We start from the raw sequence: 56,349 nt of genomic DNA on the forward strand, positions 1-56,349 counted from the left end.
TCCACGACCAGCAGCGAGCCGTCCGGCAGCCATCCGAGGCCGCCTGGATGGTCTTCGTGCAAGGTCAGCACGACCTCGGAGCCACCGTCCTCGTCGAGGGTGACGACGCGGTCGTCGTAGAAGTCCGAGACCCACCACCGCCCGTCGTGCCACCTCGGGCACTCGTAGAAGGCGCCAAGGGGACCGAGCTGCTGCCATGCGGGACGAGTCACGAGGGTTCTCCTGTGGGGATGCGGGCCGAGGTGAGGCGTGAGACGGATCGGGCCAGGTCGGGAGCGTCCGCGGCGGCCACCGCCAGCAGCAGAGTCGCGAACAGGAACTGGCTGAGCGAGTCCTCCAGGGCGTTGACCGAGAAGATCGCCTGCAGGAAGCAGATCGCCAGGGCTCCGGCGAGGATGCCGACGACCCTGCCGCGACCGCCCTTGAGTGTCGCGCCGCCGGCCAGTGCAGCGACGACTGCCAGGACGAGGGTCTTGATGTCGGGGTTCGGGTTGGCCGACGCGGTGCTGAACGACAGCAGTACGCCGCTGCAGGCCGCCAGCGCCCCCGACGACGTGAACGCGAGGACCAGCACGGCGTCGACGCGCACGCCGGAGGCACGGGCGGCACGACGGTCGCTGCCCACCGCACGGGAGTCCCGACCCCAGGTCGTCAGGCCCATGGCCAGGCCGATCGCGAGCGCCAGGGCGCCGGCGATCAGCGTCCCCGGCGACAGCACGGTCATGACCGGCTTGGTGATCCAGAGCGCGACGTCGGAGTTGTCATAGCTGAGGATCTGGTTGCCGCTGGCCCACAGCGTGCCCCCGGTCAGGGCGATGTACGTCGCCATGGTGACCGGCACCGAGCTGATCTGCAGACGGCTGACCAGCACGCCCTGCACGAGCCCGATGACGAGCCCCACACCGAGGGCGGCCGCCGCGCCGACATAGGGCGACTCGTCACCGAATCGGATCGCGAGCACCGCGGCCAGGGGCGCGATACCGGCCACCGACAGGTCGAACTCCCCACACATCAGCGTGATGCCGAGCGCCAGGGTCAGGGGCGCCAGCCAGGCGAGCTGCTGGAACACGTTGAACACCGAGAACGAGGTCAAGGTGGCCCCGCTGATCGCCGGCGATACGAAGAACGCCACCGCGGTGACGGCGAGGACGACCGCGGGGATCGTCACGTCCTGGCGCAGGTGCAGGCGGTTCATGCCCTCCTCCCCTCTCCCGAGCGCAGGTGAACAATCACGACGGCCAGCAGCACGACGAGACCTTTGACGCAGATCTGGGCGCCGCTGTCGAAGCCGCGCAGCAGCAGCAGGTCCGACACCGTCGCGACGGCGAGCGCACCCGCGAGCGTACGAAGGGCGGAGCCGCGCCCGCCCGCGACCGACGCACCGCCGACCAGGGCAGCAGCCACCGCGTCGAACGTCAGGTTGCCACCGACCTCCAGCGACGCGTTGGTCGTGATCGCCCCGAGGAACATGCCCGCGATCGCGGTCAGGATGCCGGCGACCAGGAATGCGGAGGCGACGACCCGGCCGAGCCGCAGCCCCGCCACACGGGCCGCTTCGCGATTCTCACCGACGAGGAAGATGCGCCGCCCCCAGCGGGTGGAGGTGAGCGAGAGGTGCAGAGTGACCGCGAGGACGCCGAAGGCGAAGACGCTGACCGGGATCGTGCCCACCCGACGGTTGAGCACGTCCAGGCTCGAGCTCGAGGTCGTGACGAGCGCGCCGTCGGTCGTGACGAGCACGAGACCCTGCACCAGCGAGGCTGCCGCGATGGTGACGATGATCGGGTTGACCGCCCAGGCCCCGATCAGCCAGCCGAGCAGCGCGTACAGCCCACCCACGACGGCGAACGTCGTGACCACCGCCACGGCGAAGCTGCTGTCGAGCGTGCCGACGAACACGATCGCGGCCAGCGATGCTGCCGCAGCCGTCGCCATCGAGACCATGCCACCGACGACGAGGATCACGGTGGCTCCGAGCGCCGCGATGCCCACGATGCTCGCCGAGGTGACGATCGTCCGCAGGTTCGCGACCGTGAAGAAGTTGTCCGTGGTTGCCCCGAGGGCCAGCACCACGAGGAGTCCGAGGACGGCGACCGCGGTGTCCCACCTCGGAGGGGCGACCAGGCGGCGGGCGCGCGTCACCGCCACCCCGGGGCTCGATTCGACGAGGTCCTTGATGCTCATGAGGCACTGCCCTTCTGGTGGGTGATCTCGCCGAGCACGGTCTGCGACGAGACGGGCGTCGCGTGCCGGCCGACCTCGCGTCCGCCCCAGAACGTGATGACCGTGTCCGGCAGGTCGACGAGCTCGTCGAGGTCGGTGGACGAGTAGATGACGGCCATGCCGTCATCGGCCAGACCGCGCAGCAGATCGTGGATCACGGCGCGGCCCGCGACGTCCACGCCGCGGGTCGGCTCGTCGAGCACGACGACACGGACGTCCTCGCGATCCAGGGCACGCGCGATCGAGACCTTCTGCTGGTTTCCACCGGACAGCGAAGCGACCGGCGCTGCCAGGTGCCGGTCGAGGACGCCCGCCTTCCGGGCGACGCCGGCGGCGAGCTTCCCAGCCCGGCGGCGACTCAGGAAGCCGTGGCGGCCGCTGACATCACGGAGCCGGGTCGCGGTGATGTTGTCGGCGACCGAGCGGCGCAGGAACAGCCCCTCGGTCTTGCGGTCACCCGACACATAACCGATCCCGGCGCGTACGGACACCGCGGCATCGCCGAGTCGTACGCGGCGTCCCTGCACCGCGACAGCCCCTCGAGCGGTCGGTTCCAGCCCGGCGATTGCACGGATCACCGTCTCGGCCCCGGAGCCGACCTGGCCCGCGAGGGCATGAACCGTGCCCGGACGTGCCACGAGGTCGAACGGGTGCAGCGAACCTGCGACCTGCAGCCCGCGGATCTCGATGGCGGGCACGCCGTCGGCGGCGTCGCGGCTGATGCGCTGGTGGGCCGCGACCGAGCGCCCGATCATCTGCTCGACGAGCTGCGAGACCGTCAGGTCGGCGGCAGCCGTCGTTGCGATGACCTTGCCGTCGCGGATCACGGTGACGCGGTCGCACAGGGCGAGCACCTCTCCGAGCCGGTGCGAGACGAACACGACCGTACGCCCGGCGGCCGCGACCTTGCGGATGGCGGTGAACACCCGGTCGATCTCAACGTCGGACAGTGTCGCGGTCGGCTCGTCCAAGATCATCAGAGAGGCCCGTCGACCGAGGGCCCGGGCGATCTCGACGAGCTGTCGCTCGCCGAGCGTGAGCCGCTCGACCGGCGTCGACAGGTCGAGGTTCGCGAGCCCCACGTCGGCGAGGTGCTGTCGCGCCTCGGCGCGCCAGGCGCGGGTCGCCGCTCGACCACGGGGCCGGGACGTCGCGCCAAGCGCGAGGTTCTCGCCGACCGTCAGCGCAGGGACCACGCTGAGCTCCTGGTCCACGATCGCGATTCCGGCCTGCTGGGCCGCGTACGGGGTCGACAGGTCGGCTGTCCCGCCGTCGATCGCGATCTGGCCTGCGTCAGGAGCCAGCTGTCCGGACAACATCTTGACGACGGTGCTCTTGCCGGCGCCGTTGGGGCCGCAGAAGCCGTGGATCTCGCCCGCCTCGAGCGTGAGCGTCACGTCGTCTACGGCCTGGAAGTCCCCGAAGCTCTTCTGCAGGTTCTGCGCGTCGAGTCGCGGCGGACGGGGCCCGCCGCCCGGCACCCCAGGAGCTGGGGTGCCGGGCTCGACAGTCACGCGTGGCTGCACTGCTCCGCGAACTGGTCGACGTTGTCAGGATTGATCCGCTCCTCCTTGATCGTGACGTGCTGCTCGACGTCGTCACCGGTCAAGAACTTGGTGGTGTAGTCCGCCGTCTCTTTGGCGAGCGTGCCAGGGTCTTCGGTGTTGGTCCCGTACATCTCGCCCTTCTTGATCGCGTCGATCCCGGCCTTGAAGCAGTTGCCGCTGACGACGAGGAGGCCGTCCTTGCCTCCGACCTTCATGCCAGCCTGCTTGGCGGCCTGGATGATCGGGATCGCCAGGTAGTCCGACATGCCATACGCGGCGTCGATGTTGCCCTTGCCGTGCTTGGCGATCAGCTGCTGCGCCTGCTGCAGCGCGAGGGTCGGGTTCCACTGGCTGTCGGTCGTCTCCAGCACCCTGTACTCCGGCGCCTTCTTCATCTCCTCGTCGAACGCCTCCTGACGCTGCTGCGTGAGCAGCATCGCCTTGAGGCCACCGATCGCGATGATGTTCGCCTTCTTCTTGCCCTGCGCACGGAGGCCCTCGATCAGGTTCTCGGCGGCGAGGCGACCCAACGCCGGGTTGTCCGACTCGACCGAACGAACCTGGTCGCGCACGGAGGGGTCCGGCGGGCCGTCGAAGGTGATCACCGGGACGCCGGCCTGCTTGGCCTGCTTGATGCCCAGGATGGTCGCCTTGTTGTCGAGCAGGGTGATGACGATGGCGTCGGGCTTCTGCGCGATCGCCTCGCGGAACTGCTGGACCTGCTCGGTCGGCGACAGCGTCAGCATCGGCTTGACGGTGACGCCCTCGGCCTTCATCTCCTGGGTGAAGATCTTGTTGAAGTACCCGGCCCAGGTGTTGGAGTTGGCGCCTGCCAACAGCATGACCGTCTTGCCCTTGGCGGAACCGCCCTTCGCGGCCTCACCCCCCGAGTCGCTCGATCCGCAGGCGGCCAGGGTCGTGCTGGTCGCGACGGCAGCGACGGCCAGGGCCGCCATCCGCCTGCGTGCGCCGATCCTGCGCCGCCGTGTGTGTGCGAAGTCCATCTGATCCTCCTGCTCGGTGCCTGACCCGTGTGACCCGGGCCACGTCGGCCTCAAGCCAATCGCCTGGAGGACCCCACAACAATGGACATCTGCACACACTCGGGACAGTTCGGTGGACAAACGCACACCGGCGCGCTCAGACGGACTGGTGCCGAAGCGCATGCAGCCGGAGCGCGAGGTGGATGTCCAGCCGTCTCTCGGGGTCCTCGAGGGCAGGCAGCACCGAGGTGATCGTGGCCAACCGCTGTCGCACCGTGTTGGGGTGCAGGAACGTCGCGTCAGCGGTCCCCCGCACGCTCTCGCCCGCCGTCAGGTAGATCCGCAGGGTCGTCGCGAGGTCAGTGCCACGGCCGCGGTCGTACGCCAGCAGGGGCCCGATCAGGCCCTCCAGGTAGGAATCGAGCTCATCGGCCGACAGACGTCCGAACACCGTCGCGTACGGCGCCAGCTCGGCTTCGAACACGACCTCTCCGCGGCGCCCGAGGGCGAGCGCCAGGCGCAGGGAACGCTGCACGTTCGTGAACGCACCCGGCAGACGGATCGGGTCCGCGACGTCGCTCGAGACGGCGACAGTCGGCTTCACGTCCTCGCGCGAGAGCGCCCGGAGCAGCCTGCCCCCGGTGTCGTCCGCACGCTCCTCGCTCGCGAGCAGCACCAGCGAGCCATTGAAGAAGCCGACCAGTCCCGGCGCGTTGCCGAGTTCCTGCCGCACGCGCTCCAGCGCGCGCCCCGAGGCCAGGCCGCCGACGTCCACCACGTACATGCGGATCGAGTCCTGCAGCTGAACGCCGTGCCGCGCGGCGTGCACGGCCAGGCCTTCGAGATCGTCTTGGGGCTCCCGCAGCAGGCCGATCACGATGTCGGCCATCGCGCGGTTCGAAGCCGCGACCAGCCGGTCCCGGGACAGCATGAGCCCAGCAATGTGGATCGCACCGACCTCGAGGGTCTGGAGGTCGGACGCGACCGGCGGCTGGCCGAATCGCGCGACGACGGATCCGAGGAACTGAGTCTGGCCGCGGATCGCGGCGACCCCGGCCGACCCCGCGACCACCGCGTGACGAGCCTCAAAGCTCTCCGAGGCAGCAGCATCCAAGTCGGCGCCGGTCACCGGCTGCGCGGACGCGCTCTGCGTGCCGTGGGACTCGTCCCGCACCGCCACGGGCGCTCGAAGGATCTCCGACAATGCCTCCACGAGCTCGTCGAGGGTGCCGCCGTTCATCGAGATCTCGGCGAGCCGGCCTTGCACGTCAGCCATGTGGCGCAGTGCCGAGGCCTCGCTACGGTGCGCCTCGGCGGCGGCGCCGATCTCGGCGATCTCGGCGGCCAGCGCTTCGCGTCGCAGCGCGTTCTCGACTGCGGCGCCTCCGACCTTGCCCCATGCCACCAGCAGCGCGATCTCGTCGTCGGAGAAGTCTCGCACCGACCTGAACCCGACGAAGACCACGGCCGGCATCGGACGCCCCGGGAGCCGAGCAGGCGCCCCCGCAAGAGCCGCGATTCCCTCCGCGTGGATCGAGCTGACGTTTATCGGGTGGTGGCGAAAACGCCCGTCGTGCTCGTAGTCGGACGTCCAGAACGGGCGAAGGTGATCGATGATGAATCCGTAGATGCCGAATCCGCGGATCGTCGACCGGTCGTTGATGAATGCCTCCGACAGGAATCCTTCGGTCTGCCGAACGTAGAACTCATCCGTCTTCTCGTCGTGCATCGTGAAGTACGCGACATCGCTGCCGAACATCTCCCGAGCTCCCCGAACGACGGCGGAGATGACCTCGTCGGAGCTCTCCATGACCGCAAGATCGGCTGCGCGGTAGGCGACGGACAGCAATGACCGCTCAAAGCCTTTGTTGTCCTCCACCGTGTGCGCAGTCACATCGGAATCGTGACTGGCGGGCGGCGGGCTGTCAAAGGTCGGTCCGTAGAACCTGCTCAATACTCTCCACCACACTTGTGTGGAACTTACCTCCGGACTCACCTATCGCTCGCGTGAGTGCCGAAACCTCAATGGTCCCGAACCGGGTTCGCGCCGACGTGCGAAAGGCCATAGAGGTCATGAGTGCAGACAACGAGCGTGAAAAGCGCGAAGAGAAACAGGCGAAAAGTCGTACGGGGAACATGCCCTCGATGCGGTGAACCGACGCAGAGGAAGCCGGTTGGTAGACCTCCGATTTGGTGCTCCAAGCATGTCGTAGGGCTGCATACAAGGAACGGAGAGCAGCGTCCCGACGCGCCATCGCGCCCGAAGTCGTGGGCCGTCTCGAGACCCGCGAGCACCCGGTCGGCACATGCGTCGACGGGACCATCGCCTCTCCTGCCGGATGCCGTCGCGTCATCTACGAGCTCGCGCGTCTGGCGCGTGACGGCACATTGCAGAGCGATCCCAAGTGGGAATCGACGATGATCGCCATTCGTGGCGGCGGCTTGTACGACGCGATTTACGCGCCGTTCCCAATAAGGCGGCCGCCGCGCTGACACCGCTCGAAGCTCAGTCCGCGTCTGAACTGAGCGCGGACCGGGCCCGTTCGACGAGTGACGACAGCGACGTCCTCCACCCCGGCAGATCGATCGACAGGGTCAGCCAGGTCAGCTCGCGGTTGATCTGGTCGTACTGGTGGATGATGAAGTTGCGGTTGGCGACGGCCAGCGCCCACTCGACGCCATCGGGTGCGAGCACGTCGAGTCGCGACAGCCGATTCGCGGCCTCGCCGAGCTTCATCATCAACGAGTCCCCCGCCTCTTGCAGGAGAGCATCGGCAAGGTAATCATCCTTGATGCGCGACGATCTCGGCGGACCGATCGAGCCAGCCCTCGATGTGCACCAGTTCCTTGGCGGACTTGCGATTCATCCCAGCAGCACCGCACCGTCCGTCGTCGGCGTCAGACCTCCGCACGAGATCAGGTCGACCTCACGGCCGAGGACCTGCTCAATCGGTTGCTTGAACCGGACGGCTCGAACGACGACGTACCGGCCGGCGCATCCACGATCAGGTCGATGTCGGAGTCCTAGGCCTCTGACCTGTGCAAACGCGCGGATTCAGACGTTGAAGCGGAACTCCACCACGTCGCCGTCGGCCATGACGTAGTCCTTGCCCTCCATGCGCACCTTGCCGGCGGACTTGGCCGCAGCCATCGTGCCGGCTTCGATGAGGTCGTCGAACGAGACGATCTCGGCCTTGATGAAGCCGCGCTCGAAGTCGGTGTGGATGACGCCGGCGGCCTGCGGGGCGGTGGCGCCCTTGGGGATCGTCCAGGCGCGCGACTCCTTGGGGCCGGCGGTGAGGTACGTCTGCAGGCCGAGCGTGTCGAAGCCGACGCGGGCCAGCGCGTCGAGGCCGGGCTCGTCGACGCCCATGTCGGCGAGCATCTCGGCTCGCATCGCCTCAGCCTCCTCGTCGTCGCCGAGTTCGACCAGCTCTGCCTCGGACTTGGCGTCGAGGAAGATCGCCTCGGCCGGCGCGACGATCTCGCGCATCCGGGCCTTGAGGTCCTCGTCGTTGAGCTCGTCGGTGTCGCAGTTGAAGACGAACAGCTGGCGCTTGGCGCTCAGCAGGTGCAGGTCGCGGATCGCGTCGAGGTCGAGCCCGGCCTGGAACGCACCCTTGCCGCCCTCGAGCACGGCCTGCGCCTCCTTGGCGGCCTCGAAGGCGGGTACGAGCGACTTGTCCTTGCGCGACTCCTTGTCGAGCCGCGGCAGCGCGTTCTCGAGGGTCTGCAGGTCGGCGAGGATCAGCTCGGTCGAGATCGTCTCGATGTCGTCGGCGGGCGAGACCTTGCCGTCGACATGGGTCACGTCCTCGTCGCGGAAGACACGGGTGACCTGGCAGATCGCGTCTGACTCACGGATGTGCGAGAGGAACTTGTTGCCGAGCCCCTCCCCCTCGGAGGCGCCGCGGACGATGCCGGCGATGTCGACGAACTGGACCGTCGCGGGGAGCTGGCGCTCCGAGCCGAAGATCTCGGCGAGCTTGCCGAGCCGGTGGTCGGGCACGCCCACCACGCCGACGTTGGGCTCGATCGTCGCGAACGGATAGTTCGCCGCAAGGACGTCGTTCTTGGTCAGTGCGTTGAAGAGGGTCGACTTGCCCGCGTTGGGGAGTCCGACGATGCCGATGCTGAGAGCCACGATCGACAAGCCTACGGGTTCAAGGGTGTTCGAGGCGAAACGCCCGGAGCTCCACGTCGTACCACTCCGACCTGAGGCCGAGGTCCGTCATGCCGAGCCGCCGGCAGACGGCCTGCGAGGCGTCGTTGTCCGGGTGGGTCACGGCATAGATCTCCGCCAGCCCGGTGGCGAATGCCCGGTCGACGACCGCCTGCGCAGCCTCAGTGGCGTAGCCGTTGCCCCACGCATCGGGGTGGAAGTGCCAGCCGACCTCCATGTCGTCACGCTGGACGCCCTCGCTGGGCGGCAGTGGCGCGAACAGGACCATGCCGGCCGGCGTCCCGGTCTCCCTGACGCTGACGTGGAAGATGCCCGCGGCCGGGTGGTCACCGGCGCGCTTGGGCTGACCCGCAATACGCCTGAGCGCCTCGTCACGATCGGCGATGGGTACGCCGGTGCCGCTCCATCGCGCGACCTCGGGCCGGCGGAACACGTCGTAGAGGAAGTCGGCGTCATCAGGAGTGAAGAGTCGAAGGGTCAGGCGTTCGGTCTCGATCGTCTGGGTCACCTCTCGGTTCTATCAGGCGGGACCGACCGACCCGTTCGGCGACACCGGGATCATTGACGGCTCGCTGCGGGTGCCATGAACTACCGTCGAAGCATGTCGCAGGCGGTGTCGCGCACACCCTCAGCCATGGCGCAACGCGATCTGAGCGCTCGCCAGGCGATCGTCGTTGCCTGCCTCGCGATGGCCGGGATCATCTTCCTCGACCTGATGGACGGCCGGCTCGGACTCCTGTTCTCGGTCGGCTTCGTCCTGATCGCCGTGACCGTGCCATTGGCGGTGGATGTACGTTCACTGTTCCCGGCCGGCGTGCTGCCCCCGGCGCTGCTGCTCGGCAGCCTGCTGCTGATCTGCATGTTCGACTCGTCGGCGATCCACGTCGAAGGGCTGGCCAAGGACGCGGGCCTGGTCGGCCTGTTCATCGGGACGGTCATCGACCACGGCCTGACGCTCGTGATCGGCCACGGGCTGGCGCTCGGCGTGATCGCGCTGCGGATCCTCGGGGACCGTCGAGGCTGAGTCCACGGTCAGCCGTTGGCCTGGTCGATGTAGCACCAGCGCCAGGCCTCGCCCGGCTCGAAGCTGCGGATGACGGGATGCTGCGCCGACTCGTAGTGCTTCGTGGCGTGCTTGCCGACCGACGAGTCGCAGCAGCCGACGTGCCCGCAGTCCATGCAGAGCCGCAGGTGCACCCAGTCGGCGCCCTCGGCGAGGCACTCCTCGCAGCCCGTCGGCGTGACCGGGTTGGGCACGGCGCACGCGTTCGCCAGGTGCTCGCACGCCGCGTCGGGATCTGACGGACGCAGGTCCTCCTCGCGGTCCGCGGTCGACTCGTCCTGGGACGCCACGTCGAGGATCGACTCCTCGACGTCGAGCGCGTTCATGACCTGGGCCAGCACGGTCTGGTCGACCGTGCCGAGCTTGCGGATGCGGAGCAGCTCGTCGCGCTCGCGCCTGATCATCTCGCCGCGGATGCGGGAGTACTGCGCGCTCGGGGTCTCCGCGCCGCCGAGCCGCTCCCACACGGCGTTCGTACGGTCGATGGCTCGCTCGCGCAGGCGGTGCATGACGGCATCCGACACCGAGTCGTCGACCTCCTCGTCGAGGTAGGCCATGCCGGCGTCGGTGACGGACTGCAGCACCGTGGCTTCCTGGAGGTGGTCCTCCTGGATGTCCGGGCCGGGCACCTTGAGCCAGCGCACGAACAGCGGGATCGTCATGCCCTGGATCATCAGGGTGCCGACCGTGACGACGAACGCCATCAGCACCAGGACCTCGCGCTCGGGCGTGTCCTCGGGCAGCAGGAACACCGCCGCAAGCGTCACGACGCCGCGCATGCCGGTCCATGCGACGAGGAATGCCGACTGCGGGGTGGGCCGCGCCTCGGACTCGGCGATCCTGGGGATCATGCGTGGCAGGTACGTCGCGGGGAACACCCATACGATGCGCAGCACGATGACGGTCACCAGCACCGCGATGCACGACCAGGTGATGCGGGTGGCCGACAGCTCGCTGTTGCTGAGGTCGTCGACGATCGACCGGATCTGCAGCCCGATCAACAAGAAGACGGCGTTCTCGAGGACGTACGAGATGGTGGTCCAGTTGGTGCGCTCGAACAGCCGCGACGACGCCGACTGGATGCGCGGCGACTTGTGCCCGAGGATCACCCCGGCCACGACGACCGCCAGCACGCCTGAGGGCTGCGAGTCCATGCCGTGGATGTGGATCTCCTCCGCCGGCAGGTAGGCGATCCACGGCGTCAGCAGCGACACCGCCACGTCGGTCACGTCGTCCTGGATCAGCCTGCGGATGTGGCCGATGACGAACGCGACCGCGAGGCCGATCGCGACACCGCCGATGGCCGAGACCAGGAAGCCGCCGCCGACCTGCCACACGCTGACGGTGCCGGAGATCGCCGCGATCGAGGTGCGCAGCGTGACGATCGCGGTCGCGTCGTTGACCAGGCTCTCGCCCTCGAGGATCGTGACGACCCGGCGCGGCAGGCCGACCCGGCGGGCGATCGCCGTCGCGGCAACGGCGTCAGGCGGCGCGACGACGGCACCCAGCGCGAAGCCGACCGCGAGCTTGACGTCGAGCAACGCCCAGACGACGAGACCGACGCCGACCGTCGTGAACAGCACGAGTCCCACGCTGAGCAGGGCGATCGGTCGCCGGTACGTCTGGAAGTCGATCAGCGACGTGCGGATCGCCGCGGCATACAGCAGGGGCGGCAGCAGCCCGATCAGGACGATCTCGGGCGTGAGCTCGAAGTCGGGGACGAACTCGAGGTAGGACCCGATGATCCCCACGACGATCAGCACCAGAGGCGCGGAGATCTTCATGCGGCCGGCCGCGGCGCTGACGGTGACGACGATGGCCAGCAGGGTCACGAGCGTCAGGGCGGTGTGCACGGGTCCATTCTCTCAGTGGCGTCCAGCACCTCCCGCACGCGTCTGCCACGATCTAGCCATGAGCAGCGTGACCTCCTCGCCGACCTTCGTCCGTTCTGATCTCGTCATCCTGGGCGGAGGTGGCGTCGCCGTCGTGCTGGCCGGGATCGCGCACTACGCCGACTGGACCGCCGTCGTCGCATTCGTCGTCTCCGCAGTCGCGGTCACCCTGCTCGCCACGCTGGTGGGGCGGAGCGTCGAGCAGCTCGGCGACCGGTTCGGTCCCGGCGCGACCGGGGTGCTGCAGTCGGCGCTCGGCAACCTGCCGGAGCTGTTCATCTGCATCTTCGCCCTGCGCGCCGGCCTGGTCGACGTCGTCAAGGCGGCGCTGGTCGGCTCCGTCCTGGCCAACCTGCTGTTCGTCCTCGGGCTGGCATTCGTCGTCGGCGGCCTCAAGCACGGGACGCAGCGGCTCGACTCGGAGCGCGCTCGTACGATCGCGGTCCTCATGCTGCTGTCGGTGTCGGCGATGGCGATCCCTTCGCTCGCGCACGGTCTCCACACGCCCGCGGTGGCGCACGAAAAGGCGTTCTCGATCATCGTCGCCGTCGTGCTGCTGGTGCTGTTCGCACTGTCCCTGCCGGCATCGCTCAAGCGCGGCGCAACAGCAGCAGACCCGCACGCCGAGGCGCCGCGCTGGAACGTCGGGCTCGCGATCGGCCTGCTGGCCATCGCCAGCGCCCTCGCCGCGTTCGTCTCGGACTGGTTCGTCGACGCTCTCGAGCCCGCGATGGACGCGCTCGACGTGTCGCAGGTGTTCGCCGGGCTCGTCGTCGTCGCGATCGCCGGCAACGCGATCGAGAACATCGTCGGCGTGCAGCTCGCCGCCAAGGGGCAGTCCGAGTACGCGTTCGCGGTGATCCTCAACAGCCCGATCCAGATCGCCCTGGTGCTCGCGCCGGCGCTCGTGCTGATCAGCGTCGCGTTCGGGCTCTCCACCCTGACGCTGGTGTTCAGCCCGCTGCTCGTCGCCTGCCTGTTGCTGTCGGTCGTGCTGGCGACGGTCATCACGATCGACGGCGAGTCCAACTGGCTCGAGGGTGCGTCGTTGATGGCGTTGTATTTCATCGTGGCGACGGCCTTCTGGTGGGGGTGACGTGCGCTCCGCGACGGGGTAAGTCGCGGTGGGACGCGTGCAGGCTTACGTTGGTGGGACATCACTGGCTGTCTTTCGGGGGGAAGCATGTCCATCAGCACACCGCGCCGACTTGGGGTCGGTCTCGCCGCCGCTCTTGCAGCCGGCTCACTTGTCGCCACCAGCACTGCGGGTCCCAGCTCGGCCAAGGGCAGTGGGTCCACGGCTCATGGGTACGGCGGGGCGGTCTCGTCCGTCGACGCGAATGCCAGTCGGATCGGGCTCGAGGTGCTCCGCAAGGGCGGCAACGCCGCTGACGCCGCCGTGGCGACAGCTTCGGCGCTCGGGGTCGCGGAGCCCTACAGCGCCGGCATCGGCGGTGGCGGCTACTTCGTCTACTACGACGCCCGCACCCACAAGGTCAGCACGATCGACGGCCGCGAGACCGCGCCGGCCGGCATCACGCACGACGCGTTCATCGACCCGGCGACCGGCAAGCCGTACAACTTCACCCCCGAGCTGGTCTCCTCAGGCGTCGCGGTCGGCGTGCCCGGCACGCTGGCGACCTGGGACTCCGCGCTCAAGCGGTTCGGCACGCGTTCGCTGGCTCGTACGCTCGCACCGTCGATCGAGCTGGCCCGCAAGGGATTCGTCGTCGACACCACGTTCCGCAACCAGACGCTCGACAACAAGGCGCGGTTCGCGGCGTTCCCCGACACCGCCAAGCTGTTCCTGCCCGGTGGCGATGCGCCGCAGGTCGGCACGCGGTTCCGCAACCCCGAGCTCGCCGCGACGCTGAGCACGATCGCGAAGCGTGGACCCGCGGCGTTCTACCGCGGCCCTCTCGCGGCCGAGATCGCCGACATCGTGCAGCACCCGGTGAAGGACCCCTCGTCGACGCTGCCGGCTCCGGCCGGATCGATGACGACTGCGGACCTGGCGGCGTACGAGGTCAGGAAGCAGGACCCGACGAAGGTCTCCTATCGCGGGCTCGACGTGTATGGCATGGCGCCGTCGTCCTCGGGCGGCACGTCGGTCGGCGAGGCGCTCAACATCCTCGAGAACTACGACCTCGGCAGCGGGCCGAAGCTGGCCCAGAGCCTGCACCTCTACCTCGAGGCGTCGGCGCGGGCGTTCGCGGACCGTGGCGCGTACGTCGGGGATCCGGCGTACGTCGACGTGCCGACCGAGACGCTGCTGAGCCAGAAGTTCGCCGACTCGCGGGCCTGCACGATCGATCCCGACCACGCGTCGACCCGCCCGGTGGCCGCCGGAGCGCTCGACGGCTCGGGATGTGCGACCGCGAAGCACGAGGAGAAGGCCGACACGGAAAACGTCTCGACGACGCACCTCTCGGTCGTCGACAAGTGGGGCAACGCCGCGGCATACACGCTGACGATCGAGCAGACCGGTGGCTCGGCGATGACGGTGCCCGGACGCGGCTTCCTGCTCAACAACGAGCTGACCGACTTCAGCGCGGTCTACGACCCCAAGGACCCCAACCGCATCGAGCCCGGCAAGCGCCCGCGATCGTCGATGTCGCCGACGATCGTGCTCAAGGACGGCACGGTCAAGTACGTCGTCGGATCGCCGGGTGGCGCGACGATCATCACGACGGTGCTGCAGATCCTGCTCAACCGGATCGACCTCGGCATGACGCTGCCCGAGGCCGTCGCCGCGCCGCGTGCGTCACAGCGCAACGCCGCGGCGACGCCTGCGGAGCCGGAGTTCATCAAGGCGTACCAGGACCTGTTGGCGCCGTACGGTCAGGTGCTGACGCCGTCGGGTGACCAGTTCACGTCGGCGGCGGAGATCGGTGCGGCGGCGACGATCGAGGTCGACAGCCACGGCAAGCTCACGGCCGCTGCGGAGCCGAAGCGCCGAGGCGGCGGGTCAGCCCTGGTGGTCTGGCCGACGAAGCACTGACCGACCGAGATTTGGATTGGTCTGCACCACGCCAGCTCTCTGGGTGGTGCATGTCGATCCAAATCTCGGCGCGTCCGTCCAGTCAGGCCTGGGCGGCCAGCTTCATGTCGCGGCGGAGCTCCGGGGGCAGGGCGAAGATCAGGGACTCGTCGGCCGTGCGTACGGCCTGGGCGCCCGGGTGCCCGCGCTCGGCGAGGTAGCCCAGCACCTCCTGCACGAGATCGTCCGGCACCGAGGCGCCTGACGTGACGCCGACGTGCTCGACGCCGTCGAGCCACGCCTCGTCGATCTCGGAGATGTCGTCGATGCGATAGGACGCCTTGGCGCCGGCCTCCAGCGCAACCTCGACGAGGCGTACGGAGTTGGAGGAGTTGGCCGAGCCCACGACGATCACGAGATCGGCATTCTTGGCGATCTCCTTGACCGCGACCTGGCGGTTCTGGGTGGCGTAGCAGATGTCGTCGCTGGGCGGATCCTCCAGCTGCGGGAACTTCTCGCGCAGCCGGCGTACGGTCTCCATCGTCTCGTCGACGCTGAGGGTCGTCTGCGACAGCCACGACAGACGCGTGCCCTCGGGGAACTCGAGATCGTCGACGTCGTCGGGGGTCTGCACGAGCGTGATGTGGTCGGGCGCCTCGCCGGCGGTGCCCTCAACCTCTTCGTGCCCCTCGTGCCCGATCAGCAGGATGCGGTAGCCCTCGTTGGCGAAGCGCCGCGCCTCGTGGTGCACCTTGGTCACCAGCGGGCAGGTCGCGTCGATCGTCTTGAGGCTGCGCTCGGCGGCCTCCTCGTGCACCATCGGGGAGACGCCGTGGGCCGAGAACACCACGGTCGCGCCCTCGGGGACCTCGTCGAGCTCCTCGACGAAGATCGCGCCGCGGTCGCGCAGGTTGTTGACGACGTGCTTGTTGTGCACGATCTCCTTGCGTACGTAGACCGGTGCGCCGTAGAGGTCGAGCGCCTTCTCCACCGTGATCACGGCGCGGTCGACGCCGGCGCAGTAGCCGCGCGGGTCGGCCAGCAGCACGCTGCCTCCGACGGGGGGCATGCCGAGCTCGATCGTGGAAGACATGTGGACGAGTCTAACGGTGTCGGTCGAAGACCCTAGGGTGTGCGTATGGCTCTGGAGACGACCTCGGACGCACCTGCGCCGCTGCGGCAGATCTCCCAGCTGATCGACGGCTACATCAGCCGGCTCGGGGCGGTGTGGGTCGAGGCCGAGATCGCCCAGCTGACCCGCCGGCAGGGCGTCTGCTTCCTCACACTGCGCGACCTCGTCGCCAAGATGTCGATCGACGCGACATGCCACGCCAGCATCCTCGACGCCTCCCCCACGCCCATCACCGAGGGCTCCCGCGTGATCGTGCACGCCAAGCCGTCGTTCTACCTCCCCCGGGGCCAGCTTGCCCTCGAGCTGCGCGAGATCCGGCCGCAGGGCGAGGGTCAGCTGCTGGCCCAGCTCGAGCGTCGCAAGCAGCTGCTCGCCGCCGAGGGGCTGTTCGACCCACGGTTCAAGAAGACGCTGCCGCTCCTCCCCCGTGGCATCGGCCTGATCACCGGCAAGAACTCCGCCGCTGAGCGCGACGTCCTCCAGAACGCGCAGCTCCGCTGGCCCGACGTACGTTTTGTGGTCCGCCACGCGCTGATGCAGGGCAACGGCTCGGCGCTCGACGTCATGGGGTGCCTCAAGAACCTCGACGCGGACGCCTCGATCGACGTCATCGTCATCGCCCGCGGTGGCGGCTCCGTCGAGGACCTGCTGCCGTTCTCCGACGAGGCATTGATCCGCGCCGTCCACGCGTGCGCCACGCCAGTCGTCAGCGCGATCGGCCACGAGCCCGACAGCCCGATCCTCGACCTCGTCGCCGACCTGCGCGCCTCGACGCCCACCGATGCCGCCAAGCGGATCGTGCCGGACGTGCGCGAGGAGCTCGCCGGCCTCGCGGCGATGCGGCAGCGCTCGTCGCACGCGATCCGGGCGATTCTCGGCCGCGAGATCCAGGGCCTCGCCGCGATCCGGTCGCGCCCCGTGCTGGCCAACCCCACGACGCTCGTCGACGCCCAGCAGAGCCTGATCCACGAGACCCGCGACCGCGCCCGCCGCTCGCTGGGGCACCGGCTCGACCGGGCGCACGACGAGGTCGGGCACCACCTGGCGCGCGTACGCGCGCTCTCACCACTGGCGACCCTCGAACGCGGCTACGCCGTCGCCCAGCTCCCCGACGGCACCGTCGTCACCTCGATCGACCAGGTCGCCCCCGACGACGAGCTCACGGTGCGCGTGTCTGACGGCACCCTGGGCGTACGCACCCTGACCAAGGAAACTGCGCCGCACAAGGAAGGCCAACATGGCTGAGACACCGACGACTCCCGAGATCCCCTACGAGCAGGCGCGTGACGAGCTCATCTCCGTCGTGCAGAAGCTCGAGGTCGGCGGCACGAGCCTCGACGAGTCGATCGCACTGTGGGAGCGCGGCGAGGTGCTCGCCGGCATCTGTCAGCAGTGGCTCGACGGTGCCCGCACGCGCCTCGCCGCAGCGGCCGGGCTCGACGCCGAGGATGCCACCGACGACTAGCCGCGCGGCCTATCATCGTGACTCCACGCGCAGAGGGGGTCACGATGACGATCGACGCGCTCGACCTGTTCGGGGATCCCTCGATCCTCAAGGTCTCCGCCACCGACATCGCCTCGGCCGACTCGTGCCCCCGCCACCTCGCGGTCAAGATCCGCCCCGACGTGAAGTCCCGACGCTGGCGCCGCTCGTTCGGCTCCGAGAAGACGTTCGTCCTCGGCATCGTGACCGACCTCGTACGCGCCTCCCACTCGTCGGAGTGGGCACATGACCCGCAGCACCTCGCCGGTTGGATCGCGCAGGAGCTCGAACGCCGACGCGTCCACCGGCTGCTGCGGCCCTACGCCACGGCCGCGGTGACCAACATCCTCGAGGCGCACTGGGACATCGAGGACGAGATCGGGCCGCTGCAGCTGTTCCAGACCGACCCGACGATCGGCACGGTCGAACGTACGTTGACGGTGTGGGGGCCGCTCTACCGCACGGAGGACGGCGTGCGGGAGGTCCGGCGCTACCGGCTCGGCGCGGCCCACGTCGAGCCGACGCACGACGACCTGCTCTGGACCCACACCGCCGCGCAGGTCGCGGCCGGCTACCCGTCGCGGGACACGCCGGTACGCATCAGGGTCGTCGAGATCGGCGCCGCCGACGGCAGCATCGCGGTGCTGTTCGACGGCACGCCGGACGACGCCGACTCCGAGTTCTCGGCCGAGGCCAAGCACGTCGCCGGCAGCCTCGGCGACCTCGGCACGGCGGTGCCCGGCAGCGAGTGCGCCAGCTGCAAGGTCGCCGGCGCCTGCGACGCGCTCATTCCCGTGCCCGAGGTGCTGGGCCAGCCGAGCAAGGGCTACGCCTCACGGTCGGTGTCGCCGTCCGACCTCGACCGCTACCAACGGTGCCCGGCGCAGTGGTTCCTCGCCGACGCCCGGGTCCCCCGCGACGCCGAGTACTCCGGCGCCCAGACCCGCGGCCTCCTGGTCCACACGTGGCTCGAGACCGCACACGCCCGGGGTGTCGGCTGCACCGTGGACGACCTGCCGGAGCCCGGCGGCGACATCGGCCTCGCCGCGACCGTCATGGACGCCGACGACTACGCGATCGCGCACCCCTACCTGAGGCACCACGTCTCGAGCTGCCCGCTCGCGACCGACGGTGTGGCGTACGTGGCGAGCGAGAGCGCGATCCACGGCTTCGACCACGACGCCGAGGTCATCCCTGTGACGAAGCCCGACCTCGTGTTCCGCATCGGCGACCGGCTCGTCGCTCGCGAGGTCAAGACGACGGCGACGCTGCCCGCCGGTGGCGCCGACGACGTCTATGCCGACAACCTGCAGGTGCCGTTCCTGCTCGCGATGCTGGGGGCAGGAGTCGCGGAGGCCAACGGCTGCACGACCGCGACGGTCGAGGTCGAGATGCTGACGCCTGGGACCAGCGAGGTCTACGCCTGGGACCTCGAGGAGCCGGAGCTGGCCGAGGCCGTCAGGGCCGATGTCGCGGCGGCGGCCCGCGACTGGCACGTCGACGCCGAGTGGCACACCCAGCCGGGCCCGCACTGCGCGTGGTGCCCCGTGCGCCAGTGGTGCCCGGACCGCCAGGTCTACGAGAACCAGGAGCTCGCGGCCGCGCAGAGCACGCCGGTCGACGACGAGCCGGCGCCGTTCTAGGACGTCGCCAGCGACCCGATGTAGTCCTCGATCAACGCGCGCGACGGCGTGCCCACGATCACCGTGGTCACCTCGCCCTTGGTGAGGACGTACGTCGTGCGGTCGCCCGGACCCTTGCGCACCGACCAGGTCTCGCCGCCGATGTCCGTCTTGCCGTCGGGACGGCTGCCATCGGCGAAACGCTCGATCGCACGGGTGACACTGGTGCCCTTCACCTGGTCGAGGCCGATGTAGTCCTGGTCGCCCCGCACGATGCCGAGGTGCCACCAGTCGATGTTGAGCGTCGCCGCATTCGCGTGCCAGCCCCTCGGCAGGCTCGACGGCGCGAGCAGCTCGAACCCGGCGACCGGGCGGGCCTGATCGGTGAGCTTGGCGTAGTCGACGGCGGGCGTGGGGCTGTCGGGCTTGTCGCTGAACACCTTGCCGATGCCGTACAACCCGATGATGATCACGCCGATCACGACGACCGAGCGGACGATGTCACCCATCGACGGATTGCCGCGGCTCGACCGCTGGGTGCTCATTGACACAACTTTACGGGGCGCGATCGGCGCGAACTCGGCCGGTCACACACGGCTACCGACGGGTACGATGACCGCGTGAACAGCCTTCAGCCAGCCGCTCAGGCGCCCGACCGCAACCTCGCCCTCGACCTGGTCCGGGTGACGGAGGCCGGAGCCATGGCCGCCGGCCGCTGGGTCGGCCGCGGTGACAAGAACGGTGCCGACGGTGTCGCCGTCAACGCGATGCGCACCCTCATCAACACCGTGCAGATGAACGGCGTCGTGGTGATCGGCGAGGGCGAGAAGGACGAAGCGCCGATGCTCTTCAACGGCGAGCACGTCGGCGACGGCACCGGCCCCGACTGCGACGTCGCGGTCGACCCGATCGACGGCACGACGCTGACCGCCAAGAGCCTGCCCAACGCCGTCTCGGTGATGGCCGTGGCACCCCGCGGCTCGATGTACGACCCGTCGGCCGTGTTCTACATGGAGAAGCTCATCGCCGGGCCCGAGGCCGCCGACGTCGTCGACATCCGGCTGCCGGTCGCCGAGAACATCGCGCTCGTCGCCAAGGCCAAGGGCATCGCGGTCAACGACGTCACGGTGTGCGTGCTGGACCGGCCCCGCCACCAGGACCTGGTCGACCAGATCCGCGCCGCCGGGGCCCGCATCAAGTTCATCATCGACGGCGACGTCGCCGGCGGCATCACCGCAGCGCGGCCCGACACCGGCGTCGATCTGCTGGTCGGCATCGGCGGTACGCCCGAGGGCATCATCACGGCGTGCGCGATCAAGGCGATCGGCGGCACGATCCAGGGCAAGCTCTGGCCGATCGACGACGACGAGCGCCAGCGCGCCATCGACGCCGGTCACGACCTCGACCGCGTGCTCTACACCAACGACCTGGTCAACGCCGACGACTGCTTCTTCGTCGCGACCGGCATCACCGACGGCGAGCTGATGGCGGGTGTCCGCTACGGCGCCGGCAAGGCCTACACCGAGTCGATCGTCATGCGCTCGCGCAGCGGCACGATCCGCAAGATCACGAGCGAGCACCAGCTCGCCAAGCTCAAGGCGTACTCGACCATCGACTACGAGTCCTGACACATGACTGAACGGTCCGGAGAAGAGTTCGCGTCGCTGCCGTCCGGCATCGACATCTGCTACGAGACCTTCGGCAACGCCGAGGACCCCGCGATCCTGCTGGTCATGGGTCTGGGCGGCCCCATGGGCTGGTGGTCCGACGACTTCTGCGAGCGGCTCTCCGGGCGCGGCAACTTCGTGATCCGCTACGACAACCGCGACACGGGTCGCTCGACCAAGCTGCGCCAGCACAAGGTCGGCAAGCTCGACGTGATCCGGGCGTTCGCCGGGCTCCGCAAGCCGCCCTACGGCATCGGTGACCTGGCCGAGGACGCCTTCGGACTGCTCGACCACCTCGGCGTCGAGCGCGTACACCTCGTCGGGGTCTCGATGGGCGGCATGATCGTGCAGACCATGGCAATCGCACGTCCCGAGCGGGCGATGTCGATGACGTCGATCATGTCGACGACCGGCAACCGCCGGGTCGGCTGGCAGCACCCCAAGATCATGCCGACGCTGCTCGCCTCCGCCGGCTCGACCCGCGACTCGTACGTCGCCCGGTCGCTGCGGACGTCGACGATCCTCGGCTCACCCGCGTTCCCCGGCGACGAGGAGCTGGCGCGGGCTCGCGCCTACGAGACGTACGACCGCGGGTGGACCGCGAGCGGGGTGACCCGGCACATGCTCGCCGTGCTGGCACAGCCCGACCGCACCAAGGACCTCGCCACGCTCGACCTGCCGGTCACCGTGATCCACGGGCTCAACGACCCGTTGGTGCACCGCTCCGGCGGCAAGGCCGTCGCCAACGCCGTGCCGGGCGCCGAGCACATCGAGATCGCCGGCCTGGGGCACGACCTGCCGGTGCAGCTCTATGACACGTACGTCGACGCGATCGTGCGCACGGCCGAGCGCGCCATCTCGCACTGACCGCACCTGCGGTGGGATTCGATCCATACCTCCGCAGATCATGCTCTAGAGTTCGGTGCATGCCGCACATACGGATCTCCGATGCCGCCCGGTTCCTCGGGGTCAGCGACGACACCGTCCGCCGCTGGGTCACTGCCGGCAGCCTGCCGTCGGGGACGGACGCCGCGGGACGGATGGCCATCGAAGGGCGGGAGCTGGCGCAGTTCGCCAAGGCGCAGGCCGCGTCCTCCGGAGAGGCCGGCGCGACCAGCTCGGCGCGCAACCGGTTCGTCGGCCTGGTCACAGCGGTCAAGGCCGACACCGTGATGGCGCAGGTCGAGCTGCAGTGCGGGCCGTTCCGCGTCGTGTCGCTCATGAGCAGCGAAGCCGTCGACGAGCTCGGTCTTGAGCCCGGCTCCGTCGCGGTCGCGGTCATCAAGTCGACCAACGTCATCATCGAGTCGCTGGAGGTGGCGTCATGAGGCGGCTCGCGGCGGCGCTCCTGCTGCTCGTCACGCTGGCCGGTTGCTCCGACGACGCGCGCGACCGCACGACTGATGGGCCCGAGAAGACGTTGCAGGTCTATGCCGCAGCCTCCGTCCAGAACGCGTTCACCGAGATCGGCAAGCGGTTCGAGGACGCCAACGACGGCGTGACGGTGAAGTTCACGTTCGGCGGGTCGTCCGACCTCGTCGCCCAGATCGAGCAGGGCGCCCCGGCCGACGTGTTCGCCTCCGCCGACACCGCCAACATGGACAAGGCCGTCAAGGCTCGGGTCGTCGGCGGGGTTCCGCAGGACTTCGCCAGCAACACGCTCGAGATCGTCACCCCGCCGGACAACCCGGCGCACATCGAGTCGCTCCGCGACCTGACGAAGCGTGGCGCCAAGGTCGTGGTCTGCGCCCCCGAGGTGCCGTGCGGCGCCGCCGCCGCGCGCGTCGAGAAGGCGGCCGGCCTGACGATCAAGCCGGTCAGCGAGGAGCAGTCCGTGACGGACGTGCTCGGCAAGGTCATCTCCGGCGAGGCCGACGCCGGGCTGGTCTACGTCACCGATGTCCTCGGCGCCGGCGCCAAGGTGCACGGCGTGACGTTCCCCGAGTCCCGCCGGGCCGTCAACACGTACCCGATCGCGTCCCTCCGCGGTGCCGACGACGAGACCCTCGCCGCCTACTTCACGGACTACGTCGTCGGGCCCGAGGGCCAGTCGGTCCTGTCGACCTACGGCTTCCAGAAACCCTGACATGAGCCTGACCCAGCAGTCCGGTGTGCCGCGGTGGGTCCTGGTGCCGGCGGCGCTGGGTGCCGCGTTCGTCGTGCTGCCGCTCGTCGCACTGGTGACGCGGGTCGAGTGGGGCAGCTTCTTCTCGCTCATCACGTCCGACTCGTCGCAGGCGGCGCTGTGGCTGAGCCTGCGAACGTCCGCCGCGAGCACGCTCCTGTGTGTCGTCCTGGGGGTGCCGATGGCGCTGGTGCTGGCCCGTACGACCTTCCGCGGGCAGTCGCTCCTGCGCTCGTTGGTGCTGCTGCCGCTGGTGCTGCCGCCCGTCGTCGGTGGCATCGCGCTGCTCTACACGTTCGGCCGCAAGGGCCTGCTCGGCGAGACGATCGACGTGCTCGGCCTGCAGATCGCGTTCTCCACGACGGCGGTGGTCATCGCCCAGACGTTCGTCGCGCTGCCGTTCATGGTCGTGAGCCTCGAGGGCACGCTGCGGACGGTCGGTGAGCGCTACGAGGTCGTCGCCGCGACGCTCGGCGCCCGGCCGACGACCGTGCTGCGTCGGGTGACCCTACCGCTGGTGCTGCCGGGGCTCGCGGCCGGCGCGGTGCTGTCGTTCGCGCGGGCACTGGGCGAGTTCGGCGCCACGATCACGTTCGCCGGCAGCCTCGAGGGCGTCACCCGCACGCTGCCGCTGGAGATCTACCTGCAGCGCGAGACCGATCCCGATGCTGCCGTCGCCCTGTCGCTCGTGCTGGTCGTCGTCGCGGTGCTGGTCATCGGTCTCGTGCGCGGGACGAGGAGCACCGCACTGTGAGCCTCCACCTCGAGGCGACGGTCGCCGACCGCGACGTCGACGTGTCGCTCGACATCGCTGACGGGGAGGTCGTCGCGATCCTCGGACCCAACGGCGCCGGCAAGTCCACCGTGCTCGCGGCGATCGCCGGTGTCCTGCGGCCCGACGCCGGCCGGGGGGTGCTCGGCGACGACGTGCTGTTCGACATCGGCGCCGGCACGTGGCAGCCGGCGTACGCCCGGGGCACCGCACTGCTCGCCCAGGACCCACTGCTGTTCCCGCACCTCGACGCGGTCGACAACGTCGCATTCGGGCCGCGCAGCGCCGGTCGTACGCGTGCGCAGTCCCGGGCGACAGCGATGACGTGGTTGGCGGAGGTCGACGCCGCGGAGCTCGCGAGACGCAAGCCGTCGGACCTGTCGGGCGGCCAGGCGCAGCGCATCGCCGTCGCCCGGGCGCTGGCGGCCGAGCCGCGGCTCCTGCTGCTCGACGAGCCCATGGCGGCGCTCGACATCACGGTCGTGCCGGCGATGCGCCAGGTGCTCAAGCGCGTGCTCGCCGGGCGGAGCGCGATCATCGTGACGCACGACGTCCTCGATGCGCTGCTGCTCGCCGACCGGGTGGTCGTCATGGAGGGTGGCCGCATCGTCGAGGAGGGGCCGACCAAGGAGGTGCTCGAGCGGCCGCGGAGCACATTCGGCGCCGGCATCGCGGGGCTCAACCTGATGCGCGGTCGTTCCGTGGGCACCGCCGTGTGTACGGCATCGGGGTCATTGGTGTCCGGCCTGTCGGACGAGTCGCTGCCCGAGGACACCGACGCCGTCGCGGTGTTCAGCCCGAGCGCGGTCGGCGTGTACGTCGAGCCGCCGGCCGGCAGCCCGCGCAACGTGTTCGCGTCGACGATCCGCGAGCTGGAGCCGCGCGGCGCGCAGGTCCGCGTGCGTACCGACGAGCTGAGCGCCGACGTGACCCTGCCGGTCGTCGCCGAGCTCGACCTCGTGCCGGGCAAGCAGGTCTTCCTCGTCGTCAAGGCCAGCGAGGTCACGATCTACCCAGCCTGACGACCTCGCTGGGAGTGACGTTCGCGTCGGGGTCTCACGGCGTTCCGCGACCCGAACGTCACTCCCAGCGGAGTCTCCTAGGGTGGTTCCATGGGTGGGGCTACGCTGCGGCGCCGCGACGACGGTGCCCTGGAGCTGCGGGTCAACGGCGTGTTCGTGATGGACGACGTCGAGACGTCGTCGGAGCAGGCCCTCGCCCGTACGGTCATCGACCTCGGAGCGCGGGAGATCCTGGTCGGCGGCCTCGGACTCGGCTACACGCTGCGCTCGCTGCTGGCGTCGCCTCAGGCCAGCCGCGTCATCGTCGCCGAGCTGCACCCTGAGATCGTCGGCTGGATGCGCGACGGCACGATCCCCGGCGCCGACCTGCTCGCCGATGAACGTACGCAGGTCACGGTCGGTGACGTACGCGACGTGGTCGCCGCGCAGGCGCCGGCGTCGCTCGACGCGATCGTGCTGGACGTGGACAACGGCCCGGACTTCCTCGTGCACGACGCCAATGCCGAGGTGTACGGCGCCGGGTTCGTCGGAGTGTGCGCCTCTCGGCTCCGGCCCGGCGGCACCCTGTGTGTGTGGACCATGGCCCCGTCGGCGAGCCTCACCGCAAGCCTGAACGCCGCGCTGACCGACGTACGCGAGGCAGCGTTCGACGTACGGCTGCAGGGTCGGGACGAGCGCTACTGGATCGTTTCCGGCACTCGGCGCGACGATGTCGCCACCGCCGACTAACGTCGTGCCCATGGTCGATCGCACCGAGTTCGTGGACGCCTGCCATGTCGCCTTCAGGCTGGCCGGCCGGCCGGAAATGGCCGAAGCGTGGGACACCGAGAGCGCCTGCAACGGCATGACTGTCGGCGGGCTGACGCATCACCTGGTGAGCCAGATCCGGCACGTCGCCCGCTTCCTCGGAGAGCCGCCGACGACCGACGACCCGATCCCCCTGCTCGCGCACTACGAGCGGGCCGAGTGGGTCACGGCCGACGCCGACGACGAGGCCAACACCTCGATCCGCGACGGTGGCAACGAGGCTGCCGCGGCCGGTCGCGACGCGGTGCTCGCTGAGGTCGCTCCCCTGCTCGACCAGCTGCCCGACGTGCTGCGCACGCCCCGCGATCCCGACACGATCTTCATTCCCTGGCAGGGCTGGGCGCTGACGACCGACGACTTCCTCATCACTCGCGCGATGGAGCTGATGGTGCACTCCGACGACCTCGCCGCGAGCGTCGGCCTGCCGACCCCGGAGTTCCCCGGCTCCATCGCGGCCGACGTGATCGGCCTGCTCGGTGGCGTGGCCGTACGCCGTCACGGCCAGGCCGCGGTGATCCGTGGGCTCAGCCGCCCGCAGCGCGCCCCGGTGTCGATCTCAGCGTTCTGACCTTCGTACGCCGTCCTGCCGGGCGTACCTCCGGAGCGCAGCGATATCGTCGGAAGCATGACCGAATACCGCATCGAGCACGACACCATGGGCGAGGTCCGCGTCCCCGCCGACGCCCTCTGGCGAGCCCAGACCCAGCGCGCCGTCGAGAACTTCCCGATCTCCGGCACCCCGATCGAGCCCGCGCAGATCCGCGCCCTGGCCCAGATCAAGGCCGCCTGCGCCAAGGCCAACGCCGAGCTCGGCATCCTCGACCAGGATGTCGCCGACGCGATCATCGCCGCCGCCGAGGAAGTCGCCTCCGGCGCCCACGACGCGCAGTTCCCGATCGACGTGTTCCAGACCGGGTCCGGCACGTCGAGCAACATGAACACCAACGAGGTCCTCGCGACCCTCGCCACGAAGTCGCTCGGCAAGGACGTGCACCCCAACGATCACGTCAACGCCAGTCAGTCGTCCAACGACGTGTTCCCGACGTCGATCCACGTCGCCGCCACCGCATCGGCGACCAACGAGCTGATCCCTGCGCTCGACCACCTCGCCACCTCGCTCGAGGCCAAGGCCAAGGAGTTCGCGAGCGTCGTGAAGTCCGGGCGTACGCACCTCATGGACGCCACCCCCGTCACGCTGGGCCAGGAGTTCGGCGGCTACGCGGCACAGATCCGCCGCGGCATCGAGCGCGTCGAGGCCTCCCTCCCGCGTACGGCCGAGGTCCCGCTGGGCGGCACCGCGGTCGGCACCGGCATCAACACGCCGATCGGCTTCCCGCAGCGCGTCATCGAGATCCTCGCCGAGAACACCGGCCTGCCGATCACCGAGGCCGCCGACCACTTCGAGGCTCAGAGCGCCCGCGACGGCCTCGTCGAGATGTCGGGCCAGCTCCGCACGATCGCCGTCAGTCTCACCAAGATCTGCAACGACCTGCGCTGGATGGGCTCCGGCCCGCGCACGGGTCTCGGCGAGATCGCCCTGCCCGACCTGCAGCCCGGCTCGAGCATCATGCCCGGCAAGGTCAACCCGGTCCTTCCGGAGGCCACCCTGATGGTCGCCGCCCAGGTCATCGGCAACGACGCGACGATCGCCACCGCCGGCGCGTCCGGATCGTTCGAGCTCAACGTCATGCTCCCGGTCATCGGCCGCAACATCCTCGAGTCGATGCGCCTGCTCGGCAACGCGTCACGGGTGCTCGCCGATCGCTGCATCGACGGCATCACGGCCAACGAGGAGCGTTGCCTCGAGCTCGCCGAGTCGTCGCCGTCTGTCGTGACGCCGCTCAACCGGTTCATCGGCTACGAGAACGCCGCCAAGGTCGCCAAGACCTCGGTCAAGGAGAAGAAGACGATCCGTCAGGTCGTCGTCGAGATGGGCTTCGTCGAGCGCGGCGAGATCAGCGAGGCAGACCTGGACAAGGCGCTCGACGTCATGTCCATGACCCACCCCTGACGCTGACGAGAGGGTTGTGCCGGTCACAACCCTCTCGTCGCCGTGTCACAACCCTCTCGTCGGCGGGGTTCGTCAGCGGCGCTTGGCGAGGACGTAGCCGTCGCGGTTGAACACCAGCTCGTACGTCCCGCCGTGAGCCTCTTCGGCGTACGCGACGACGTCGACGGGTGAGTCGATGCCGGCGCCGGCGTCGAACAGCACGTACGACGGCTTGACCTGCTTGCCGATCGTGCCCCACCAGTAGACGGTGTGGTCCGTGACGAGGTGGCTCATCATCGCGATGTCGGTCTCGACCGTCGCACCCTTCGGCACGGCCGCGATGACCGCATGCGCGGCAGCGGCCCGCGGCGGCTCGTCGTACGTCTCGGAGTCCAGCAGCGTCGACAGCGGCGAGTTGACCAGCGTGAATCCCGTGACGACGACCGCCGCGACCGTCGCCCAGCGCAGCACCGGCCACCGCCGCATCGCGTCGATCATCGCGATGAACACGATCGGCATGAGCAGCAGCGAGTAGTGCCACTCGGTGCCCCAGTAGTACGCGTTGTCGCCGGCGAACCGCCACGCGAACGTCGGCAGCACCAGCAGCACCCACGGCGACACCAGCGCCGCGAGTCCCGTGATCCCGACAGTCAGCGCCACCGTGCCGAGCTTGCGGTCCGGGTCATCGAACAGCGTCGCCACGATCCCGCGATCACCGCCGAGCGATGACGTGTAGGCGTACGAGTCACCGGGGTTGAACGACGGCACGATGACCAGCACGATGAACGCCATCGCGACGAGCCCGGTCGCGGCGAGCTGCACACCGCGCCGCCGCTCCCCCGCGAGCCACAGCACCCCGCCGATCACGGCGACGGTCAGGCCGAGGTCCTCCTTGACCAGCAGCAAGGGCAGCGACCACAGCACCACGGCGCGGAACCGCCTGTCGACGTACGCCGCACCGGCCAGCGCCAGCAGCGGCGCTCCGAACGCCACCTCGTGGAACTCCGCCTCGACGCCCGACTGCAGCCCGAACGACAACCCGTACGCGAGCCCGATCACGGCGCCGGTCAACGTGCCCAGGTGACGCATCGCGACGAGGGCGATCACCGCGACCGAGATCGCGATCAGCACGACCTGCGCCAACAGGATCGTCTGCGCCGACGGGAAGACCCGGTAGACCGGCGCGATCAACGCATCGATCGGCGAGAAGTGGTCGCCGAGGATGTTGAACCCCGGCGCCTTGACGTCGACGATCGGCGCCCCGGGGCGGGCGTAGCCCTTGACCGCCTGCTCGAAGATCGCGTGGTCCCACGACGAGATCGTGAACCGGCGATAGCGCATCAGCGTCAGCACGCCGTACGCCGTGCCGACCGCGACGGCGAGCAGCCCGGCGATCAGGCGCTGACCACGAGTGGAGGTCATCGGGCGAGCGTGAGGTTCTCACCCGTCTCCGGATCGAACACATGCACCCTCTGGCGCGGGATGACGACCCGGATCGACATGCCTGGGCGCAGGGAGCTCTCGGCGGCGAGCTCGGCGACCAGGAAGCTCTGGAACAGGTCGAACTCCAGCAGGTCCTCGACCTCGTTGAGCAGCTCCTCGACCTCGGGCGCGATGTCATAGCCGAGATAGGCGAACTGGCTGCTGCCGCGCCACTCCACGTCGTCGATGCGGGTCGTGAACTCGACCCGGTCGGTGACCGCCTGGCCACCCTGGCCGGTCGCGTCGTAGCAGTGCTCGGGCCGGATGCCCGCGACGACGACACCCCGGTCGCCGATGCGCTCCAGCAGGTGGTCGTCGAGCAGCATCGTGGCCAGGGGCATGACGAGCTGGCGACCCATGGGGAACGCCGGCACGAGGTTCATCGGCGGCGAGCCGAGGTAGCCGGCGACGAACATGTCGGCTGGCCGCTCGTAGAGGTCGCGCGGCGTGCCGACCTGGTGGATGAAGCCCTGGTGCATCACGGCGACCCGATCAGCCGTGCTGAGCGCCTCGGCGACGTCGTTGGTCGTGAAGATCGAGGTGCGCTGGTTCTCCTGCTGCCACTGGCTCGTGACGGAGCGGACCTGGGTGCGTACGCGCTCGGACTGCTGCGAGAACGGGGCATCCAGGAGGTACGCCCTGGCGTCGCGCACGAGCGAGCGGCCGAGGGCGACCCGCTGGCGCTGCGCGTCGTCGAGCTCGACGGGCTTGAGGTCGAGCAACTCCCCGAGGGCCAGCAGCTCGGCCACCTCGTGGATCCGCTCCGACAGCTCGCCCCGGTTGTAGCCGCGGCGCAGGGTCGCCGCAAAGGCAAGGTTGTCGAACACGTCGAGGTGCGGGTGCAGGGCGTAGTCCTGGAACACCATCGCGAGGTCACGCCGACGCGGATCGGCGGTGTTGACCACGACGTCGTCGATCAAGATGTCGCCGGAGGTCTGCTCCTCGAGGCCGATGAGGGTCTTGAGCAGCAGGCTCTTGCCCGCACCGGACGGACCCGTGAGCGCCAGCGTCTCGCCCGACGGCACCGTGAGGTTGATGTCGTCGAGCAGCGGGCGGTCGCCCGTGCCGGACGTCGTGAGGTTGCGGACTTCGATCGAGGTCATCGGTACGACCTTCCCAGGAGTTGAGTGATCCGGCGCGGGAACACGAGCAGCAGGAGGACGACCGGCGCGAGCCACAGCAGCCCGGCCGCGGCGACGGCGGAGCTCGAGGTCTCGAGCTGGCCCGTCGCGAGCATCAAGGTGGCCGGCAGCGGCCGGGACTCGTCGTTGGCCGACAGCGCAGCGCCGAGGACGAAGTCGTTGCAGCCGGCCACGAAGACCAGCACCGTCGCGAGGGCGACGCCCGGCGCGATGTTGGGCAGCCCAAAGCGTATGAACGCCTGCAGCCAGGTGGCCCCGTCGGCGCGTACCGCGTCGCGCAGCGACCACGGCACGTCGCGGAACACCGTGACGCAGAGCCAGATCGCCAGCGGCAACGTGATGAGCAGGGCCGGAGGGACCAGGGACATCCGGGTGCCGAACCTGTCGGCGGCGATGACCTGGTCGGTGATCGGCCCGGCCAGCGCCAGCACCGGGAGCAGCAGCGACGCGACGACCAGTCCGTACGCCACGCGGCGCCCGCGCATCGGCCGGCGCACGAAGGCGTACGCAGCGGCGATGGCCAACGGCATCGCGACCGCCGTGGCGATGCCCGCGACCACGATCGAGGTGACCGCGGCGTCCTGCAGGATCTGCGAGTGCAGCGCGCCGTCGAACGCGTCCCACGAGACGCCCTGCGGCCAGACCGATCGCGGCGTGGTGCCGTCCGGCGCGGTCGCCACGGTGAACGTCCAGAGCAGCGGCACCAGGGTGAACACGGCGAACAGCTCGATGCCGATGATCGACCAGATCGACAGTGGCCGCGGGGTGTCGGCGAACAGCACGCCGGCCGCACTGGTGGCCATCAGGACGACCGCGAGGCCGACCCAGATCCAGAGGTCGGGCCGCGGGACCCGGATGATGCCGTAGTTGGCGACGGCGAACCCCAGGACGAAGGCGAAGCCCGAAGCCCAGAGGCGTGAGCGTACGGAGGGCGTCACACGACCCTCCTCACACGGAACAGCGGCACCATGATCGCGGCCATCAGCAGCGCGATGACCAGCAGGACCATCGACATCGCTGCGCCGAGTCCGAGCTCGAGCGACGAGAACGTCGTGTCCCACACCAGCAGCGGCGCCGTGCGGATCGCGGCGCCGGGCTGGTCGACCAGGAGCGGCCCTTCGAGGATGCGGAAGGTGTCGAGCCCGCGATAGGTCGCGGCGACCGCGATCGCCGGGCCCATCGCCGGCAGGACGACACGGCGCGAGCGTTGCCACGCGGTGGCGCCATCGGCGATCGCGGCGGCCATCAGCGAGCTCGGCACCCGCAGCAGTCCGGCGAGCAGGACCAACGCCGTGATGCCAGTGCCGCGCCACAGCTCACCAACCGTGACACCGACCAGCTGGCCGAACGGTCCGACGTCGTCGAGCCGGAACCAATCGGCCGCGAATCCCGTCGTCACGGCATCGCGCCACACGACGGCCGACACGACCGCGAGCAGGGCGAACGGGATCAGCACGATGATCCGGGTCAGCGGCCACAGGAGCGTAAGCCGGCGCAGCGCCACGGCGAACACCAGCCCGATGAGCAGCTGCAGCACCACGACGACCAGCACGATGACGAGCGTCGTGGCGACGGCGAGCCACCACCCTCGGTTGGTCAGCACGTCGGTGTAGTTGTCGGCGCCCACGAACGTACGGCCGTCGGGATTCGTCAGCGGAGCAGAGTGCAGCGACAGCCAGATGCCGCGCCCGATGGGCCAGCCCGTGACGGCCAGCAGGACGGCGAACGGCAGGGCGAGCCAGCGCCAGCCCTTCACGAGAGCTGTCCTTGGATCGCGGCGCGTACGGCCTTCTGCGACTGCTCGAGCGTCGTGTCCTGGGAGAAGTCACGCAGCGGCAGCCACGTGTCGTCGAGCGCCCGCTCCGCGACCTGCCAGTAGGGCGTCACGGGCAGCGTCGCGCCGGAGAGCACCGCAGGACGAGTCACGGGGGCCATCGGATAGGCCCGCTTGACCGCCGGATCGTCGTACGTCGTCAGGCGGCTCGCGCTGTGCCCCGTGCTCGCCATGATCGAGGTGAGCACGGCCGGCGAGGTCAGGCAGCTGATCGCCTGGTAGGACAGGTCCGTGTGCGGCGCGTACAGCGGCACGGCGAGGCCGACGCCGGACAGCGGCGCGACGCTGGTGTCGGCGACCGTGGGATAGGACGTCCATGACATGTCCGAGGCGACCGCGGCGAGGTCGGGGTCGGCGATGACCGAGCTCGGGGCCAGCAGGAAGCCGCCATCGGCACCCGCGAACTTCTTGAGCGCATCCTTCGACGGCCCGTCGCCCCCGGAGTCGAGGTAGAACTCGACGACTGACGCAGCGGCACGCCCCGCGGCGGTGTCGAGGCCGACCTTGGCGTTGCGGCCGGTGCCGTCGACAAGCGTGCCGCCCGCACCCCTGACCAGCGCGTTGACCCACTGCGCCAGCCCGGAGCCGTCGTCGTCGGCGATCTGGATCGTCACGCCGAGCCGCTCGGCTCCCGCAACGAGGTCGTCCCAGCTGATGGGCTTGGTGGTGTCGAGGCCGGCACGTTCGGCGACGTTGCCGCGATACCAGAGCAGCTGCGGGTCGAACCACCACGGCGCGACGGCGAGCTGTCCGTCGTACGTGGCAGCGGCGAGCGCGGCCGGCGCGATGTCCTGCGCGAACGGCGCCTTGAGCTCCTCAGGCAGCGGCGCGAGGTAGCCGGCGGCGGCGAACTCAGCGGTGAACGCCGAGTCGAGGCTCAGCAGGTCGATCGACGTGTCCTTGGCGACCAGCCGGCGCACGAGGAGGGCGTGCCGCGCGTCGACATCGGTCGGCAGCTGCTCGACCTTGATCTCGTACGCCCCCTTGGCTGCCTCCGTGCACGTACGCGCGAGGGCTGCGGTGTCGGCACGATCCGGGCCGACGTACCAGGTGAGCGCGGGGGTCGCGTCAGGCTTGGCGCCGGCGGACCCACAGGCCGCGAGGGCGCACAACAGGGCGGCGGCGGCCACGCGTGCCCATACCCTCCCTGGTGCGCTCACCTGCGCAACTTTGCCACAGAGGAGGGGCCCTTCCCGGGCATACCGGGAAAGGCCCCTCCGTCACATGAGTTGACTCACGTCACAGGGTCACGTCCTCGAGCATCTCCGTCACCAACGCGGCGACCGGCGAGCGCTCCGAGCGGGTCAGCGTGACGTGGGCGAACAGCGGGTGACCCTTGAGCTTCTCGACCACCGCGACGACACCGTCGTGGCGACCGACCCGCAGGTTGTCGCGCTGGGCGACGTCGTGCGTGAGGACGACCTTGGAGTTGGCGCCGATGCGCGACAGCACCGTCAGCAGGACGTTGCGCTCGAGCGACTGGGCCTCGTCGACGATGACGTAGGAGTCGTGCAGCGAACGGCCACGGATGTGGGTCAACGGCAGCACCTCGAGCATCCCGCGGTCGAGGATCTCCTCGATGACGGCCGGTGACGCGACGGCGCCGAGGGTGTCGAACACCGCCTGACCCCAGGGCCCCATCTTCTCGGACTCGCTGCCGGGCAGGTAGCCGAGCTCCTGGCCGCCGACGGCGTAGAGCGGGCGGAAGATCACGACCTTCTTGTGCTGGCTGCGCTCCATCGTCGCCTCGAGCCCGGCGCACAGTGCGAGCGCCGACTTGCCGGTGCCAGCGCGACCGCCGAGCGACACGATGCCGATGTCCGGGTCGAGCAGCAGGTCGAGTGCGACTCGCTGTTCTGCCGAGCGGCCGTGGATGCCGAACGCGTCACGGTCGCCACGTACGAGCTGCACCTCCTTGTCGGCGGTGACCCGGCCGAGTCCGCTGCCCTTGTCGGACAGCAGCACGAGGCCCGTGTGGCACGGCAGGTCGCGCGCCTCGGGGAGGTCGAGCGTGCCGCCCTCGTAGAGCGAGTCGAGGTCGATGCTCTCGACCTCGAGCTCGCGCATGCCGGTCCAGCCCGACTCGAGGGCGAGCTCGGCGCGGTACTCCTCGGCGATCAGGCCGACGGCCGACGCCTTGACCCGCATCGGCAGGTCCTTGGAGACGATCGTGACGTCATTGCCCTCGTCGGCGAGGTTCTTGGCGACCGACAGGATGCGGGTGTCGTTGTCGCCCAGGCGGAAGCCCGACGGCAGCGAGGATGAGTCGGTGTGGTTGAGCTCGACGCGGATCGTGCCACCCTCGTCGCCGATCGGCAGCGGCACGTCGAGCGTGCCGTGCAGCACGCGCAGGTCGTCGAGGAAGCGCAGCGCGCTGCGGGCGAAGTAACCGAGCTCCGGGTCGTGCCGCTTGCCCTCGAGCTCGGTGATCACCACGACGGGTATGACCACCTCGTGCTCGTGGAAGCGGTTGACCGCGTTGGGGTCCGCGAGCAGGACGCTGGTGTCCAGGACGTACGTGCGGCGGACAGGGCTCGTGCTCGGCTTCTTCGTGCGCGTTGCGGCCACAACTGTCTCCTCAACGAGCCCGCGCGCACCCTGCGCCGGCCCTACTCGTGGGCGGGAAATCGGGGCTCAGGGGCGAGCGTCAACACATCTCGAACGTACGGCTGCGAGTCGCCGATTTCGGTCGCGACACGCTGATGGCAGGTCACGAGCGTGTGAACAATCGGTGGTGTCCGCTCCGGTCGCCGAGCGGTGACCTGGTCGCCCATCGGGGCCCGGGATGGGCGACTCACGCACCGCCCACGGGGGTCTCAGTGCCCGAAGCGGCGCTCCCGCGCGGCATACGAGCGCATCGCGCGGAGGAAGTCGACGTGGCGGAACGCAGGCCAGAGCGCATCGCTGAAGTAGAACTCCGAGTGCACGCTCTGCCACAGCAGGAACCCGGACAGGCGCTGCTCCCCCGACGTACGGATCACGAGGTCCGGGTCGGGCTGGCCCTTGGTGTAGAGATGCTCGGCGATGTCATCGACCTCGAGGGTCTCGGCGACGTCGGCGAGGCTGCGGCCCTTGGACGCCTGGTCGAGCAGCAGCGAACGCATCGCGTCGGTGAGCTCCTGGCGGCCGCCGTAGCCGACGCAGATGTTGACCCGCATGCCCTTGACGTCCGAGGTCGAGTCGGCGAGCCGCTTCATCCGGCCGGCCGACTCGTCGGGCAGCATGTCGAGGTTGCCGATGACCGCGAGCGACCAGCGCTGCTCGGCCGACAGCTTCTCCATCAGGCCCTCGACGGCGGCGAGGATGCTGCCGACCTCCTCGGGCGAGCGCTGCAGGTTGTCGGTCGACAGGAGCCACAGCGTGACGATCTCGACACCCAGCTCGTCGCACCACTGCGCGAACTCCGAGATCTTGTCGGCACCGGCCTGATAGCCGTGCTCGAACCGCGTGCCGGCGCCCTTGGCCCAGCGCCGGTTGCCGTCGACGATCGCCCCCACGTGGTGCGGGAGACGGGCGGGATCGAGGCGCTTGACGAGTCGCCGCTCATACACGCCGTACGCGAGGTCGCTGACTCCCATGCGGGCCAGAGTAGTACCCGCCCACGCACTACGCTGAGCGCATGACCGACCGGCAGCCCGAGGGCATCGTGCACGAGGCAACCGATCGGATCCGGGAGACCGTCGACGAGATCAAGCCCAAGCTCCGCGGGTGGCTGCACGCCATCACGCTGCCCCTGGCGTTCTTCGCCTTCATCGTGATGCTGGTCATCTCCGACGACATCCTGGTGCGCGTCGGCGTCGCGGTGTTCATGGTCAGCTCGATGCTGCTGTTCGGCGTCAGCGCGGTCTATCACCGCGGCACGTGGAGCGAGCGGGTCAAGGGTTTCTGGAAACGCTTCGACCACGCCAACATCTTCCTGCTGATCGCGGGGTCCTACACGCCGTTCTCGCTGCTCCTGCTGTCCACGCAGCACGCGGTGATCATGCTCTCGCTCGTGTGGGGCGGCGCGCTGCTCGGCGTGGTGTTCAAGATCTTCTGGATCGGCGCTCCGCGGTGGCTGTACGTCCCGCTCTACCTGCTGCTCGGCTGGGCCGCGGTGCTCTACTTCCCCGAGTTCGTCGACAACGCGTCGACTGCGGTCCTCGTCCTGCTGATCACCGGCGGTGCGCTCTACTCACTCGGCGCCGTCGTGTACGGGTTCAAGTGGCCCGACCCGTCGCCGAAGTACTTCGGATTCCACGAGATCTTCCACGCCTTCACGATCGCGGCGTTCATCGTGCACTACATCGGCGTCAGCCTGTTGGCGTACCAAAAGCACTGACCAGCTCATCAGGGTCGGTGACCGGGCGGCGGCAGACGAAGCCCTCGCAGACGTACGCCGCAGGGTGGCCGTCGACGAGGTCGCGCTGCTCGAACAGCGGGATGGCGAGGCCGACGTCGCCGGCGATCACGACGGCCCCCGGCGATGCCAGCCGCAGGGCTGCCCGGTGCAACGCAGTGCGGTCCTTGCGCGGGCCGACCACCGCGATCTCGAGCGGTCCAGCGACGACCGCCTCCGCGGCAGCCAGCGTCCAGCCGGCGAAGCGCGGGACCTGAGTCGCAATGTTCGCGGCCGACGCGATGCCGGACTCCGCAGCCGCGCGATAGCCGTGCCCGCCGGTGATCGCGGCGAACGACAGCAACGCGGCGACCGCCGCCGACGCGCCGGACGGGTACGCGTTGTCGGAGGCGTCCTTGGGGCGTACGACCAAGGTCTCGGCGTCGTCCGCGGTGTCGAAGAACCCACCGTCGGGGTCGGTGAAGTGCTCGACGACCCGGTCGAGGAGCTGCCGCGCCTGGTCGAGCCACACCGCCTCGCCGGTGATGCCGAGCACCGCGATGAACGCCTCGGCGACCGCGCCGTGGTCCTCCAGCACCGCCGAGTTGGCACCGGCGACGCCGTCGCGTGACGTGCGCGCAAATCCGTCGGCAAGGTGCACGTCGACCAGAAGCTGTGCCGCGGCGACGGCGGCGTCGGCGAAGTCGGGCTCATCGAGCAGCACCGAGGCCTCGGCGAGGGCCGTGATGGCCAGACCGTTCCACGACGCCACGACCTTGTCGTCGCGGGCCGGCCTGGTGCGCTCGGCCCGGGCGGCGAGGAGCGTCGTGCGTACGCGCTCCCAACGCTCGGCGTCGTCGGGATCCACACGGAGCTGCAGGGTCGAGAACCCGCGCTCGAACGTCCCCGGCCCAGTGACGCCCAGCAGCTGCGCCGCCCACGCCCCGTCGTCGGCGCCGAGCAGCCGCATGAGCTGGTTGGGGTTCCAGACGTAGAACGTCCCCTCGTGACCGTCGCTGTCGGCATCGAGCGCCGAGGCGAACCCGCCCTCGGGCGTCCGCAGCTCGTCGAGCATGAAGCGCGCGGTCTCGCGGGCGATCCGCTCGGCGAGCGGTGACCCCGTCTGCCGCCACCAGTGCAGGTAGACCCGCAGCAGCAGCGCGTTGTCGTAGAGCATCTTCTCGAAGTGCGGCACCCGCCAGAACCGGTCGACGCTGTAGCGCGCGAACCCGCCCGACAGCTGGTCGTACATGCCGCCGCGAGCCATGGCCTCGCACGACCCCGCGACCATGCCGAGCGCCTGCTCCGAGCCCGTACGCGCGGCGTTGCGCAGCAGGAACTCCAGCACCATCGACGGCGGGAACTTGGGGCTCGTGCCGAATCCCCCGGCCTCGGCGTCGTACTGCTTGGCGAGCTCGGCGACCGCATCGTCGAGCTGGTCGGAGCCGAGCGGGCCGCCGACCGAGTCGGTGTTCTGCCGGAGGTGCTCGAGCACGTCGTTGCTGATCGTCAGCACCTCGTCGCGGCGATCGCGCCACGCCTCTGCCAAGGCCTGCAGCACCTGGGTGAATGCCGGCGTACCCTGCCGCGGCTCGGGCGGGAAGTACGTACCGGCGAAGAACGGCTCGCCCGTCGGCGTCAGCACGCACGTCATCGGCCAGCCGCCCTGGCCGGTCATCGCGGTCGTGGCCTTCATGTAGACCGCGTCGATGTCAGGGCGCTCCTCGCGATCGACCTTGATGTTGATGTAGTGGTCGTTCATGTACGCCGCGGTCGCCGCGTCCTCGAACGACTCGTGCGCCATGACGTGGCACCAGTGGCACGCGGCGTAGCCGACACTCAGCAGGATCGGCCGGTCCAGCTCCTGCGCGACGGCCAGGGCCTCGTCGCTCCACTCCCACCAGTCGACCGGGTTTTCGGCATGCTGCTGCAGGTAGGGACTCGTGGCCCGCGCGAGGCGATTCGGCATACCGCCACCCTAGGTGGGAGGCCCGGACCACGCCGTTCGCAGATGTCGCCCGCTCGCGCCTGACACACTGTCCCGGTGCTCCTGACCATCTCCGCCTCGCGATCGGACGTCCTCGACGACGCCTCCGACCTGGGCTTCCTGCTGCACAAGCACCCCGACAGGCTGCAGAAGTTCGACGTGCACGGCGGCCAGGCACACGTCTTCTACCCCGAGTCGACCCCGGACCGCTGCACCGCCGCTCTGCTGCTCGAGGTCGACCCGATCGCCCTCGTACGCGGCAAGGGCCGGCACTTCGACGGCTTCTCGCTCGCCCAGTACGTCAACGACCGGCCGTACGCCGCGTCGTCGCTGCTGTCCGTCGCGATGGGCAAGGTGTTCCGCACGGCACTCAGTGGTCGCTGCGAGAGCCGCCAGGAGCTGGCCGACGCCGCCCTGCCGCTGACGATCGCCATCCCTGCCGTGCCGGGCGGCGCCGACCTCGTTGAGCGGTTGTTCGCGCCGCTGGGCTGGAGAGTCGGTGCCGAGACCGTGCCGCTCGACCCCGCGGTGCCCGAGTGGGGCGATTCCTCATACGTACGCCTGACGCTGACCGGCACCGTGCGGCTCGCGGCGGCGCTCAACCACCTCTACGTCCTGCTCCCCGTCCTCGACGACGCCAAGCACTACTGGGTCTCCGACGACGAGGTCGACAAGCTCCTGCGCGCCGGCGCGGGCTGGCTCGCCGACCACCCCGAGCGCGAGCTCATCTCGCGTCGCTACCTCGCGCATCAGCGATCGATGACCGACGAGGTCCGCACTCGTCTGGCCGAGCTCGACGGCGAGGTCGTCACCGACGTCGAAGACACCGAGCGCCCGCGCCCCTTGGTCGCGCTCCGGCACGACGCCGTCATCGCCGCCCTCACCAAGGTCCGGCCCGCCTCCATGGTCGATCTCGGCTGTGGCTCCGGCGCGCTGATCGGCAAGCTGCTAGACCTCCAGGGCATCGACCGGGTCATCGGCACCGAGGTCAGCGATGCTGCCCTGCGGCAGGCCGCGCGCCGCCTGCACGTCGACACCATGACGGAGCGGCAGGCCGACCGGCTGACGCTGTGGCTGTCGTCCCTGCAGTACCAGGACCCGCGCTTGACCGGGCTCGACGCCGCCGTCCTGATGGAGGTGATCGAGCACATCGATCCCGAGCGGGTGCCCGCCGTGACCGCCAACGTGTTCGGCTTCATGCGCCCGCGCACTGTCGTGGTCACGACACCCAACGCGGAGCACAACGTGCGCTACGAGTCGCTCGCCGCCGGCACGATGCGGCACCCCGACCACCGCTTCGAGTGGACACGAGCCGAGTTCGCCGCGTGGGCGGCCGCCACCGGCGAGACGTACGGCTACGCCGTCGAGCACCGCCCGGTCGGGCCCGTCGACGACGAGGTCGGCCCGGCGACCCAGCTCGCGCTCTTCACCCGGACGGAGGCACCCGCATGACGACACTGGGGATCCCCGAGACGTCGCTCGTGGTGCTCGTCGGCGTGAGCGGCTCGGGCAAGTCGACGTTCGCCGCGAAGCACTTCAAGCCGACCGAGATCGTCTCGAGCGATTTCTGCCGCGGGCTCGTCGCGGACGACGAGAACGACCAGGCGGCGACCAAGGATGCGTTCGAGGTGCTCGAGTTCATCGTCGGCAAGCGGCTCGAGCTCGGCCGGCTCACCGTCGTCGACGCGACGAACGTGCAGCCCGGCGCCCGGAAGAGCCTCGTCGCGCTGGCCAAGGCCCACGACGTCCTGCCCGTCGCGGTGGTCCTGGACCTGCCGACCGGCATCAGCGTCGAGCGCAACGCTGCACGCGAGGACCGCGACTTCGGCGCCCACGTCGTCAAGCGTCAGCACGACCAACTCCGCCGGTCGCTCAAAGGGCTCAAGCGCGAGGGTTTCCGCACAGTCCACACGCTCAGCTCCGTGGATGAGATCGAGTCGGCGACGTTCGTGCGCGAGAAGCTCATGAACGACCTGCGCGACCAGACCGGGCCGTTCGACGTCATCGGTGACGTGCACGGCTGCCGGCTCGAGCTCGAGGAGCTGCTCGCCGAGCTCGGCTACGACCTCGCGCGCGACGACGCCGGCCGGCCCGTCGACGCCAGCCACCCCGACGGACGCCGCGTCGTGTTCGTCGGCGACCTCGTCGACCGTGGCCCGGACTCGCCCGGCGTGCTGCGCCTCGCGATGGGCATGGTCCGCGCCGGTCACGCCCTCTGTGTCTCCGGCAACCACGAGGCCAAGCTCAACCGGGCGCTGGGCAAGCGCAGCGTCACGCTCAGTCACGGCCTCGAGCGCACGATGGAGCAGCTCGCGCAGGAGCCCGAGGAGTTCGTCGAGGACGTACGCCGATTCGTCGACGGGCTGATCGCCCATTACGTGCTCGACGCCGGCAACCTCGTCGTCGCGCACGCCGGGCTCAAGGAGAGCTATCACGGCCGCGCGTCCGGACGCGTGCGCTCGTTCGCCCTCTACGGCGACACGAGTGGCGAGACCGACGAGTACGGCCTGCCGGTCCGCTACCCGTGGGCCGAGGACTACCGCGGCACGGCGATGGTGCTCTACGGCCACACGCCGGTGCCCGACGTCGAGTGGATCAACAACACCCTGTGCCTCGACACCGGCTGCGTGTTCGGCGGTGCCTTGACCGCGCTGCGCTATCCCGAGCGCGAGGTCGTCGCCGTCGACGCGCACGAGGTCTACTACGAGCCCGTACGCCCCTTGGCGCCGCCGCCGCGCGACCCCGACATCCTGCGACTCGACGACGTGCTCGGACCGCGCGTCATCGAGACGGCACACATGGGGCGCATCTCGCTGCGCGAGGACAACGCCGCAGGCGCGCTGGAGGTCATGAGCCGGTTCGCGGTCGATCCGTCGCGCCTGGTCTACCTCCCGCCGACGATGGCGCCGTGCGACACGTCGGCGCTCGAGGACCACCTCGAGCATCCCGTCGAGGCGTTCACCCACTTCGCCAGGACCGGCATCGACCAGGTCATCTGCGAGGAGAAGCACATGGGCTCGCGGGCGGTCCTGCTCGTACGCCGCGACGCGACAGGCGTGATCCACACGCGTACAGGCCGCTCCTTCTTCGACGCCGAGACCGAGGCGGCGATGCTCGCGGCGTGCGCCGAGGCGGCCACGACCGCCGGGCTGTGGGACGAGCTGGGCTCCGACTGGGTCCTGCTCGACGCCGAGATCATGCCGTGGTCCGCCAAGGCGGTCGACCTGATCCGCAGCCAGTACGCCGCGGTCGGCGCGGCCGCGACATCCGCGCTGCCGGCCGCCCTCGACACCCTGAGCCTGGCCGCGGCGCGGGGCATCGACGTCAGCGACCTCACGGCACGTACGACGCAGCGAGCCGCGGACGCCGAGACGTTCACCGCGGTCTACCGCCGCTACTCATGGCCCGTCGATGGCACCGAGGGACTGCGGATCGCGCCGTTCCAGGTGCTCGCGAGCGACGGCACGACGTACGAGACCCGCGACCACGGCTGGCACCTCGGCATCGCCGACCGGCTCGTCGAGGCCGATCCGACGCTCTTCGCCCCGACCCGTCGCCTGGTCGTCGACACCACGGACGCGGCGTCGATCGCCGTCGGCGTGGACTGGTGGCAGCAGCTGACTGCGGAGGGCGGCGAGGGCATGGTCGTCAAGCCGCTCGCCAACCTCGTGCGCGGCCCCAAGGGCCTCGTGCAGCCTGGGGTCAAGGTCCGCGGGCGCGAGTACCTCCGCCTGATCTACGGACCCGACTACACGGTGCCGGCCAACCTCTTGCGGCTGCGCAACCGCAACCTCGGCCACAAGCGCTCGATGGCGCTGCGCGAGTACGCCCTCGGCCTCGAGGCGTTGCGCCGGCTCACGACGGGCGCTCCGACGTGGCAGGTGCACGAGTGCGTCTTCGCGATCCTCGCGATGGAGTCCGAGCCGGTCGACCCGAGGCTCTGACCAGCTAACGGTCTTCGTGCTCCCAGGGCTGCTGCGCCTTCTTGGAGTGCCGGAGGAACGAACGCGCGAGGAAGTAGGTCGCGACGCTGAGGGCCACCACGATGCCGAGCGCGAGCCATCCGGGCTTGACGTCGTCGTCGGTGAAGGCCGGCTCGGCCATGACGAAGGAGGCGATCGCGTACACGTTCATGCCTCCAGAGTAGTCGCCCGGATCGCCCGAGATGTCAGGCGTCCCTGGCGTACGTCGCGGGTGGGGTGCCGACGACTGCGGTGAACGCGCGGGTCAGGTGCGCCTGGTCGCTGAAGCCGAGCTCGGTCGCCAGCGCTGCCCAGTCCGTGCGCGTGCCGGCGTGGGCGGCCGCAGCGGCATCGAGCAGTCGGAACCGCTGCACGACCCACTTGGGCCCGATGCCGAGGTAGGCCGTGAACTGTCGCTGCAGCGTTCGCAGACTCACCCCCGCGAGCTCGGCCAGCTGCTCGGCCCGGATCAACGACCGGTCGCGCTCGGCCGCGTCGACGAGGGCGTTGACCTCCTCCGCGTACGGGTCGGCGACGACGTCGAGCCGGTCGAGGTACGCCTCGAGTGCCGCGACCATCTCCTCGTCGGGCGCGTCCGGCCTCAGGATCTCCGCGGCAGCCGGCGCATCATCCACGCCACCGAGATCGCCGAACGGCACGATCCGGCCCGCCACCGAGCTCAGGTCGGCGCCGAGCACCGCGCGGAAGCTCGCCGGCTTGAACGCCGCACCGAGCACGTGGCCCGTGCCGGTGAGCGTACGGACGAACGGCTTGCGGGTGATTCCGTTGACCAGCAGCCGGGGAGCACCCTCGAACGGCTCCGCCGACACGTGGACGAACGGCTGCGGGATGACCTGCTGCTCGAACGGTTCGGGGCACGCCCAGCGGACGATCCAGTGGTACTGGATGAACGGTTGCCAACGCGCGCACGGCACGACCCGGCGGATGTCGATGTGTTGCGCGGCAGCGGTCGGCCGCACGATCGCCGAGTCTCCCCTGCCGGCCGGCTCACGAGTCATGCGACCAGTGTCGCGTTTGTCCAAGACACTTCCGGCCAGCGCCTCCTAGCGTCGGACGCATGAGCAGAGCACACACCACATCAGGCAGGTTCACCGTCACGTCGTGGGAGGAGAAGGTCGTCGTCGACATCGACGGCGAGGGCACCGAGATCAACGGCGTCACCTATCCCAAGCGCGGCTTCTCGCGCGCCGACACGACGTACACCTACTCCGGCGACATCGAGGGCACGAGCACCGTGGCCTACCTGATCTCGTACAACGACGGCTTCGCGCCGGTCACCGGGTTCGAGTTGTTCGAGGGGACGATCGACGGGCACGACGGCTCGCTGGTGCTCCAGCACGCCGGTGACCACGACGCCGAGGCCGTACGCGCAACGCTGACGATCGTCGAGGGGATGGGCACCGGGGGCCTCGAGGGCATGACCGGAGAGGCAACCGTCGAGCTCGCCGGGCACAGCGACGACGGCTACCCGATCACGCTGACCTACGACCTGTGAACATGCCGACGACCACGAACGGGAGGACAGTGAGGACATGAGCACCGAGACGACAGGACGATTCATGCCGACCGGCTGGGACGAGTCGGTCATCGAGGACATCGACGGCGAGGGTGAGACCAAGAACGGCACCTACTACCCGAGCCGCGGCGTCACGGCCGCCAAGGTCACGTTCCAGTACACCGGCGACGTCGAGGGCACCGGCGCGACGACGTATCTCTTCGCGTACCGCGACAGCAAGGCCGGGCACGCGGACATCCTCGGCTACGAACGCTTCACCGGCTCGATCGGCGGCCGCACGGGATCGTGCGTGTTCCGGCACACCGGCGCGTACGAGGACGGCGCCGTCAGCGGGCATGTCGAGGTGCTGCCTGGCCTCGGCACCGACGAGCTCGCCGACCTGACCGGTTCGGCCGACGTCTCGATGGCGGGGCCGCCGCCCGAGGGCGGCTACGAATTCACGCTGAAGAGCTAACGAAGCCCTGCGCTCTAGTTGTCGCTTCGCGGGCTCTGCTGGCGCAGACCCGCGAAGAGGTCCGTCTCGGGGACGCTGGTCTCGACCTTGGAGTCCACGAGCTGGTAGTCCTCGGTCGGCCAGGCCTCGGCCTGGATCTCGTGCGGGATCGCGAACCAGAAGCCGTTGGGGTCGATCTGCGTCGCGTGCGCCAGCAGCGCCTGGTCGCGGACGCCGAAATAGTCCGCGCACTCGACCCGCGTCGTCAGCCGCGCCTCGTCCTCGGGCTTGCGCTCCCAGTCCTTGAACCGTTCCTCGTACGGGTTCTCGAGCCCGTGCGCCAGCATCGCCGTGGCGATCGCGTCCATGCGCTTCCAGCTCCAGCCCAGGTGGTAGTAGAGCTTGGACACCTGCCACGCCTCCCCCGCATCGGGGTAGCGCTCCGGGTCGGCCGCCGCCTCGTAGGCGTACACGCTGATCTCGTGGCACTTGATGTGGTCGGGGTGCGGGTAGCCGCCGTTCTCGTCGTACGTCGTCAGGACGTGCGGCTTGAAGGAGCGGATCAGGCGTACGAGCGGCGCCGCGGCCTCCTCGATCGGCACCAGCGCGAAGCACCCCTCGGGCAGCGGCGGCTTGGGGTCACCCTCGGGCCAGCCGGAGTCGACGAAGCCGAGCCAGTCCTGCTTGACGCCGAGGATCTCGCGGGCGCGATCCATCTCCTCGCGGCGGATCTCGGTGATCAGCGCCGGGTTGTCGACGATGCCGGGATGCTCGAAGCCGGGGTTGAGGATCGAGCCCCGCTCGCCGCCGGTGCACGTCGCGACGTGGACGTCGACGCCCTCGGCGACATACTTCGCCGTCGACGCCGCTCCCTTGCTCGACTCGTCGTCTGGGTGGGCGTGTACGTGCATGAGGCGCAGCTGGTCGACCACGGTTCTCCTTCGAAGGCTCGAGCAAAATCCTCGCACTGTCTCCAACATCGCGCGCAGCCTGGGTTGTTCCATCCGCCATACTCACGGAATGAGAACCCCCGATGCCGTGATCGTGACCGGCGCCTCGACCGGGATCGGTGAGGCCATGGTCGAAAACTTCGCCGCCAACGGCGTCCGCGTGTTCGCCGCGGTGCGCGACCTGTCCACGGTCGACGCGCACCCGCTCGTGACGCCCGTACGTCTCGACATCACGTCGGCGCAAGAAGCGCTCGACGCGGCCGAGGTCGTCGGTGAGGCGCTGGGGCCCGACACGCGGTTGCGCGGCATCGTCAACAACGCGGGCATCGCCGTCGGCGGTCCACTGGAGTTCCTCGACCTCGACGACCTGCGCCGTCAGCTCGAGGTCAACGTCATCGGCCAGCTCGCCGTGACCCAGGCGTTCCTGCCACTGCTGCGCCAGCACGGCAAGGGTCGCATCGTGTTCACCAGCTCGGTCGCCGGACGTATGGCCGCGCCGTTCATCGGCCCGTACGCGGCCTCGAAGCACGCCCTCAACGGCATGGCCGAGTCGATGCGCCGCGAGCTCAAGCCGTGGGGCATCGGCGTCTCGGTGCTCGCCCCGGCGACGGTGTCGACCCCGATCTGGGACAAGGCCGGTGTCGACGTCGATGCAGCCGAGGCCACGTTGCCGGCGCAGGCGCTCGAGCTCTACGGCGATGCGCTCACGGCGATGCGGACGATCTCCAAGGATGCGCGCCACGGCGGCATCCCCGCCTCGAAGGTCGCCGAGGCGGCTCACCACGCGGTCTTCGCCCGGCGCGCCAAGGCGGAGTATCTCGTCGGCACCGAGGCCAAGATGATCGCCGCGGCATCGAGCCTGCTGCCGTTCCGGACGTTCGACAAGGCCGTACGGAAGCAGATCCTCGGCTCCTGAGACAATGGCAGGCGTGACCGACCTCAGCTCGCGCTATGGCACCCGAACCCGACCCCGCTGGTTCTGGCCTGCCATCGCGGCGATCGGCATCGCGATCGGCATCTCGTTCGCCGCGTGGGTCGGCTTCCAGGACGAGCCGGTCAAGGGCCGTCTGTGGGGCTACGACGTCAAGAGCGACCACCTCGTCACGCTCAAGGTCGACGTCATCCGGCCCGATCCCCTCGCCGTACGCTGCACCGTCTACGCGCAGGCCGCCGACCACTCGATCGTCGGCGAGAAGACCGTCGACGTCTCTGCGGGCACGGCCGAAAAGACCCGCGTCACGATCGATGTGCAGACCGAGCGACGAGCTGTCACCGGTGTGCTGAAGACGTGTGAACCTCGTAGTTGAGTGCTAACGTTGGAAGTTCACCCCGGGCGTACGCCTGGGGTGCAGCACGTAAAGGAGCGCTCACATGACTCAGCCCACAGAGACCGACACCATCTGGGTGACCCAGGAGGCGTACGCGCGTCTGCAGCAGGAGCTTGAGCACCTCAAGGGCGACGTACGCGCCGACATCACGGCCAAGATCGCCGCTGCGCGCGACGAGGGCGACCTCAAGGAGAACGGCGGCTACCACGCCGCCCGCGAGGAGCAGGGCAAGACCGAGGCCCGCATCCGCCAGCTCGAGGACATGCTGCGGCGTGCCGAGGTCGGCGACAAGCCTGCCGACGACGGCCTGGTCGAGGCCGGCATGATCGTCACGATCCGCTTCAAGGGCGACACCGACACCGAGCAGTTCCTGCTCGGCTCGCGCGAGCTGCTCAGCATGGACTCCAGCGTCGACATCGACGTCTACTCGCCGACCTCGCCGCTCGGCGTCGCGATCCTCGGCAAGAAGCAGGGCGACGAGGCGACCTACGAGGCGCCCAACGGCAAGAACATCACCGTCGAGGTCGTCGACGCCAAGCCGTTCTGACCCTCACCCTGGGGTGAGCGGTGACGTGGCGTCCAGCTCGACACGCAAGCTGGACGCCAGCTCACCGCTACGCAGGTGCGGTGGACGCCAGCTCACCGCTCACCAGCCGAGGTCACGGGCGGCGACCTCCATGCCGGTGATCCCATGCACCTCGCGCTCGTGGATCACGACGCCGGCCATGCCGAAGCGGGGCGCCGCCGCCGGGTCCTTGACCCGTTCGATGATGTTGTCGACCAGGACGGTCTCGAGGTTGAGCCGCGGCCACTCGGCGTGGACGGCGTCCTGGAGCTCGCGCTGCGGCTCCTCGGCCCGACCGAAGTCGGCGACGATCCCGACGCGCACGACCCTCGGCAAGGCGCCGCGTCGTTCGGCCAGCCCGCCTGACGTGTGCAATGCGATCGCGTCCCACACCTGCTCGATGTCGCTCTCGCCCACCCCGAGACCGAGCAAGGTCTCGGCGGCGATGTCGGCGCCCTCGATCTCGAACCGTTCCCGCCCCGGGGCCAGGGCGCTCGCACCCAGCTCGTGCAGGAGCGTCGCCGCGAAGATGAGGATCTCCGGGGCCTGATCCAGCAGGCCTGCGGACTCGGCGTACGAGCGGGCATGCCAATAACTGCGCATGCTGTGGTTGAACAGCGACGCGTCCTGGTTGTCTCGCGACGTCGCGAGGATCGCGGCGGCGATCGGGGAGGACGGCAGGTCGAACGTACGCACTGGGGTCACCTTTCGGACGTGGCAGCGAGGGTCAGACGAGCTCGTATCCGAGCGCGACGAGACGCTCCCGGACCTCGGCACGATGCTGTGGGCCGCGCGTCGCGATCTGCACGTCGACGTCGACCTGGCCCACGTTGAGCGACTCCGAGGCCCGGTCATGGTTGACGTTGAGCACGTTGACCTGCATCTCGGCGAGATCCGTCAGCAACCGCATCAGCTCCCCGGGCCGGTCGGAGATGCGCGCGCGGAACAGCAGGAAGCGCTCCGCCGCAGCGAGGCCGTGCCGGATCACGTCGAGCAGCACGAGCGCGTCGATGTTGCCGCCCGAGAGCACCGCGACGACGGGGCCTTCGTACGCGTCGGGTCGCTCGAGGATCGCCGCGACCGCAGCGGCCCCAGCGGGTTCGACCAGCAGCTTGGCCCGCTCGAGCAACGAGATCAGCGCACTGCTCATCGACTCCTCGCTGACCGTCACGATCTCGTCGCAGAGTGACGCGAGGATTCCGTACGGGATGTCACCCGGCTGCGCGACGGAGATGCCGTCGGCCATCGTGATGCCCATCGTCGACGTGACCGGCTTGCCGGCGGCGAGCGAGGGCGGATAGGCGGCGGCGTCCTTGGCCTGGACACCGATGATGCGCAGGTCGGGGCGCTCGGTGCGCAGCAGGGCGATGCCGGCCGCCAGCCCGCCGCCACCGAGGGGCACGAGGATCGTCTTGACGTCGGGGCACTGCTCGAGAATCTCCAGGCCGACCGTGCCCTGCCCGGCGATGATGTCCTCGTGGTCGAACGGGTGGATCAGCACGGCGCCCGTACGCTCCGCGAACTCCCGCGCCGGCACGAGCGCTTCGGTCACGCCACTGCCGTGGAACTGGATGTCCGCGCCGTAGCCCTCGGTCGCCGCGACCTTGGGCAGTGCTGCGCCGACCGGCATGAAGATCGTCGCCTTGATGCCCAGCAGCGATGCCGCCAGCGCGACGCCCTGCGCGTGGTTGCCGGCGCTCGCCGCGACGACGCCACGGGCGCGCTCGGCCTCGCTGAGTCGCGAGATGCGGACGTACGCTCCGCGGATCTTGAACGAGCCGGTGCGCTGCAGGTTCTCGGCCTTGAGGAACACCTGCGTCGACGTCCGCGAGCTGAGCCAGCGCGAGTGCGCCATGGGCGTCACCTCGGTGACCCCTTCGAGAAGCTTGCGGGCAGCCCTCACATCATTCAGATCCACCTCACCAACGTAGTCGCTGCGGCTGAGCGACGGTACGTTCGGATGCATGGTGAGCGATGACGACCTGAAGCACCTGCGCCGCTGCCTCGAGCTGGCCGCCGAGGCCATCGAGGCGGGGGACGAACCGTTCGGCTCGGTCCTCGTGGGCCGTGACGGCGAGGTGCTCGCCGAGGACCGCAACCGGGAGACGTCCGAGCACGACCAGACCGGTCATCCCGAGTTCGCCCTCGCGCGCTGGGCGGCCGGCCACCTCGACCCCGAGCAGCGGGCGGCAGCGACGGTCTACACGTCCGGCGAGCACTGCCCCATGTGCTCGGCGGCACACGGTTGGGTCGGGCTCGGCCGGATCGTCTTCGCCAGCTCCTCGGCTCAGACGAGCGCGTGGCTCAGTGATCTCGGCGTCGGCCCGTCCCCCGTGCGCGCCATCCCGATCCAGGACGTCGCGCCCGGCGTCGTCGTCGAGGGCCCGGTTGCCGGCCTCGACGAGGAGGTCCACGAGCTGCACCGCCGCTACCGTCTCACCACCTGATCGCGGAATTTGGTTGCATGTCACAACCTGTTATATGGTTGCGCCATGCAAACACAGCCCTCTGACGCCGCCACCACGGCCGAGGACGCCTTCATGCAGCTCATGCTGGCGATGGGCCGTCGATTCCGCTCGCGCATCGACGGCGACACGGTCGACCCGTCGCAGGCCTCATTGCTCTACGCGTTGAAGTGCCACGGCTCGATGCGCCTCGGCGACCTCGCCGAGGTCATGCAGCTCGACGCGTCGACCGTCAGCCGGCACGTCCAGCAGCTCGGCGATCGCGGGTTCATCGAGCGCGAGCCGGATCCCGTTGACGGCCGCGCCCGCATCATCGCCCTGTCCCCCGCCGGCGCCGCGAGTCTCAAGAAGTCGTTCGACCAGCGCCGCGCCTTCCTCACCGCAGCGCTCGCCGACTGGGACGACGCCGACCGCGAACGCCTGCGCCACGACCTCACCCGACTCACCGCCTCACTCGGAGCCACTTCATGACAGACGCAGCACCAGCAACCGTCACACCCACCTACCTCTCGCATCGCCAGATCCTGGTGATCCTGGGCGGGTTGATGACCGGCATGTTCCTCGCCGCTCTCGACCAGAGCATCGTGGGCACGGCACTCCCCCGCATCACCTCGGACCTCAACGGTCTCGACAAGCTGAGCTGGGTCGTCACGGCGTACCTGCTCGCCTCGACCTCCTCGACTCCGCTGTGGGGCAAGATCTCCGACCTGTACGGTCGCCGGCTGATCTTCCAGATCGCGATCGTGACGTTCGTGGTCGGCTCCCTGCTGTGCGGGTTCTCCCGCAACATCGAGGAGCTCATCGGGTTCCGCGCGCTCCAGGGCATCGGCGGCGGCGGACTGATGGCGCTGGCGTTCGCGACGATCGGCGACGTCATCCCGCCGCGCGAGCGTGGCCGTTACATGGGCTACATGGGCGCCGTGTTCGGCACCGCGAGCGTCGCGGGTCCGTTGCTCGGCGGCTGGCTCGCGGACGGGCCGGGCTGGGAGTGGATCTTCTGGCTCAACGTGCCGATCGGCATCGTCGCGCTCGTCGTCACGTCGTACGCCCTCAAGCTCCCGCACACCCGTCGTGAGCACGTCATCGACTGGCTGGGTGCCGCGGTCCTCGTCAGCGGCGTCTCCTCAATGCTCCTGTACGTCTCGTGGGCCGGCCCCGATCACGGCTGGGGGTCGACCCTCGGGCTCGGCCTGCTCGCCGGTGCGATCGTGCTGACGGCACTCTTCATCCTGGTCGAGCTGCGGGCCACCGAGCCGATCATCCCGATGGAGCTGTTCCGCGGCTCGATCTTCCGCACGACCAACGCGATGTCGGTCGTCATGGGCATGTCGATGTTCGGCGCGATCATCTTCGTGCCGCTCTACCTGCAGATCGTCATGGGCATGTCACCGACGAAGTCCGGTCTCGGCATGCTGCCGATGGTCACCGGCCTGTTCTGCACCTCGATCCCGTCAGGCAACTGGGTGACCCGCACGGGCCGCTACCGTCCCCTGCCGATCGCCAGCACCGTCGTGGTCTTCGTGGCTCTGCTGGTGCTGTCGACCGCAGACGCCGACAGCCCCTACTGGCGCATCGGTCTCGGCATGTTCATCCTCGGCGCGGGTCTCGGCCTGACGATGCAGCTGCTGACCGTGATCGTGCAGAACTCGGTCGACCCCCGCCACATGGGCATCGCGACGTCGACGATCACGTTCTTCCGTACGCTCGGCGGTGCGTTCGGCGCCGCGATCTTCGGCGCAGTGCTCAACACCCGGCTGACGCATCACCTCGCGGCGACCGTCGGCGGCGGTGGCGATGCGCCCAAGATCAATACCAACGACGCCTCGGCGATCCACGCCCTGCCCCAGCCGTTGCAGGGCAAGGTCATCGAGGCGTTCGCCGACTCGCTGCACGACGTGTTCCTGGCAGCACTGCCGATCGTCACGATCGCGTTCGTGTTCGCCCTGCTGATCAAGGAGATCCCGCTGCGCACACGCGACACCCCGGTCCCCGCCGAGGCGACGGAGCTCTAGGGCCGGTCGCGGGCGGGGAGGTTGTCGACCACCAGGTCGTACGAGTCCTCGACGAGCTCCTCGACGAGGCCGGGCGGGAGCGCGCCGTCGACCTGCACGGTGATCCAGTGCTTCTTGTTCATGTGATAGCCGCGGGTCACCGACTCGTACGTCTCGACGAGGCCCGTGACCTCCTCGGGCTCGGCCTTGAGGGTGACGTGTGTCGGTGACTCGGCGGCGGTGATCGCGAAGACCTTGCCGCCGACCTTGAACACCGCGGTCTCCTCGCCGAACGGGAACGTCAGCGCGGCGCCGGGCAGGGCCAGGCACACCGCATGGACGTCGGTCATGCGAGACCTGGCAACGGCTCGGTCCCGTCGTCAGGTGGCTCGTCGTCGAACTGCTCGGCGACCGTGGCGAGGTGGCGTACGACGCCGTTGAGGCAGGCCGCGAGCGGCACCGCGATGAGTGCGCCGACGACTCCCGCGACGACGACTCCGGCGGTGATCGCGAAGATGATCGCCAGCGGGTGCACGGCGACGAGGCGCCCCATGAGGAACGGCTGCAGCACGTGCGACTCGATCTGCTGGATCGCGATGACGACCAGCAGCATGAACAGCGCGGTCCACGGGCCCTGCGCGACCAGCGCGACCAGCACCGCGACCATGCCCGACAGCAGCGCACCGATGATCGGGATGAACGCGCCGAGGAAGACCAGCACGCCGATCGCGAACGTCAGCGGCACACCGAGTGCCCACGCGCCGAACGCGATGCCCATAGCGTCGGTCAGCGCGACGATGACGGTCGCGCGTACGAACGCCGTCAGCGACGCCCAGGCCGTGTGACCCGACGAGTTGACCCGCTCACGTGCACCCCGGGGGAACAGCGCGACGACCCAGCTCCAGATGCGGCTGCCCTCGTAGAGGAAGAAGAACGTCGAGAACAGCGCGATGAAGAAGCCCGCGAACAGGTGGGTCAGCGTCGTGCCGACCTCGCCGACGCGGGTGATCAGCGACGTGTCACTGGACTGGATCGACTCCTTGGCGTTGTCGATCCACGTCTGGATCTGGTCGTCGCTGAGCTTGAGCGGCCCGGTCTTGGCCCAGTCCTGGATCTTGGAGATGCCGTCGACGACGCTCGTACGCAGATCGGTGGCCTGGGTCGCTAGCTGTTGCCCCACCACGGCGAGCATGCCGAAGAACGCGATGAGCAACGTGATGACGACGATGAACGTGGCGGCGATGCGCGGGATCCGGTGCGCCTCCAGCCAGTCGACGAGGTTGATCGTCAGCGCCGTCACGAGCACCGCGACCGCGAGCGGCACTGTGATCTCGGAGAAGTAGCGCAGGAAGAACACGCCGAGCAGCACGGCCGACGCGATCACGAGCATCCGCCAGGCCCACTGCGTGGCGATCTCGACGCCGATCGGCACCTGGTAGCGCTCCCTCACGAACCACACCTCATGCGCAGGAGCCTAGTGGTGGTGTCGTCGCCGGAACCTCCCGGCGCTCCGGGGAGTTCAACTCGACGTGAAGAAGGCCCTGTCCGTCGTGTCCGTGGTCGTCGCGTTGGCGGCGACGGGATGCTCGTCGCCGGATCCCGCCCCGGGGCCCACGTCCCCGTCGCCGACGCGCTCGGTGACCACACCGACACCGACGCCAAACCCGTACGCGTCGCTGTCCGACGCCGAGCTGGGGACGCGCCTCCTGTCGGCGGCGGCGAAGGGCCGGGTCACCGAGGTCGCCCAGCTGCTCGGGGCTGGCGCCGACACGGAGGTCCGCGACGCCCGTCGGCGTACCCCGCTCCTGCTCGCCGTGACGCATGACCGCGTCCGGGCCGCGCGCGCCCTCGTCACCGCCGGCGCCGACCCGGACGCGCTCGACGACCGGCACGACACCCCGTGGCTCGTCACCGGCGTCACCGGCAGCGTCGCGATGGCGAAGGTCGTCCTGACGGCCGACCCGGACCTCACGATCCGCAACCGGTTCGGCGGGCTGTCGCACATACCGGCGAGCGAGCGCGGCCACGCGGACTATGTCGCGTACGTGCTGGAGCACACCGACATCGAGGTCGACCACATCAACGACCTCGGCTGGACCGCCCTGCTCGAGGCCGTGATCCTCGGCAAGGGAACAAGACCGTGGCAGCGCATTGTTGAGTCATTGGTCGACCACGGTGCGGACGTGTCGATCGCCGACAGCGCCGGCGTGACTCCCTTGGAGCATGCACGTCGTCACGGCTTCGTCACGATCGCTCGAATCCTCGAGCGCGCGTGAATCCGTAGACTCGAAACGAGAGGTGGAACCCATGATCTTCAGTCGCAGCAAGTCAGAGCTCCCCGGCGCAGAGAGCGCCCTCCCCGGCCGCGAAGGCCGTCCCTATCAGGTCGGCGGGACGCACCTCACCCTCGGCAACCCCGTCGAGACGCAGGCGCCCGAAGGCTTCGGCGTCGCGGTCTTCGGCCTGGGCTGCTTCTGGGGCGAGGAGAAGACGTTCTGGGAGGTTCCCGGCGTCTGGTCGACGTCCGTCGGCTACGCCGGCGGGGTCACGCCCAACCCGACGTACGAGGAGGTCTGCACCGGTCGCACGGGGCACGCCGAGGTCGTCCGGGTCATCTTCGACCCGGCCAAGGTGACGTACGACGACCTGCTCAAGGTGTTCTGGGAGAACCACGACCCGACGCAGGGCATGCGACAGGGCAACGACCGGGGCACGCAGTACCGCTCCGTCATCCTGACCACGACGCCCGAGCAGCAGGCTCAGGCCGAGGCGTCCCGCGAGGCGTACCAGGTGCGGATGACCGAGGCCGGCTACGGCGAGATCACCACGTCGATCCTGCCGCTGGAGACGTACTACTACGCCGAGGACTACCACCAGCAGTACCTGGTCAAGAACCCCTTCGGCTACTGCCCGCTGCACGCCACAGGCGTCTCGTACGCCTGAGGTTGCCCGGATCCGGGAGCGGTGACCTGGCGTCCAGTCGTGAACGTGATGTGGACGCCAGTTCACCGCCGAACGGTCCGACTTGAACCCTCGGCGTCCTCAGACTCCGGTTGGGCCCAGACCGGGCGCACCTGACGGGGAGTAGACCGGCACCGGGTAGTGCACGCCCTTGCACTGGACCTCACCGACCGGCTCGCAGAAGATTCGGTCCTTGACGAGGTGCCAGCTGTAGTCGCTCAGCAGGATCCGGCCAGGCTCGCAATGGGCCTGGAGGCGGGCCGCGATGTTGGTGTGCAGCCCGATCGCCGTGTACGTCATCCGCCCCTCGGAGCCGAAGCTGCCGACGCTCAGGACACCGGTGTCGATGCCGATCCGCATCCGCATCGGGCCGGTGACACCGAGCCGTTGCCACTGCCCGTTGAGGGACGGGAGGCCGTTCTGCATCGCCTGCGCCGCCCGCACCGCGCTCGCCGCCTGCTCCTCGACCTCCATCTCGTCGGGCGCCCCGAACAGGGCCATCAGGCCATCACCCGCGAACTCGTTCACCAGACCTCCGTGCTCGTCGACGAGCTGGCTCATGGTGGTCATGTAGTCGTTGACCACCTGCGTCAGAATCTCCGCCTCGACCCGGTCGGCGAGGTCGGTGAACCCGACCAGATCGGCGAACAGCACGGTCACCCGTCGGCGGGTGGGCACGTCGATGCCCACGGTGTCCCCGTTGATGATGTGCTCGAACACGGCGCGAGGGACGTAGCGGCGGATGGTCTCTCTGCTGTGGCGCAGCTCCTGCTGCTGTGCGTCGATGATCTGGTCCTTGCAGAACGCCCGCCGCTCGACGACCTCGATGACGACGCAGACCATGAGGCACCCGAGATACGCGATCCACTCTGCGGCAGCCAAGGATGCGGACTCGACCCCATTGAGCTCGTCGCGGTTGTAGCTCTGGAGCAGCTGGTACGAGCCGAACAGCGCGTAGGGCGTCACCGCTGCCATGGCCATGCCGGGCGGGATGCGGAAGATCCCGAAGCCGAAGAACATGACGACGAGCAGGCCCGCGATCATGACTCCGGCGCGCGTCTGGATCACCTCGCCGGTGAGCGCGACCTCTGACGTCAGCCAGACGACCAGGAAGCCGGCCAGGCAGTTGGCGGCGGCGGCCAGCGGCATCACCGTGCGGCGCAGCTCGGGCGGTGCGGTCAACGCGGTGAGCACGAGGAGCAGGAATATCCAGCCGACGACCCAACCTGCTGCGCGGTGCGCGGCGTCGGGGTCCAGGACGATCATGGCGACCAGCAGCAGGATCCAGCTCGGCGTCGAACCGATGTAGCCGACCCGGACGAACGGCGTGACGGTGTCGATGCGCCATCGCCGATAGGCCCGCTCGGTGTCCCGGTTCTCGAAACGTAGGCCTGCGAGGCGCAGTGCGTGGGCGGGATCGCGTGTGCGGGTCATGCCGTCACCTGCTCGGTCGCCCCGAACGGTCACGGGCTTCCTTGACCGGATGTTGCTGACCAGGGAGCTGCCCGCGCTCCTTCCCACCTTCCATGAAAGCAGTCAATCGGCGAAACGTCAGGCTTTGCGGGCACTTTTGCCTGTCAAACAGCCGGTCTCAGTTGTTGGTCTGGCCCGGGCAGACCGGGTCCTGGCGCCACTCCCCCGCATGATCCGCGATCGCTGCACGGGCTCGTGAGCGGCCGAGGTTCCACTCGAGCCAGTCATCGTGCGTACGGTCGTCGAGCGACACCGCGCACTCGACGAGGTCTGGGGGCAACGTCGACAGCACCGGGAGCGCATCGTCGGAGAGCGCCCGGAGATACGTCCAGTCGATCTTGCCGCTGGTCTCGTAGCGATCGATGTTGTGCCGTGCGATCCACGCGTCGGGGTTGATCGCGGCGAGACCGATCAGCAGCACGACACCGCT

Annotated in this window: 58 protein-coding genes (2 of these 58 running past the window's edge); 29 read left to right on the forward strand and 29 right to left on the reverse strand. The window is 69.4% G+C overall.

Translation table 11 applies throughout. The features are described from left to right. From ESP70_RS05890 to ESP70_RS05915, 6 genes are all read right to left on the reverse strand, one after another. Positions 1-212 carry the beginning of an SMP-30/gluconolactonase/LRE family protein gene (locus tag ESP70_RS05890; RefSeq protein WP_149688347.1) on the reverse strand. 682 nt of this gene lie to the left of the window's left edge, so 212 of the gene's 894 nt are visible here — the first part of the coding sequence; it begins with the start codon at positions 210-212; its stop codon lies off the left edge, out of view. Next, positions 209-1,195 carry an ABC transporter permease gene (locus tag ESP70_RS05895; RefSeq protein ID WP_149688348.1) on the reverse strand — a complete coding sequence of 329 codons (987 nt, stop codon included), beginning with the start codon at positions 1,193-1,195 and terminating at the stop codon, positions 209-211. The genes ESP70_RS05890 and ESP70_RS05895 overlap by 4 nt, the downstream gene beginning before the upstream one ends. After that, on the reverse strand, positions 1,192-2,184 hold the full coding sequence (locus ESP70_RS05900) for an ABC transporter permease (RefSeq protein ID WP_149688349.1): 993 nt from the start codon (positions 2,182-2,184) through the stop codon (positions 1,192-1,194). Before ESP70_RS05900 ends, ESP70_RS05895 begins: the two co-directional genes overlap by 4 nt. Continuing rightward, the gene (locus ESP70_RS05905) at positions 2,181-3,737 is read right to left on the reverse strand and encodes a sugar ABC transporter ATP-binding protein (RefSeq protein ID WP_188110510.1); all 1,557 of its coding nucleotides are present in this window, start codon (positions 3,735-3,737) and stop codon (positions 2,181-2,183) included. The genes ESP70_RS05900 and ESP70_RS05905 overlap by 4 nt, the downstream gene beginning before the upstream one ends. Then, positions 3,734-4,774 (reverse strand): sugar ABC transporter substrate-binding protein, encoded by a 1,041-nt coding sequence (locus ESP70_RS05910; RefSeq protein ID WP_188110511.1) that lies wholly within the window; start codon positions 4,772-4,774, stop codon positions 3,734-3,736. The genes ESP70_RS05905 and ESP70_RS05910 overlap by 4 nt, the downstream gene beginning before the upstream one ends. A 136-nt stretch (positions 4,775-4,910) precedes the next feature. Further along, positions 4,911-6,647, reverse strand: coding sequence for a helix-turn-helix domain-containing protein (locus tag ESP70_RS05915; RefSeq protein WP_149688352.1), 1,737 nt, complete (start codon positions 6,645-6,647; stop codon positions 4,911-4,913). Positions 6,648-7,021: 374 nt separating this feature from the next. Here ESP70_RS05915 and ESP70_RS05920 point away from each other — a divergent pair, with 374 nt between their 5' ends. Next, the gene (locus ESP70_RS05920) at positions 7,022-7,246 is read left to right on the forward strand and encodes a hypothetical protein (protein ID WP_149688353.1); all 225 of its coding nucleotides are present in this window, start codon (positions 7,022-7,024) and stop codon (positions 7,244-7,246) included. A 13-nt stretch (positions 7,247-7,259) separates the two neighbouring features. Here ESP70_RS05920 and ESP70_RS05925 read toward each other — a convergent pair whose 3' ends face one another. The 3 genes from ESP70_RS05925 to ESP70_RS05935 all read right to left on the reverse strand — a co-directional run bounded on the left by ESP70_RS05925 (position 7,260) and on the right by ESP70_RS05935 (position 9,444). After that, positions 7,260-7,616: a HepT-like ribonuclease domain-containing protein gene (locus ESP70_RS05925; protein WP_342780167.1), complete on the reverse strand. Its 357-nt coding sequence runs from the start codon at positions 7,614-7,616 to the stop codon at positions 7,260-7,262. 192 nt (positions 7,617-7,808) lie between these two features. After that, positions 7,809-8,897, reverse strand: a complete 1,089-nt coding sequence (ychF, locus tag ESP70_RS05930) for a redox-regulated ATPase YchF (protein ID WP_149688355.1) — start codon at positions 8,895-8,897, stop codon at positions 7,809-7,811. Between the two features lie 19 nt (positions 8,898-8,916). Beyond that, complete coding sequence (locus ESP70_RS05935; RefSeq protein WP_149688356.1) at positions 8,917-9,444, reverse strand: GNAT family N-acetyltransferase; 528 nt, start codon at positions 9,442-9,444, stop codon at positions 8,917-8,919. A gap of 93 nt (positions 9,445-9,537) precedes the next feature. On the opposite strand from ESP70_RS05935, the gene ESP70_RS05940 reads away from it, so the two are divergent. Then, positions 9,538-9,960 (forward strand): DUF6542 domain-containing protein, encoded by a 423-nt coding sequence (locus ESP70_RS05940; protein ID WP_149688357.1) that lies wholly within the window; start codon positions 9,538-9,540, stop codon positions 9,958-9,960. Positions 9,961-9,968: 8 nt separating this feature from the next. Here the strand turns inward: ESP70_RS05940 and ESP70_RS05945 are convergent, their stop codons facing one another. Beyond that, complete coding sequence (locus ESP70_RS05945; RefSeq protein WP_149688358.1) at positions 9,969-11,852, reverse strand: Na+/H+ antiporter; 1,884 nt, start codon at positions 11,850-11,852, stop codon at positions 9,969-9,971. A gap of 58 nt (positions 11,853-11,910) precedes the next feature. Here ESP70_RS05945 and cax point away from each other — a divergent pair, with 58 nt between their 5' ends. Next, positions 11,911-12,987 carry a calcium/proton exchanger gene (cax, locus tag ESP70_RS05950; RefSeq protein WP_149688359.1) on the forward strand — a complete coding sequence of 359 codons (1,077 nt, stop codon included), beginning with the start codon at positions 11,911-11,913 and terminating at the stop codon, positions 12,985-12,987. An 87-nt stretch (positions 12,988-13,074) separates the two neighbouring features. Continuing rightward, the gene (gene ggt, locus ESP70_RS05955; RefSeq protein WP_149688360.1) at positions 13,075-14,892 is read left to right on the forward strand and encodes a gamma-glutamyltransferase; all 1,818 of its coding nucleotides are present in this window, start codon (positions 13,075-13,077) and stop codon (positions 14,890-14,892) included. Between the two features lie 82 nt (positions 14,893-14,974). Here the strand turns inward: ggt and ESP70_RS05960 are convergent, their stop codons facing one another. Next, a complete protein-coding gene (locus ESP70_RS05960; protein WP_149688361.1) occupies positions 14,975-15,964 on the reverse strand; it encodes a 4-hydroxy-3-methylbut-2-enyl diphosphate reductase in 990 nt (329 codons plus the stop codon). 45 nt (positions 15,965-16,009) lie between these two features. On the opposite strand from ESP70_RS05960, the gene xseA reads away from it, so the two are divergent. From xseA to ESP70_RS05975, 3 genes are read left to right on the forward strand one after another with little or no spacing between them, the layout of a single operon-like run. Next, on the forward strand, positions 16,010-17,248 hold the full coding sequence (gene xseA, locus ESP70_RS05965; protein WP_149688362.1) for an exodeoxyribonuclease VII large subunit: 1,239 nt from the start codon (positions 16,010-16,012) through the stop codon (positions 17,246-17,248). Continuing rightward, positions 17,241-17,468: an exodeoxyribonuclease VII small subunit gene (locus ESP70_RS05970; protein WP_149688363.1), complete on the forward strand. Its 228-nt coding sequence runs from the start codon at positions 17,241-17,243 to the stop codon at positions 17,466-17,468. The genes xseA and ESP70_RS05970 overlap by 8 nt, the downstream gene beginning before the upstream one ends. 44 nt (positions 17,469-17,512) lie before the next feature. Then, entirely contained in the window at positions 17,513-19,129 is a 1,617-nt protein-coding gene (locus ESP70_RS05975; protein WP_149688364.1) for a PD-(D/E)XK nuclease family protein, read from the forward strand. Here ESP70_RS05975 and ESP70_RS05980 read toward each other — a convergent pair. Beyond that, positions 19,126-19,653, reverse strand: coding sequence for a DUF4245 family protein (locus tag ESP70_RS05980; RefSeq protein ID WP_149688365.1), 528 nt, complete (start codon positions 19,651-19,653; stop codon positions 19,126-19,128). The two genes, ESP70_RS05975 and ESP70_RS05980, sit on opposite strands and share 4 nt — an antisense overlap. Before the next feature lie 75 nt (positions 19,654-19,728). Here ESP70_RS05980 and glpX point away from each other — a divergent pair, with 75 nt between their 5' ends. The 9 genes from glpX to ESP70_RS06025 all read left to right on the forward strand — a co-directional run bounded on the left by glpX (position 19,729) and on the right by ESP70_RS06025 (position 27,512). After that, complete coding sequence (gene glpX / locus ESP70_RS05985; RefSeq protein WP_149688366.1) at positions 19,729-20,736, forward strand: class II fructose-bisphosphatase; 1,008 nt, start codon at positions 19,729-19,731, stop codon at positions 20,734-20,736. 3 nt (positions 20,737-20,739) lie between these two features. Continuing rightward, entirely contained in the window at positions 20,740-21,642 is a 903-nt protein-coding gene (locus ESP70_RS05990) for an alpha/beta fold hydrolase (protein WP_149688367.1), read from the forward strand. 59 nt (positions 21,643-21,701) lie between these two features. Next, positions 21,702-22,103, forward strand: coding sequence for a TOBE domain-containing protein (locus ESP70_RS05995; protein WP_149688368.1), 402 nt, complete (start codon positions 21,702-21,704; stop codon positions 22,101-22,103). Continuing rightward, the gene (modA, locus tag ESP70_RS06000) at positions 22,100-22,861 is read left to right on the forward strand and encodes a molybdate ABC transporter substrate-binding protein (protein WP_149688369.1); all 762 of its coding nucleotides are present in this window, start codon (positions 22,100-22,102) and stop codon (positions 22,859-22,861) included. The genes ESP70_RS05995 and modA overlap by 4 nt, the downstream gene beginning before the upstream one ends. Position 22,862: 1 nt before the next feature. Next, the gene (locus ESP70_RS06005; protein ID WP_149688370.1) at positions 22,863-23,654 is read left to right on the forward strand and encodes an ABC transporter permease; all 792 of its coding nucleotides are present in this window, start codon (positions 22,863-22,865) and stop codon (positions 23,652-23,654) included. Next, positions 23,651-24,694 (forward strand): sulfate/molybdate ABC transporter ATP-binding protein, encoded by a 1,044-nt coding sequence (locus tag ESP70_RS06010; RefSeq protein ID WP_149688371.1) that lies wholly within the window; start codon positions 23,651-23,653, stop codon positions 24,692-24,694. The genes ESP70_RS06005 and ESP70_RS06010 overlap by 4 nt, the downstream gene beginning before the upstream one ends. Positions 24,695-24,784: 90 nt before the next feature. Beyond that, complete coding sequence (locus tag ESP70_RS06015; RefSeq protein ID WP_149688372.1) at positions 24,785-25,423, forward strand: polyamine aminopropyltransferase; 639 nt, start codon at positions 24,785-24,787, stop codon at positions 25,421-25,423. Between the two features lie 10 nt (positions 25,424-25,433). After that, on the forward strand, positions 25,434-26,069 hold the full coding sequence (locus ESP70_RS06020) for a maleylpyruvate isomerase N-terminal domain-containing protein (protein WP_149688373.1): 636 nt from the start codon (positions 25,434-25,436) through the stop codon (positions 26,067-26,069). 57 nt (positions 26,070-26,126) lie between these two features. Continuing rightward, positions 26,127-27,512, forward strand: a complete 1,386-nt coding sequence (locus ESP70_RS06025; RefSeq protein ID WP_149688374.1) for a class II fumarate hydratase — start codon at positions 26,127-26,129, stop codon at positions 27,510-27,512. Positions 27,513-27,584: 72 nt separating this feature from the next. Here the strand turns inward: ESP70_RS06025 and ESP70_RS06030 are convergent, their stop codons facing one another. The 7 genes from ESP70_RS06030 to ESP70_RS06060 all read right to left on the reverse strand — a co-directional run bounded on the left by ESP70_RS06030 (position 27,585) and on the right by ESP70_RS06060 (position 35,527). Then, entirely contained in the window at positions 27,585-28,913 is a 1,329-nt protein-coding gene (locus tag ESP70_RS06030) for a DUF2079 domain-containing protein (protein WP_149688375.1), read from the reverse strand. Then, the gene (locus tag ESP70_RS06035; RefSeq protein ID WP_149688376.1) at positions 28,910-30,076 is read right to left on the reverse strand and encodes an ABC transporter ATP-binding protein; all 1,167 of its coding nucleotides are present in this window, start codon (positions 30,074-30,076) and stop codon (positions 28,910-28,912) included. Before ESP70_RS06035 ends, ESP70_RS06030 begins: the two co-directional genes overlap by 4 nt. Further along, positions 30,073-31,053 (reverse strand): carbohydrate ABC transporter permease, encoded by a 981-nt coding sequence (locus tag ESP70_RS06040; RefSeq protein WP_149688377.1) that lies wholly within the window; start codon positions 31,051-31,053, stop codon positions 30,073-30,075. Before ESP70_RS06040 ends, ESP70_RS06035 begins: the two co-directional genes overlap by 4 nt. Beyond that, positions 31,050-31,871 (reverse strand): carbohydrate ABC transporter permease, encoded by an 822-nt coding sequence (locus ESP70_RS06045; protein ID WP_149688378.1) that lies wholly within the window; start codon positions 31,869-31,871, stop codon positions 31,050-31,052. The genes ESP70_RS06040 and ESP70_RS06045 overlap by 4 nt, the downstream gene beginning before the upstream one ends. Further along, complete coding sequence (locus ESP70_RS06050; RefSeq protein WP_188110512.1) at positions 31,868-33,079, reverse strand: extracellular solute-binding protein; 1,212 nt, start codon at positions 33,077-33,079, stop codon at positions 31,868-31,870. Before ESP70_RS06050 ends, ESP70_RS06045 begins: the two co-directional genes overlap by 4 nt. A 109-nt stretch (positions 33,080-33,188) precedes the next feature. Continuing rightward, positions 33,189-34,517, reverse strand: a complete 1,329-nt coding sequence (gene phoH2, locus ESP70_RS06055) for an RNA 5'-3' helicase PhoH2 (protein ID WP_149688380.1) — start codon at positions 34,515-34,517, stop codon at positions 33,189-33,191. A gap of 248 nt (positions 34,518-34,765) precedes the next feature. After that, positions 34,766-35,527, reverse strand: a complete 762-nt coding sequence (locus tag ESP70_RS06060) for an isoprenyl transferase (protein WP_149688381.1) — start codon at positions 35,525-35,527, stop codon at positions 34,766-34,768. A gap of 41 nt (positions 35,528-35,568) precedes the next feature. On the opposite strand from ESP70_RS06060, the gene trhA reads away from it, so the two are divergent. Then, complete coding sequence (gene trhA / locus ESP70_RS06065) at positions 35,569-36,270, forward strand: PAQR family membrane homeostasis protein TrhA (RefSeq protein WP_149688382.1); 702 nt, start codon at positions 35,569-35,571, stop codon at positions 36,268-36,270. Here the strand turns inward: trhA and ESP70_RS06070 are convergent. Then, positions 36,242-38,236, reverse strand: coding sequence for a thioredoxin domain-containing protein (locus tag ESP70_RS06070; RefSeq protein ID WP_149688383.1), 1,995 nt, complete (start codon positions 38,234-38,236; stop codon positions 36,242-36,244). The genes trhA and ESP70_RS06070 overlap by 29 nt on opposite strands. Before the next feature lie 75 nt (positions 38,237-38,311). On the opposite strand from ESP70_RS06070, the gene ESP70_RS06075 reads away from it, so the two are divergent. Both ESP70_RS06075 and ESP70_RS06080 read left to right on the forward strand, forming a co-directional pair. Continuing rightward, positions 38,312-39,706, forward strand: a complete 1,395-nt coding sequence (locus ESP70_RS06075) for a 3' terminal RNA ribose 2'-O-methyltransferase Hen1 (protein ID WP_149688384.1) — start codon at positions 38,312-38,314, stop codon at positions 39,704-39,706. Beyond that, entirely contained in the window at positions 39,703-42,198 is a 2,496-nt protein-coding gene (locus tag ESP70_RS06080; protein WP_149688385.1) for a polynucleotide kinase-phosphatase, read from the forward strand. The genes ESP70_RS06075 and ESP70_RS06080 overlap by 4 nt, the downstream gene beginning before the upstream one ends. A gap of 4 nt (positions 42,199-42,202) precedes the next feature. Here ESP70_RS06080 and ESP70_RS06085 read toward each other — a convergent pair whose 3' ends face one another. Next, positions 42,203-42,388: a hypothetical protein gene (locus tag ESP70_RS06085; RefSeq protein ID WP_149688386.1), complete on the reverse strand. Its 186-nt coding sequence runs from the start codon at positions 42,386-42,388 to the stop codon at positions 42,203-42,205. A 34-nt stretch (positions 42,389-42,422) separates the two neighbouring features. Further along, positions 42,423-43,235, reverse strand: a complete 813-nt coding sequence (locus ESP70_RS06090; protein ID WP_149688387.1) for a helix-turn-helix domain-containing protein — start codon at positions 43,233-43,235, stop codon at positions 42,423-42,425. 59 nt (positions 43,236-43,294) lie between these two features. Between ESP70_RS06090 and ESP70_RS06095 the strand changes: the two genes are divergently transcribed. Continuing rightward, positions 43,295-43,732 (forward strand): DUF3224 domain-containing protein, encoded by a 438-nt coding sequence (locus ESP70_RS06095; RefSeq protein WP_149688388.1) that lies wholly within the window; start codon positions 43,295-43,297, stop codon positions 43,730-43,732. A 37-nt stretch (positions 43,733-43,769) separates the two neighbouring features. Beyond that, a complete protein-coding gene (locus tag ESP70_RS06100; protein ID WP_149688389.1) occupies positions 43,770-44,207 on the forward strand; it encodes a DUF3224 domain-containing protein in 438 nt (145 codons plus the stop codon). Between the two features lie 14 nt (positions 44,208-44,221). On the opposite strand, the gene mca is transcribed toward ESP70_RS06100, so the two are convergent. Continuing rightward, positions 44,222-45,118, reverse strand: a complete 897-nt coding sequence (gene mca / locus ESP70_RS06105) for a mycothiol conjugate amidase Mca (RefSeq protein WP_149688390.1) — start codon at positions 45,116-45,118, stop codon at positions 44,222-44,224. 88 nt (positions 45,119-45,206) lie between these two features. Here mca and ESP70_RS06110 point away from each other — a divergent pair, with 88 nt between their 5' ends. From ESP70_RS06110 to greA, 3 genes are all read left to right on the forward strand, one after another. Then, positions 45,207-46,052, forward strand: a complete 846-nt coding sequence (locus ESP70_RS06110) for an SDR family oxidoreductase (protein ID WP_188110513.1) — start codon at positions 45,207-45,209, stop codon at positions 46,050-46,052. Between the two features lie 13 nt (positions 46,053-46,065). Next, positions 46,066-46,443 carry a DUF4307 domain-containing protein gene (locus tag ESP70_RS06115; protein ID WP_188110514.1) on the forward strand — a complete coding sequence of 126 codons (378 nt, stop codon included), beginning with the start codon at positions 46,066-46,068 and terminating at the stop codon, positions 46,441-46,443. A gap of 64 nt (positions 46,444-46,507) precedes the next feature. Further along, a complete protein-coding gene (gene greA, locus ESP70_RS06120) occupies positions 46,508-47,011 on the forward strand; it encodes a transcription elongation factor GreA (protein ID WP_056212285.1) in 504 nt (167 codons plus the stop codon). Between the two features lie 99 nt (positions 47,012-47,110). Here greA and ESP70_RS06125 read toward each other — a convergent pair whose 3' ends face one another. Both ESP70_RS06125 and ilvA read right to left on the reverse strand, forming a co-directional pair. Beyond that, positions 47,111-47,725 (reverse strand): HD domain-containing protein, encoded by a 615-nt coding sequence (locus ESP70_RS06125; RefSeq protein ID WP_149688393.1) that lies wholly within the window; start codon positions 47,723-47,725, stop codon positions 47,111-47,113. A gap of 31 nt (positions 47,726-47,756) precedes the next feature. Continuing rightward, complete coding sequence (ilvA, locus tag ESP70_RS06130; protein WP_246161831.1) at positions 47,757-48,947, reverse strand: threonine ammonia-lyase; 1,191 nt, start codon at positions 48,945-48,947, stop codon at positions 47,757-47,759. A 46-nt stretch (positions 48,948-48,993) separates the two neighbouring features. Between ilvA and ESP70_RS06135 the strand changes: the two genes are divergently transcribed. Genes ESP70_RS06135 through ESP70_RS06145 form a run of 3 tightly spaced genes read left to right on the forward strand, consistent with a single transcriptional unit; the run spans position 48,994 to position 51,506 of the window. After that, positions 48,994-49,476, forward strand: a complete 483-nt coding sequence (locus tag ESP70_RS06135; RefSeq protein ID WP_149688395.1) for a nucleoside deaminase — start codon at positions 48,994-48,996, stop codon at positions 49,474-49,476. A gap of 45 nt (positions 49,477-49,521) precedes the next feature. Continuing rightward, positions 49,522-49,965 carry a MarR family winged helix-turn-helix transcriptional regulator gene (locus tag ESP70_RS06140; protein WP_149688396.1) on the forward strand — a complete coding sequence of 148 codons (444 nt, stop codon included), beginning with the start codon at positions 49,522-49,524 and terminating at the stop codon, positions 49,963-49,965. Next, positions 49,962-51,506, forward strand: coding sequence for an MDR family MFS transporter (locus ESP70_RS06145; protein WP_149688397.1), 1,545 nt, complete (start codon positions 49,962-49,964; stop codon positions 51,504-51,506). Before ESP70_RS06140 ends, ESP70_RS06145 begins: the two co-directional genes overlap by 4 nt. Here the strand turns inward: ESP70_RS06145 and ESP70_RS06150 are convergent. Continuing rightward, a complete protein-coding gene (locus ESP70_RS06150) occupies positions 51,503-51,835 on the reverse strand; it encodes an MmcQ/YjbR family DNA-binding protein (protein WP_149688398.1) in 333 nt (110 codons plus the stop codon). The genes ESP70_RS06145 and ESP70_RS06150 overlap by 4 nt on opposite strands. Next, entirely contained in the window at positions 51,832-52,935 is a 1,104-nt protein-coding gene (locus ESP70_RS06155; protein ID WP_149688399.1) for an AI-2E family transporter, read from the reverse strand. Before ESP70_RS06155 ends, ESP70_RS06150 begins: the two co-directional genes overlap by 4 nt. Positions 52,936-53,014: 79 nt before the next feature. Between ESP70_RS06155 and ESP70_RS06160 the strand changes: the two genes are divergently transcribed. Together ESP70_RS06160 and msrA are read left to right on the forward strand one after the other, a co-directional pair. Next, positions 53,015-53,761: an ankyrin repeat domain-containing protein gene (locus tag ESP70_RS06160; protein WP_188110515.1), complete on the forward strand. Its 747-nt coding sequence runs from the start codon at positions 53,015-53,017 to the stop codon at positions 53,759-53,761. Positions 53,762-53,792: 31 nt separating this feature from the next. Further along, positions 53,793-54,428 (forward strand): peptide-methionine (S)-S-oxide reductase MsrA, encoded by a 636-nt coding sequence (gene msrA / locus ESP70_RS06165; RefSeq protein WP_149688400.1) that lies wholly within the window; start codon positions 53,793-53,795, stop codon positions 54,426-54,428. A gap of 99 nt (positions 54,429-54,527) precedes the next feature. Here the strand turns inward: msrA and ESP70_RS06170 are convergent, their stop codons facing one another. Then, positions 54,528-55,880 (reverse strand): adenylate/guanylate cyclase domain-containing protein, encoded by a 1,353-nt coding sequence (locus tag ESP70_RS06170; RefSeq protein WP_149688401.1) that lies wholly within the window; start codon positions 55,878-55,880, stop codon positions 54,528-54,530. Positions 55,881-56,037: 157 nt separating this feature from the next. Further along, positions 56,038-56,349, reverse strand: the 3' end of a protein-coding gene (locus ESP70_RS06175; RefSeq protein WP_149688402.1) for a DUF4153 domain-containing protein. It continues 2,232 nt past the right edge of the window; the window shows 312 of its 2,544 coding nt (coding positions 2,233-2,544); its start codon lies off the right edge, out of view; its stop codon occupies positions 56,038-56,040.

The organism is Aeromicrobium ginsengisoli, assembly GCF_004134905.2.
Taxonomy (GTDB): domain Bacteria; phylum Actinomycetota; class Actinomycetes; order Propionibacteriales; family Nocardioidaceae; genus Aeromicrobium; species Aeromicrobium ginsengisoli.

Bases quoted from the DNA above. Each gene is read 5' to 3' on its own strand.
- ggt (WP_149688360.1), top strand. From the start codon at position 13,075: ATGTCCATCAGCACACCGCGCCGACTTGGGGTCGGTCTCGCCGCCGCT.
- ESP70_RS05970 (WP_149688363.1), top strand. From the start codon at position 17,241: ATGGCTGAGACACCGACGACTCCCGAGATCCCCTACGAGCAGGCGCGT.
- msrA (WP_149688400.1), top strand. From the start codon at position 53,793: ATGATCTTCAGTCGCAGCAAGTCAGAGCTCCCCGGCGCAGAGAGCGCC.
- ESP70_RS06080 (WP_149688385.1), top strand. From the start codon at position 39,703: ATGACGACACTGGGGATCCCCGAGACGTCGCTCGTGGTGCTCGTCGGC.
- ESP70_RS06085 (WP_149688386.1), bottom strand. From the start codon at position 42,388: ATGAACGTGTACGCGATCGCCTCCTTCGTCATGGCCGAGCCGGCCTTC.
- ESP70_RS06020 (WP_149688373.1), top strand. From the start codon at position 25,434: ATGGTCGATCGCACCGAGTTCGTGGACGCCTGCCATGTCGCCTTCAGG.
- ESP70_RS06030 (WP_149688375.1), bottom strand. From the start codon at position 28,913: ATGACCTCCACTCGTGGTCAGCGCCTGATCGCCGGGCTGCTCGCCGTC.
- cax (WP_149688359.1), top strand. From the start codon at position 11,911: ATGAGCAGCGTGACCTCCTCGCCGACCTTCGTCCGTTCTGATCTCGTC.
- xseA (WP_149688362.1), top strand. From the start codon at position 16,010: ATGGCTCTGGAGACGACCTCGGACGCACCTGCGCCGCTGCGGCAGATC.
- ESP70_RS06150 (WP_149688398.1), bottom strand. From the start codon at position 51,835: ATGACCGACGTCCATGCGGTGTGCCTGGCCCTGCCCGGCGCCGCGCTG.
- modA (WP_149688369.1), top strand. From the start codon at position 22,100: ATGAGGCGGCTCGCGGCGGCGCTCCTGCTGCTCGTCACGCTGGCCGGT.
- ESP70_RS06060 (WP_149688381.1), bottom strand. From the start codon at position 35,527: ATGGGAGTCAGCGACCTCGCGTACGGCGTGTATGAGCGGCGACTCGTC.
- ESP70_RS06015 (WP_149688372.1), top strand. From the start codon at position 24,785: ATGGGTGGGGCTACGCTGCGGCGCCGCGACGACGGTGCCCTGGAGCTG.
- ESP70_RS05900 (WP_149688349.1), bottom strand. From the start codon at position 2,184: ATGAGCATCAAGGACCTCGTCGAATCGAGCCCCGGGGTGGCGGTGACG.
- ESP70_RS05980 (WP_149688365.1), bottom strand. From the start codon at position 19,653: ATGAGCACCCAGCGGTCGAGCCGCGGCAATCCGTCGATGGGTGACATC.
- greA (WP_056212285.1), top strand. From the start codon at position 46,508: ATGACTCAGCCCACAGAGACCGACACCATCTGGGTGACCCAGGAGGCG.
- ESP70_RS06005 (WP_149688370.1), top strand. From the start codon at position 22,863: ATGAGCCTGACCCAGCAGTCCGGTGTGCCGCGGTGGGTCCTGGTGCCG.
- ESP70_RS06170 (WP_149688401.1), bottom strand. From the start codon at position 55,880: ATGACCCGCACACGCGATCCCGCCCACGCACTGCGCCTCGCAGGCCTA.
- ESP70_RS06100 (WP_149688389.1), top strand. From the start codon at position 43,770: ATGAGCACCGAGACGACAGGACGATTCATGCCGACCGGCTGGGACGAG.
- ESP70_RS06025 (WP_149688374.1), top strand. From the start codon at position 26,127: ATGACCGAATACCGCATCGAGCACGACACCATGGGCGAGGTCCGCGTC.
- ESP70_RS06070 (WP_149688383.1), bottom strand. From the start codon at position 38,236: ATGCCGAATCGCCTCGCGCGGGCCACGAGTCCCTACCTGCAGCAGCAT.
- ESP70_RS05910 (WP_188110511.1), bottom strand. From the start codon at position 4,774: ATGGACTTCGCACACACACGGCGGCGCAGGATCGGCGCACGCAGGCGG.
- ESP70_RS05995 (WP_149688368.1), top strand. From the start codon at position 21,702: ATGCCGCACATACGGATCTCCGATGCCGCCCGGTTCCTCGGGGTCAGC.
- ESP70_RS05990 (WP_149688367.1), top strand. From the start codon at position 20,740: ATGACTGAACGGTCCGGAGAAGAGTTCGCGTCGCTGCCGTCCGGCATC.
- ESP70_RS06090 (WP_149688387.1), bottom strand. From the start codon at position 43,235: ATGACTCGTGAGCCGGCCGGCAGGGGAGACTCGGCGATCGTGCGGCCG.
- ESP70_RS05975 (WP_149688364.1), top strand. From the start codon at position 17,513: ATGACGATCGACGCGCTCGACCTGTTCGGGGATCCCTCGATCCTCAAG.
- ESP70_RS05940 (WP_149688357.1), top strand. From the start codon at position 9,538: ATGTCGCAGGCGGTGTCGCGCACACCCTCAGCCATGGCGCAACGCGAT.
- ESP70_RS06110 (WP_188110513.1), top strand. From the start codon at position 45,207: ATGAGAACCCCCGATGCCGTGATCGTGACCGGCGCCTCGACCGGGATC.
- ESP70_RS05895 (WP_149688348.1), bottom strand. From the start codon at position 1,195: ATGAACCGCCTGCACCTGCGCCAGGACGTGACGATCCCCGCGGTCGTC.
- ESP70_RS06145 (WP_149688397.1), top strand. From the start codon at position 49,962: ATGACAGACGCAGCACCAGCAACCGTCACACCCACCTACCTCTCGCAT.
- ESP70_RS06135 (WP_149688395.1), top strand. From the start codon at position 48,994: ATGGTGAGCGATGACGACCTGAAGCACCTGCGCCGCTGCCTCGAGCTG.
- ESP70_RS05960 (WP_149688361.1), bottom strand. From the start codon at position 15,964: ATGTCTTCCACGATCGAGCTCGGCATGCCCCCCGTCGGAGGCAGCGTG.
- ESP70_RS06035 (WP_149688376.1), bottom strand. From the start codon at position 30,076: ATGACCTCGATCGAAGTCCGCAACCTCACGACGTCCGGCACGGGCGAC.
- ESP70_RS06140 (WP_149688396.1), top strand. From the start codon at position 49,522: ATGCAAACACAGCCCTCTGACGCCGCCACCACGGCCGAGGACGCCTTC.
- trhA (WP_149688382.1), top strand. From the start codon at position 35,569: ATGACCGACCGGCAGCCCGAGGGCATCGTGCACGAGGCAACCGATCGG.
- ESP70_RS06095 (WP_149688388.1), top strand. From the start codon at position 43,295: ATGAGCAGAGCACACACCACATCAGGCAGGTTCACCGTCACGTCGTGG.